General features: G+C 40.8%; 56 protein-coding genes and 2 pseudogenes (2 of these 58 only partly in view). 28 read left to right on the plus strand and 30 right to left on the minus strand.

Annotation, left to right across the window (positions count from 1 at the left end; translation table 11 throughout):
* Positions 1-358 carry the 5' end (the start) of an exo 1,3/1,4-beta-D-glucan glucohydrolase gene (locus tag KAN5_RS06805; RefSeq protein WP_244390797.1) on the minus strand. It extends 2,225 nt beyond the left edge of the window, so only the first 358 of its 2,583 coding nucleotides appear in the window; it begins with the start codon at positions 356-358; its stop codon lies off the left edge, out of view.
* A 304-nt stretch (positions 359-662) separates the two neighbouring features.
* On the opposite strand from KAN5_RS06805, the gene KAN5_RS06810 reads away from it, so the two are divergent.
* The 3 genes from KAN5_RS06810 (at position 663) to KAN5_RS06820 (ending at position 4,662) form a co-directional block, all read left to right on the plus strand.
* Entirely contained in the window at positions 663-1,991 is a 1,329-nt protein-coding gene (locus KAN5_RS06810; protein ID WP_016709340.1) for a GH1 family beta-glucosidase, read from the plus strand.
* Positions 1,992-2,065: 74 nt separating this feature from the next.
* Positions 2,066-3,592, plus strand: coding sequence for an MFS transporter (locus tag KAN5_RS06815; RefSeq protein WP_016709339.1), 1,527 nt, complete (start codon positions 2,066-2,068; stop codon positions 3,590-3,592).
* Positions 3,593-3,660: 68 nt separating this feature from the next.
* Positions 3,661-4,662: a LacI family DNA-binding transcriptional regulator gene (locus tag KAN5_RS06820; protein WP_244390798.1), complete on the plus strand. Its 1,002-nt coding sequence runs from the start codon at positions 3,661-3,663 to the stop codon at positions 4,660-4,662.
* 264 nt (positions 4,663-4,926) lie between these two features.
* Here the strand turns inward: KAN5_RS06820 and KAN5_RS06825 are convergent, their stop codons facing one another.
* On the minus strand, positions 4,927-5,871 hold the full coding sequence (locus KAN5_RS06825) for a LysR family transcriptional regulator (protein ID WP_244390799.1): 945 nt from the start codon (positions 5,869-5,871) through the stop codon (positions 4,927-4,929).
* Between the two features lie 146 nt (positions 5,872-6,017).
* Here KAN5_RS06825 and KAN5_RS06830 point away from each other — a divergent pair, with 146 nt between their 5' ends.
* On the plus strand, positions 6,018-6,965 hold the full coding sequence (locus tag KAN5_RS06830; protein ID WP_138555840.1) for a sodium-dependent bicarbonate transport family permease: 948 nt from the start codon (positions 6,018-6,020) through the stop codon (positions 6,963-6,965).
* 43 nt (positions 6,966-7,008) lie between these two features.
* Here the strand turns inward: KAN5_RS06830 and KAN5_RS06835 are convergent, their stop codons facing one another.
* Complete coding sequence (locus KAN5_RS06835; RefSeq protein ID WP_244390800.1) at positions 7,009-9,927, minus strand: UvrD-helicase domain-containing protein; 2,919 nt, start codon at positions 9,925-9,927, stop codon at positions 7,009-7,011.
* 130 nt (positions 9,928-10,057) lie between these two features.
* Positions 10,058-10,975, minus strand: a complete 918-nt coding sequence (locus KAN5_RS06840) for a Gfo/Idh/MocA family oxidoreductase (RefSeq protein ID WP_244390801.1) — start codon at positions 10,973-10,975, stop codon at positions 10,058-10,060.
* Between the two features lie 306 nt (positions 10,976-11,281).
* Here KAN5_RS06840 and KAN5_RS06845 point away from each other — a divergent pair, with 306 nt between their 5' ends.
* A complete protein-coding gene (locus tag KAN5_RS06845) occupies positions 11,282-12,451 on the plus strand; it encodes an MFS transporter (RefSeq protein WP_016709333.1) in 1,170 nt (389 codons plus the stop codon).
* Positions 12,452-12,509: 58 nt separating this feature from the next.
* Here KAN5_RS06845 and KAN5_RS06850 read toward each other — a convergent pair whose 3' ends face one another.
* A complete protein-coding gene (locus KAN5_RS06850; RefSeq protein ID WP_016709332.1) occupies positions 12,510-12,917 on the minus strand; it encodes a hypothetical protein in 408 nt (135 codons plus the stop codon).
* 723 nt (positions 12,918-13,640) lie between these two features.
* Here KAN5_RS06850 and KAN5_RS06855 point away from each other — a divergent pair.
* Complete coding sequence (locus KAN5_RS06855) at positions 13,641-14,066, plus strand: transporter (RefSeq protein ID WP_202799310.1); 426 nt, start codon at positions 13,641-13,643, stop codon at positions 14,064-14,066.
* A gap of 110 nt (positions 14,067-14,176) precedes the next feature.
* Here KAN5_RS06855 and KAN5_RS06860 read toward each other — a convergent pair whose 3' ends face one another.
* Positions 14,177-14,584: a hypothetical protein gene (locus KAN5_RS06860; RefSeq protein ID WP_016709330.1), complete on the minus strand. Its 408-nt coding sequence runs from the start codon at positions 14,582-14,584 to the stop codon at positions 14,177-14,179.
* A 325-nt stretch (positions 14,585-14,909) separates the two neighbouring features.
* On the opposite strand from KAN5_RS06860, the gene KAN5_RS06865 reads away from it, so the two are divergent.
* Together KAN5_RS06865 and KAN5_RS06870 are read left to right on the plus strand one after the other, a co-directional pair.
* On the plus strand, positions 14,910-15,689 hold the full coding sequence (locus tag KAN5_RS06865) for a hypothetical protein (RefSeq protein WP_244390802.1): 780 nt from the start codon (positions 14,910-14,912) through the stop codon (positions 15,687-15,689).
* A gap of 177 nt (positions 15,690-15,866) precedes the next feature.
* Positions 15,867-16,043 carry a DUF6435 family protein gene (locus tag KAN5_RS06870; RefSeq protein WP_138555835.1) on the plus strand — a complete coding sequence of 59 codons (177 nt, stop codon included), beginning with the start codon at positions 15,867-15,869 and terminating at the stop codon, positions 16,041-16,043.
* A gap of 56 nt (positions 16,044-16,099) precedes the next feature.
* Here KAN5_RS06870 and KAN5_RS06875 read toward each other — a convergent pair whose 3' ends face one another.
* Together KAN5_RS06875 and lepB are read right to left on the minus strand one after the other, a co-directional pair.
* Positions 16,100-16,666 (minus strand): GNAT family N-acetyltransferase, encoded by a 567-nt coding sequence (locus KAN5_RS06875; protein ID WP_244390803.1) that lies wholly within the window; start codon positions 16,664-16,666, stop codon positions 16,100-16,102.
* A gap of 84 nt (positions 16,667-16,750) precedes the next feature.
* Positions 16,751-17,398 (minus strand): signal peptidase I, encoded by a 648-nt coding sequence (gene lepB, locus KAN5_RS06880; protein WP_244390804.1) that lies wholly within the window; start codon positions 17,396-17,398, stop codon positions 16,751-16,753.
* A 190-nt stretch (positions 17,399-17,588) separates the two neighbouring features.
* Here lepB and KAN5_RS06885 point away from each other — a divergent pair, with 190 nt between their 5' ends.
* Together KAN5_RS06885 and KAN5_RS06890 are read left to right on the plus strand one after the other, a co-directional pair.
* Positions 17,589-18,287 (plus strand): flagellar brake protein, encoded by a 699-nt coding sequence (locus tag KAN5_RS06885; RefSeq protein WP_138555833.1) that lies wholly within the window; start codon positions 17,589-17,591, stop codon positions 18,285-18,287.
* Between the two features lie 13 nt (positions 18,288-18,300).
* Positions 18,301-18,759 (plus strand): GNAT family N-acetyltransferase, encoded by a 459-nt coding sequence (locus tag KAN5_RS06890; protein WP_244390805.1) that lies wholly within the window; start codon positions 18,301-18,303, stop codon positions 18,757-18,759.
* A gap of 89 nt (positions 18,760-18,848) precedes the next feature.
* Here the strand turns inward: KAN5_RS06890 and KAN5_RS06895 are convergent, their stop codons facing one another.
* From KAN5_RS06895 to aceK, 4 genes and pseudogenes are all read right to left on the minus strand, one after another.
* Entirely contained in the window at positions 18,849-19,103 is a 255-nt protein-coding gene (locus KAN5_RS06895; RefSeq protein WP_016709323.1) for a DUF2999 family protein, read from the minus strand.
* A 73-nt stretch (positions 19,104-19,176) separates the two neighbouring features.
* Positions 19,177-20,139, minus strand: a complete 963-nt coding sequence (locus KAN5_RS06900; RefSeq protein ID WP_244390806.1) for a zinc-binding dehydrogenase — start codon at positions 20,137-20,139, stop codon at positions 19,177-19,179.
* A gap of 27 nt (positions 20,140-20,166) precedes the next feature.
* Positions 20,167-20,559: a hypothetical protein gene (locus KAN5_RS06905; protein ID WP_016709321.1), complete on the minus strand. Its 393-nt coding sequence runs from the start codon at positions 20,557-20,559 to the stop codon at positions 20,167-20,169.
* A gap of 83 nt (positions 20,560-20,642) precedes the next feature.
* Positions 20,643-22,432, minus strand: a pseudogene (gene aceK / locus KAN5_RS06910) (bifunctional isocitrate dehydrogenase kinase/phosphatase).
* 104 nt (positions 22,433-22,536) lie between these two features.
* On the opposite strand from aceK, the gene KAN5_RS06915 reads away from it, so the two are divergent.
* Complete coding sequence (locus KAN5_RS06915) at positions 22,537-23,484, plus strand: LysR family transcriptional regulator (RefSeq protein WP_016709319.1); 948 nt, start codon at positions 22,537-22,539, stop codon at positions 23,482-23,484.
* 141 nt (positions 23,485-23,625) lie between these two features.
* Here the strand turns inward: KAN5_RS06915 and rluB are convergent, their stop codons facing one another.
* The 3 genes and pseudogenes from rluB to KAN5_RS06930 all read right to left on the minus strand — a co-directional run bounded on the left by rluB (position 23,626) and on the right by KAN5_RS06930 (position 25,745).
* Positions 23,626-24,495, minus strand: coding sequence for a 23S rRNA pseudouridine(2605) synthase RluB (rluB, locus tag KAN5_RS06920; RefSeq protein ID WP_016709318.1), 870 nt, complete (start codon positions 24,493-24,495; stop codon positions 23,626-23,628).
* Positions 24,492-25,083, minus strand: a pseudogene (gene scpB, locus KAN5_RS06925) (SMC-Scp complex subunit ScpB). The gene rluB and the pseudogene scpB overlap by 4 nt, the downstream one beginning before the upstream one ends.
* 143 nt (positions 25,084-25,226) lie before the next feature.
* Positions 25,227-25,745, minus strand: coding sequence for a calcium-binding protein (locus tag KAN5_RS06930; RefSeq protein ID WP_016709316.1), 519 nt, complete (start codon positions 25,743-25,745; stop codon positions 25,227-25,229).
* 298 nt (positions 25,746-26,043) lie between these two features.
* On the opposite strand from KAN5_RS06930, the gene xthA reads away from it, so the two are divergent.
* Genes xthA through rlmA form a run of 3 tightly spaced genes read left to right on the plus strand, consistent with a single transcriptional unit; the run spans position 26,044 to position 28,333 of the window.
* Positions 26,044-26,850: an exodeoxyribonuclease III gene (gene xthA, locus KAN5_RS06935; protein WP_016709315.1), complete on the plus strand. Its 807-nt coding sequence runs from the start codon at positions 26,044-26,046 to the stop codon at positions 26,848-26,850.
* 5 nt (positions 26,851-26,855) lie between these two features.
* Positions 26,856-27,527, plus strand: coding sequence for an energy-coupling factor ABC transporter permease (locus tag KAN5_RS06940; RefSeq protein WP_244390807.1), 672 nt, complete (start codon positions 26,856-26,858; stop codon positions 27,525-27,527).
* A complete protein-coding gene (gene rlmA, locus KAN5_RS06945; RefSeq protein WP_016709313.1) occupies positions 27,524-28,333 on the plus strand; it encodes a 23S rRNA (guanine(745)-N(1))-methyltransferase in 810 nt (269 codons plus the stop codon). The genes KAN5_RS06940 and rlmA overlap by 4 nt, the downstream gene beginning before the upstream one ends.
* Here the strand turns inward: rlmA and yfbV are convergent.
* A complete protein-coding gene (gene yfbV, locus KAN5_RS06950) occupies positions 28,317-28,763 on the minus strand; it encodes a terminus macrodomain insulation protein YfbV (RefSeq protein WP_016709312.1) in 447 nt (148 codons plus the stop codon). The genes rlmA and yfbV overlap by 17 nt on opposite strands.
* Before the next feature lie 331 nt (positions 28,764-29,094).
* Here yfbV and KAN5_RS06955 point away from each other — a divergent pair, with 331 nt between their 5' ends.
* From KAN5_RS06955 to KAN5_RS06985, 7 genes are all read left to right on the plus strand, one after another.
* Positions 29,095-30,309, plus strand: a complete 1,215-nt coding sequence (locus KAN5_RS06955) for an acetate kinase (protein WP_016709311.1) — start codon at positions 29,095-29,097, stop codon at positions 30,307-30,309.
* Between the two features lie 2 nt (positions 30,310-30,311).
* Positions 30,312-32,462, plus strand: coding sequence for a phosphate acetyltransferase (pta, locus tag KAN5_RS06960; RefSeq protein WP_016709310.1), 2,151 nt, complete (start codon positions 30,312-30,314; stop codon positions 32,460-32,462).
* 225 nt (positions 32,463-32,687) lie between these two features.
* On the plus strand, positions 32,688-33,086 hold the full coding sequence (locus KAN5_RS06965) for an ACT domain-containing protein (RefSeq protein WP_016709309.1): 399 nt from the start codon (positions 32,688-32,690) through the stop codon (positions 33,084-33,086).
* The gene (locus KAN5_RS06970) at positions 33,086-33,580 is read left to right on the plus strand and encodes a PTS glucose transporter subunit IIA (RefSeq protein WP_138555826.1); all 495 of its coding nucleotides are present in this window, start codon (positions 33,086-33,088) and stop codon (positions 33,578-33,580) included. Before KAN5_RS06965 ends, KAN5_RS06970 begins: the two co-directional genes overlap by 1 nt.
* A 5-nt stretch (positions 33,581-33,585) precedes the next feature.
* A complete protein-coding gene (locus tag KAN5_RS06975) occupies positions 33,586-33,933 on the plus strand; it encodes an ArsC family reductase (RefSeq protein WP_244390808.1) in 348 nt (115 codons plus the stop codon).
* Positions 33,930-35,060, plus strand: coding sequence for a succinyl-diaminopimelate desuccinylase (gene dapE, locus KAN5_RS06980; RefSeq protein WP_016709306.1), 1,131 nt, complete (start codon positions 33,930-33,932; stop codon positions 35,058-35,060). The genes KAN5_RS06975 and dapE overlap by 4 nt, the downstream gene beginning before the upstream one ends.
* Entirely contained in the window at positions 35,057-35,758 is a 702-nt protein-coding gene (locus tag KAN5_RS06985; RefSeq protein ID WP_016709305.1) for a M15 family metallopeptidase, read from the plus strand. The genes dapE and KAN5_RS06985 overlap by 4 nt, the downstream gene beginning before the upstream one ends.
* On the opposite strand, the gene KAN5_RS06990 is transcribed toward KAN5_RS06985, so the two are convergent.
* The 4 genes from KAN5_RS06990 to KAN5_RS07005 are packed head-to-tail and all read right to left on the minus strand — an operon-like array spanning position 35,691 to position 38,788.
* The gene (locus KAN5_RS06990) at positions 35,691-36,620 is read right to left on the minus strand and encodes a DMT family transporter (RefSeq protein WP_138555824.1); all 930 of its coding nucleotides are present in this window, start codon (positions 36,618-36,620) and stop codon (positions 35,691-35,693) included. The genes KAN5_RS06985 and KAN5_RS06990 overlap by 68 nt on opposite strands.
* A gap of 50 nt (positions 36,621-36,670) precedes the next feature.
* Positions 36,671-37,450, minus strand: coding sequence for a DNA-binding domain-containing protein (locus KAN5_RS06995; protein WP_244390809.1), 780 nt, complete (start codon positions 37,448-37,450; stop codon positions 36,671-36,673).
* Positions 37,443-38,282, minus strand: coding sequence for a DUF692 domain-containing protein (locus KAN5_RS07000; protein WP_244390810.1), 840 nt, complete (start codon positions 38,280-38,282; stop codon positions 37,443-37,445). Before KAN5_RS07000 ends, KAN5_RS06995 begins: the two co-directional genes overlap by 8 nt.
* 47 nt (positions 38,283-38,329) lie before the next feature.
* Entirely contained in the window at positions 38,330-38,788 is a 459-nt protein-coding gene (locus tag KAN5_RS07005) for a hypothetical protein (RefSeq protein WP_016709301.1), read from the minus strand.
* 182 nt (positions 38,789-38,970) lie between these two features.
* On the opposite strand from KAN5_RS07005, the gene KAN5_RS07010 reads away from it, so the two are divergent.
* From KAN5_RS07010 to KAN5_RS07025, 4 genes are read left to right on the plus strand one after another with little or no spacing between them, the layout of a single operon-like run.
* Complete coding sequence (locus tag KAN5_RS07010; protein WP_244390811.1) at positions 38,971-40,335, plus strand: adenine DNA methylase; 1,365 nt, start codon at positions 38,971-38,973, stop codon at positions 40,333-40,335.
* Positions 40,336-40,343: 8 nt separating this feature from the next.
* Complete coding sequence (locus tag KAN5_RS07015) at positions 40,344-40,769, plus strand: YcfL family protein (protein ID WP_016709299.1); 426 nt, start codon at positions 40,344-40,346, stop codon at positions 40,767-40,769.
* Positions 40,770-40,780: 11 nt separating this feature from the next.
* Positions 40,781-41,416 carry a penicillin-binding protein activator LpoB gene (gene lpoB, locus KAN5_RS07020; RefSeq protein WP_138555536.1) on the plus strand — a complete coding sequence of 212 codons (636 nt, stop codon included), beginning with the start codon at positions 40,781-40,783 and terminating at the stop codon, positions 41,414-41,416.
* Between the two features lie 20 nt (positions 41,417-41,436).
* Positions 41,437-41,904: a glycine zipper 2TM domain-containing protein gene (locus tag KAN5_RS07025; RefSeq protein ID WP_016709297.1), complete on the plus strand. Its 468-nt coding sequence runs from the start codon at positions 41,437-41,439 to the stop codon at positions 41,902-41,904.
* Positions 41,905-41,991: 87 nt separating this feature from the next.
* Here KAN5_RS07025 and KAN5_RS07030 read toward each other — a convergent pair whose 3' ends face one another.
* Together KAN5_RS07030 and KAN5_RS07035 are read right to left on the minus strand one after the other, a co-directional pair.
* Positions 41,992-43,209 (minus strand): pyridoxal phosphate-dependent aminotransferase, encoded by a 1,218-nt coding sequence (locus KAN5_RS07030; protein WP_016709296.1) that lies wholly within the window; start codon positions 43,207-43,209, stop codon positions 41,992-41,994.
* Between the two features lie 100 nt (positions 43,210-43,309).
* Positions 43,310-43,654, minus strand: coding sequence for an Hpt domain-containing protein (locus KAN5_RS07035; protein WP_016709295.1), 345 nt, complete (start codon positions 43,652-43,654; stop codon positions 43,310-43,312).
* Positions 43,655-43,805: 151 nt separating this feature from the next.
* On the opposite strand from KAN5_RS07035, the gene KAN5_RS07040 reads away from it, so the two are divergent.
* Entirely contained in the window at positions 43,806-44,411 is a 606-nt protein-coding gene (locus KAN5_RS07040) for a tRNA-uridine aminocarboxypropyltransferase (protein ID WP_016709294.1), read from the plus strand.
* Complete coding sequence (locus KAN5_RS07045) at positions 44,408-45,190, plus strand: CLCA_X family protein (RefSeq protein WP_016709293.1); 783 nt, start codon at positions 44,408-44,410, stop codon at positions 45,188-45,190. The genes KAN5_RS07040 and KAN5_RS07045 overlap by 4 nt, the downstream gene beginning before the upstream one ends.
* Here the strand turns inward: KAN5_RS07045 and KAN5_RS07050 are convergent.
* From KAN5_RS07050 to apbC, 3 genes are all read right to left on the minus strand, one after another.
* Positions 45,138-47,684: an EAL domain-containing protein gene (locus tag KAN5_RS07050; RefSeq protein WP_244390812.1), complete on the minus strand. Its 2,547-nt coding sequence runs from the start codon at positions 47,682-47,684 to the stop codon at positions 45,138-45,140. The two genes, KAN5_RS07045 and KAN5_RS07050, sit on opposite strands and share 53 nt — an antisense overlap.
* A gap of 260 nt (positions 47,685-47,944) precedes the next feature.
* A complete protein-coding gene (gene dcd / locus KAN5_RS07055; protein WP_016709291.1) occupies positions 47,945-48,532 on the minus strand; it encodes a dCTP deaminase in 588 nt (195 codons plus the stop codon).
* Positions 48,533-48,535: 3 nt separating this feature from the next.
* Positions 48,536-49,615: an iron-sulfur cluster carrier protein ApbC gene (gene apbC, locus KAN5_RS07060; protein ID WP_016709290.1), complete on the minus strand. Its 1,080-nt coding sequence runs from the start codon at positions 49,613-49,615 to the stop codon at positions 48,536-48,538.
* Positions 49,616-49,791: 176 nt separating this feature from the next.
* Here apbC and metG point away from each other — a divergent pair, with 176 nt between their 5' ends.
* The gene (gene metG, locus KAN5_RS07065; protein ID WP_138555538.1) at positions 49,792-51,816 is read left to right on the plus strand and encodes a methionine--tRNA ligase; all 2,025 of its coding nucleotides are present in this window, start codon (positions 49,792-49,794) and stop codon (positions 51,814-51,816) included.
* Between the two features lie 69 nt (positions 51,817-51,885).
* Here metG and KAN5_RS07070 read toward each other — a convergent pair whose 3' ends face one another.
* The 5 genes from KAN5_RS07070 to carB form a co-directional block, all read right to left on the minus strand.
* On the minus strand, positions 51,886-52,377 hold the full coding sequence (locus KAN5_RS07070; protein WP_244390813.1) for a GNAT family N-acetyltransferase: 492 nt from the start codon (positions 52,375-52,377) through the stop codon (positions 51,886-51,888).
* A gap of 125 nt (positions 52,378-52,502) precedes the next feature.
* A complete protein-coding gene (locus tag KAN5_RS07075; protein WP_016709287.1) occupies positions 52,503-52,910 on the minus strand; it encodes a hypothetical protein in 408 nt (135 codons plus the stop codon).
* Positions 52,911-53,670: 760 nt separating this feature from the next.
* Positions 53,671-54,717 (minus strand): S66 peptidase family protein, encoded by a 1,047-nt coding sequence (locus tag KAN5_RS07080; RefSeq protein ID WP_244390814.1) that lies wholly within the window; start codon positions 54,715-54,717, stop codon positions 53,671-53,673.
* A 126-nt stretch (positions 54,718-54,843) separates the two neighbouring features.
* Positions 54,844-55,320, minus strand: coding sequence for a transcription elongation factor GreA (gene greA, locus KAN5_RS07085; RefSeq protein ID WP_016709285.1), 477 nt, complete (start codon positions 55,318-55,320; stop codon positions 54,844-54,846).
* A 51-nt stretch (positions 55,321-55,371) separates the two neighbouring features.
* On the minus strand, positions 55,372-57,671 hold the 3' portion of the coding sequence (gene carB / locus KAN5_RS07090; protein WP_016709284.1) for a carbamoyl-phosphate synthase large subunit. 919 nt of this gene lie beyond the right edge of the window; the window shows 2,300 of its 3,219 coding nt (coding positions 920-3,219); its start codon lies off the right edge, out of view — the gene reads right to left on this strand; it ends in the stop codon at positions 55,372-55,374.

Genomic DNA, 57,671 nt, shown 5'->3' on the forward strand with positions numbered 1-57,671 from the left:
GCTTATTAGCATTAGGAAATGATCCTCCCCCATTTAAGTAAGAGCCAAAACCATATTGACGCATATCATCAGCCGTTATATCGCGTATTTCAGGCTGGATCATCTGTGCCACTTTTTGCTCAAGGGTCATAGACTCTAGAAAGTGGGCTATTTTTGCTTCTATTTTTGGATCCTTCTCTACTTGGTAATTCAGCTTGGGCCAAATTGCTAAATTACCGTCAAGCGCATTAACTTCTTTTGCCAGATCCGATGTATAACTCGATTTTTCAGCTTCGCTATTCGAACAACCTGCAAGCAGTGCTAAGCCAGTTAACATACTTAAAATGGGTAACTTTGTTGTGTGTAAGTGTTTTATCATTTTTATTTACCTATCATTTATCAGTGATTGGTTTAAGAGCGCCGGCTACACGTTATCGTGTGCCCTAGGCTAGCCTGCTACTTGGTATTAGTAACAAACAAGTATTTAGGGTTATCTAAATTTAACTATTGACCTGTTAAGAAATAGTCACTAACCTGAATATGGAAGCGCTTCCCGAAATAGCATTAAATACCATCACAGCGTATTAATCAAATTATTTATGGAAGCGCTTTCACAAGCATTATAATTTTTGACTACAAAAACATATTTAAAAACTGTCTATGCCAGCTGAGGTTTTCTATTAATGAAACAATTATCTTTACCCACTAACTCGCCGCTACTTAGTAAAGAGTTTACCTTTGGTGTTGCTACAGCATCATTTCAAATTGAAGGGGCTGCAGATAGTCGCCTACCGTGTATTTGGGATACGTTTTGTGCCACGCCAGGTAAAATTGCTGATAATTCAAACGGCTTAATTGCATGTGATCACTATCACAATTGGGAAAATGATATTGCGTTAATAGACTCTTTAGGTGTTGATGCTTACCGCTTATCTATTTCTTGGCCACGCGTGATCAAAGCAGATGGTAGCCTAAACCCGGTTGGTGTAAAGTTTTATACAGATATTTTAGATGAATTGGCACGTCGCAACATTAAAGCGTTTGTTACCCTTTATCATTGGGATTTACCACAATATTTAGAAGATAAAGGAGGCTGGCTTAACCGTAATACCGCTTTTGAATATGCAAAATATGTTGATTTGGTAAGCGAAGCATTTGCTGAACGTGTTTATTCTTATGCAACCCTAAACGAACCATTTTGTAGCTCGTACTTAGGCTATGAAATTGGTGTTCATGCACCAGGTATTGTGGGCCGCGAGTTTGGCCGAAAAGCAGCACATCACTTATTATTAGGCCATGGTCTTGCGATGCAAGTTCTTGCTAAAAATAGCCCTAACTCCCTAAATGGCATTGTGCTAAATTTTACCCCTTGCTACCCAGTAAGCCAAAGTGACGCTGATCTAAAAGCCACTGCATTTGCAGATGACTATATTAATCAGTGGTATATGCGCCCTGTAATGGAAGGAAAATACCCCGACATCATTGACCAATTACCAAATGAACAGCGCCCAGAAATTCACCCCGGTGACATGGATATCATTGCACAACCTTTAGACTATCTTGGCGTAAATTTTTATACTCGCCTGCATTATCAAGCGAGTGATGATGACTTTTACGATGAGCGTCCACACCAAGGGCCGCTGACAGATATTGGTTGGGAAATTTACCCGCAAGCCCTCACGGATTTATTAGTATCACTCAATGAAAAATACACCTTGCCACCTATTTATATTACCGAAAATGGGGCTGCGATGAAGGATACAATTGATAATGGTGAAGTAAACGATATAGATCGTATTAGCTACTATCAACAACATTTAACAGCGCTACACAACGCAACTGAGCAAGGTGTTCGCGTTGATGGCTATTTCGCTTGGAGTTTAATGGATAACTTTGAATGGGCCGAAGGTTATTTAAAGCGCTTTGGTATTGTATACGTTGATTATCATACGCAACAACGTACAGTCAAAGCCAGTGGCCTTGCATACAGTAAGTTGATTACCAATCGCTAATTGGTAACTTATACTAGCCGACAATTTCAATGTAAAATCGGCTAGTCACTTAAAACAACGATAAGAAACACACAGTGAATAAAATACCTTTATATGAAAAAGTCGGTTATGCCATGGGTGACGCCGGTGCCAATTTAGTTTGGCGTGGTGCTCTTGCCTATCTTGCGGTGTTTTATACCGACACCTTTGGCATCTCTGCCGCAGCGGCTGCCATGTTATTTTTAGTCGTGCGTCTATCTGACGGTGTGACCGATATTATTATGGGTATGATTGCCGACAGGACAAACACCCGCTTTGGTAAGTTTAGACCTTGGATACTCTGGTCAGCTCCTTTGTTAGGGTTATTTATGGTGTTATGTTTTACCACCCCTGACTTCAATGAAACCAATAAATTAATTTACGCCTACGTCACTTATATCGGTTTAACCCTCGCCTATACCGTCAGTAATGTGCCCTATTCAGCCTTAATGGGCGTAATGAGCCCCGATGATACCGAGCGAACTAAACTATCCAGTTTTCGTTTCGCTGGCGCGTTTGCAGGCGGGTTATTAGTCATGGGTTTTTTGCCTGAGTTAGTGGCTTATTTTGGTGATGGCGATAATGCCAAAGGCTACCAATTAACTATGTATTTATTTGCGGCACTATTGATTGCATTGATGGTGATCACTTTTGTGTCAACAAAAGAGCGTGTCATCCCACATGCATCCAACGAAGGGAGTTTAAAATCAGAGCTCAAAGATTTAACTAAAAATCTGCCGTTTATTATTTTACCTCTGCTCGCAACCACTTTATTCTTTTACTATCGTGACATCTACAGTGGCTTATTTTTCGCTGTGATTATGGCGGTCATGACGTTCGTAATAAAAAAACTACTCAACAAAGATCAAAGTAATTTAACCGGTACGCAGCGCGACATGGTTGATTTATTAACCAACAAACCTTGGCTTATCCTACTCGGTATTGGCTTTTTAACCATGATGTTCAATGGTATTAAATATGGTGTTATTGCCTATTACTTTAAGTATCAGGTTGCTGATGAACTGATGGCTGGACAGTATTTTGTCGCGTTATTAATTGTTTCTATTTTTGGTGCTTTGGCGACAGGTAAACTAGCTGAGGTGTTAGGCAAACGTAACCTATTTATTGTATCGCTGGTTTTAAGTGGCTTATTAACTACCGCCTTTTATTGGGTGCCAAGTGATAATATTGCGGCTGTTTTCACCTTTGGTTGTGCAGCTGAGTTTTTTGCCGCCATGATGCCAACCTTATTTTTTAGCATGTTGGGGGATTCTGCTGATTATTCTGAGTGGAAGAACAAACGCCGTGCTACAGGCTTAATCTATTCTGCTGGTACTTTTGTACAAAAAACCGGTGGTGGTTTTGCCGGTGCGTTGGTGTTGGTTGTATTAGCAGGTTACGGCTATAACGGTATGGATGAATCAACTATCAAGCAATCACTACCCGGCATGCAATTATTAATGAGCTGGATACCAGCAGCATTTGCATTCTTAGGTGCAGCATTGATGTTAATTTATCCACTTACTTCGCAAATGACACAAAAAATTACAGAAGACTTGGCAATTAGTCGCAGGAATGTGTAAATTACATAAACACTCAATACTGATTTATAAAATATCATATAAAACAGAGCATTAACGTTAGGAAATCAATGGCTACAATTTATCAGGTATCAGAGCTTGCAGGTGTATCCCTGTCAACTGTATCCAGAGTTCTGAATAATAATGACTATGTGAGTAAAAAAACTAAAAAGAAAGTCATGGAGGCAATGCAAGAGCTTGGCTATCAACCAAGTTCTATTGCCCGCTCCCTTGCCTCAAGTAGAACCAGCAGTGTCGGTATTTTAGTCTCTGAGTTAGATGGTCCATTTTTCGGCCAAATGATGTCTGCGATCGAAGAGCAACTTCGTGCGGCAGGCAAACACGTAATAATCACGCCAGGTCACAGTGACGAAACTAAAGAGAAAAACGGGTTTGAATTTCTGATCAGCCGAAATTGTGATGCCATTATTGCCCATGTTGAAGCTGTCTCAAACGAATATTTAATTGAGTTAAGTCAAGGTAAAACGCCCATTTATTTAATGAGCCGCTATGTTGAAGAGATCAAAGACAACTGCATCAGCCTGGATAACGTAATGGGTGGGTATTTAGCGACTAAAACCATGATCACTCGAGGTCATAAAAATATAGCGTATATTGCAGGACCACAATTTAAAATAGATGCATCAGATCGACTTAAAGGTCATAAACAAGCCCTGAGTGAATTTGGTATCGAGTTCGATGAAAACTTATTTTATATTGGCGACTTCAAAGAAACAGGCGGTAACGATGGTTTGAAGTCGTTCATCGATAACAAGGTTTCCTTTACAGCGCTAGTGTGTGCAAATGATGAAATGGCCTCAGGGGCTATGAAGTATGCCCGAGAGCACGGCTTTAACCTGCCTAGTGATCTTGCCATTATTGGTTACGATAACGTCATTTTTACCAACTACTTGTACCCAACGCTTACAACGATCAACAACCCAGTACCAGAAATGGGAAAAATGGCAGCTAATTTAGTACTTAAAGATATTTATAAGCACACCGGCATTACTATTAATTATATTTTCCAGCCAAATCTAATTTTGCGTGACTCAACGCCGTCGCTAAAATAACTGGTTAGTGCAAGAACTCATATCAATCCTGTTAAGTAATACCAATCGTGTTAAGTTACTGACCATTTATAGCGACAGATAAATACAGTGATAACAAGGCATAAATTTTGACATGTAGTTGTTCTCGGCAATTGCTCCTGCATTGCTCTACCTCCTGCATCCATGCAGTCGTACATGAAAAATTTATAACGCAGTTAGCGCTTTATTTAGCCCGCTAGAATGGTTAAATATTTAAGTCGATTGGTATAATTAAGTCGATTGGTATCAGTTTAGATCAAGCTGGCCTAGCTCATTGCATACCCAGCGAGCATCTAAATAGCGCGTTAAGTTGTGCTCAGCAAATTGCAAAAAGCTACGTGCCGCATGAGATAAATGCCGATCGGTACGAATAACAAAATACCAATGGCTGGCAAGTTGCGTATCTTTGACACTTAGCACTTTAAAACTCTCATCACCTTTAGGCAGTACATGACGAGAAAGTACACCGACCCCCATCCCAGATGATACCGCGACACGAATAGCCTCATTACTTGCCATTTGTACACTGTTACTTAACACTAAACCGCGTCCCTGTAATTCACTTTCAAACAACATACGGGTAGCGGATCCCGGCTCTCTTAATAAAAATCGATAACTTGTCAGCTCAGCCAGCGTGATCTCACTGGCCGCTGCAAGGGAGTGCGTACTGGGCACAATAAATTCAAGTGGATTTTGTAAAAAACGCGCCGCTTTTGCGTGCTCCAGAGATGGCGGATGACTGAACACATAAATATCGTCTTCACCACGATCAAAGCGACCCAACACCTCTGCACGATTGCCAATTTCTAAGGGGAGTTCAACATGGGGATGTAAATTACTGTATGGCCCAAGTAACTTAGGCAAAATATATTGGGCGGTATTAACCATAGCAATTTTACAACGGCCGCGCTCGCCGCCTCTAAGTTCTGCTAAAAAGTCTTTGTAATCATCAAACTGGCCAAAAATCTGTTGGCATGTTTTAAATAACTCCAAGCCTGCTTCGGTCACCGTTAATTTTTGCTGTTGCATTAAAACTAACGGCTCTGCCACCGCCTCTTGTAAACGCTTAATTTGTAAAGAAACCGTAGGTTGAGTTAAATGCAGCGCTCTGGCTGTCTCACTGATCGAGCCTGTTTTCACCACACTCATAAACACTTCAAGCAATCGAAATGATATATGCCTTAAATCCATGTCTACCTCATAAAGAAAAATTATAAACAATATTAAAGTACAGCAACCTATAGATGATAACCTATAGGCATCCATTAATCATTTTATTATTTACTATACAAAGTTTTCATTACAATAGCGCCACTTCACATACTAAGGGGAAAAGTGTGCCAGATATTGTTGTAATGTTTTTTGTTTTAGGCTTGGTTGCAGGGCTGTTGCGATCTGATTTAAAAATACCGCAAGCGACCTACGAAACGCTTAGTTTGCTGCTGATGCTCACAATTGGCTTAAAGGGCGGTATGGTGCTGCACGGTAATCTAAGCTGGCAGTTGCTGCCAGAAATGGGCTCAGTAATGTTGTTGGGCGCATTTATTCCACTGATGCTCTATCCAGTTTTAAAGTATGTTGTAAAACTATCCGTCGCTAACAGTGCCAGTATTGCTGCCCACTATGGATCTGTCAGCGCAGGCACTTTTGCCGTTGCACTGGCTTATGCCGAATCGTCACAACTCATTGTTGGCGCAGAGGTTACACTTTATTTAGTGATGCTAGAATTACCGGCGATTATTGTTGGCTTATTACTTTACAGACGTCTTGATAAAGAAAACAACAGTACACGCACGCTTTCACTAAAAACACTGTGGCACGAAACCCTTACCAATAAAAGCATCATTCTTTTAGTCGGTGGCGTTATCATTGGTATGCTTTACGGTACACAACAAGGCAGCCAAGTGACTAACTTGCTTACCAGCAGTTTTAAAGTGGTACTAGCGTTATTTTTACTGGAGATGGGATTAACAGCTGCTAAAACACTGCGTCCTATTCCTTGGCATCATTGGCGAGTTGCATTGTTTGCGTTAATCACACCGCTGTTTTTAGGCGTAATTGGGGTTACTGTCGGCACAGCCTTAAAACTCGAACTAGGCTCCGTGGTTGTATTAGCAAGCTTAGTAGCCAGCGCCTCCTATATTGCCGCCCCCGCGGCGATTAAAGCTGCAATTCCAAAAGCAGATATCGGCTTGGCAATGCTCAGTTCTCTGGGTATTACCTTCGCGTTTAACGTCACTGTAGGGATTGGTTTATATCACCAATTGGCTGTGGCTATACAATAATTAGCTTGCTTTAAAGTAATATGGGCTCTTTCTAAGAGCCCACTTAAACCTGCTCCGGCCATTTTATTGCTTTACTGTCTTTGCCATTTTTACAGCTGAGCGGTTCATTACCTTGATAGTTTTTACAGCCCCAAAACAGCCCTTTAGCACTTTGGCGTAGCACCATCTCAGCGCCGCATTTATCACAAATAGGCTGTATGTGATTACACGACTCATTAACGCACGCCTTAAAGCCTGCATAGCGGCTGCGTGTCATTGGGCTTTGACACTGCTGACAAGGTTTTTCTTTATGCTTGCAATGTGGATAGTGCGAGCATGAATAAAACACACCAAAGCGCCCTGTTTGTTTTTTTAAAACACCGCTATTGCAGCGCATACAGTTTATATCTGCACTGTAGAATTGTTCATTATCAGTGCTAAATTCATGCAGCTCTATGTTGTGCTCAGCTATTAATTCAGTAACAAAACAACTGCTGTTGGTCATATCGGCAATAATATACGCCCGCTGCTTTGCTCGCGTTAGCGCAACGTAAAATAACCGTCGCTCCTCTGCAAAAGTAAACGCTTCTTTCGCTGGTAATAATGCCTCTAAAATTGCGGGAGTGGCTTTTTCACTCGGAAAGCCATGCTTACCTTTTTGCAAGCCGATAATGATCACGTGATCCGCTTCTTTGCCTTTTGCGGCATGAAAGGTCTGCGATTGAATTTTTAACAACGGATACTTCAGTTGCATGGCGGTAATATCTGCATTGCTTGGTAGCTGAAACCAAAACCGTGCTAAAAAGTAAACTGAAGTGGGTTTGCACACTGTACTATAAATTGCACCAAGCACATCGTCTATTGCGCCATTAGCAAGCTCTGCAAGCTCGCTTTGATAATAATTATAAGTAGTCGGTGCTTTCTTTCCACGTCTTAATATGGATACCGCAGGCTGTTGTACTTGAGTTAAAGACGTTATGGTTTTATTAAGCTGCGCTGGGTTTTTACTAATAAAGGCAGAGGCAACCTCGCCTATTTTATTATTAAAACGAAAAGTAGTGTCCAATTGCGCTTCGGTGGTAAAACCAAAATACGTTTTAAACTGTGTGGTTAACTTTATATCTGCGCCGCTAAAGCGGTAAATCGCTTGCCAATCATCACCCACAGCAAATACCGAGCACCCTTTACGGCTATCACGCAGGGCTTTAACTAATCGCGCTCTTGGCTCAGATATATCCTGAAATTCGTCCACCATAATATAACGCCAAGGCGAATGAAACTTGCCTGACTCCACATACTCAATGGCTTTGATGATCATGTCTTCAAAGTCTATCTCGCCGCGCTGCTGCAAGTGTGTATTGTAATGAGAGAGGATCGGCTTTAATAATGCCAGTGCCTGCGTGGTTTGCTGGGCATCAAGCGAGCGCTTAATCACCTTCACTTCATCTGCAGCGCTTAAACATGTGCCTTTGTATAAGCCGAGTAATTGTGCAAATAACGTCGCTAAAACAGTGACTCTGCCTGTTTCCTTTAAACTCGCAAGCAGTGACTCTACTGGCAACATCTGAGTGTGCACGTTAACACTTTTTAGCGCCTGCTCGAGTTCGCTTAACAATATACCTTGTTTGTGTTGCCCATAGGTCAGCGCTACACAGTGAGTGTTATTACTGGCATGGGTGGTGTTTTTCCAGTCCATTGCCTCGTGGTACTGGGTTTTATCAATATACGGGGCGGTATTCCCTGCTTCATCAATGCCGTAATACTCTATGTAAATATCATACTCAGGCAAATAAAAGTCGGGCTTATACTGACTACGGTCAATGGTTTTAACCGCTACTTTGTAAGGCGCTTCGTATTGATAATCTATGCCATGATAAAACAGCCAATTAGCAATATACAGTTCACCAAAGCTTTTTACTTTGTCGCCTTTGAGACTGCGAATGTCATTATCATTTAAGTAGCTGTAATAATCGCCTAAGGTTTTAAAATCAACCTCATTTTTTTCAACGTAATAATATTTGCTAAAATAATCCAGCACTAGAGTGCGATAACGCTCGTTATTATCAATCAGTGACTCAAAAGATTGTTGTACCCACTTAGCTTTTGCTTGTTCATCTTGGGCGAGCACACTCATGCTGGGTTTGGCATTTTCAACCTTAGCAATGATCGCAAGGCCAATGCTGTGAAAGGTTGCAGCCTTTATTTTATCTGTGGCGAGTTTGGTTTGGATCCGCTCATCCATTTCATCAGCGGCTTTTCGGCCATACGCCAGCAATAAAATATCACTGTATTGCGCTTGCTGACTTGTGACTAAAAAACCTGCTCGGCCAATCATTACACTGGTTTTGCCGGTACCCGCCCCTGCCAACAATAAATTGTTGTCGTCATCAATAATACATGCTTGCCTTTGACTATGTGTTAAAGGGTTGCTCTCGACCGAATCAAAAAAGTGGGCGTGTAATTTAAGTTGCTTAGTAAGATAGCGCTGTTGTAAATGTTGGGTAAGTCGTTCATGCCAATTAGCGTATTGTTCAAGTAACGTTATTTTATTAGCAACTAAGCTCAGTACAGGGCTTTGTTTTACCCAAGGTAACCAGCGCTTATATTCATCACGTGCAGCTTGCTTTAAACTGGCCACATGAGATTGACGTAAGTATCGCAGCTCGACAAATTGCGATATTTTAGTCAATACCGCATTAAGTTTAGCCACATTGGCTTGCAGCCAATATTGCTCACAGCTCGCTTTAATTTGTCGGTGAATGCCATACGCTCGCATCAAAAATGTATAGTTTTGCTCAGCTGTGGCAAAGCGAATAGTTTGCCCGAAAACCCCATAAGAGAAAGATAATGGCGCCAACAACTCCCCCCACTCAATGGAAGTCACTGTATTACCTTGTCGAATGACAAGCACATGCTCATCAAATGCTAAGCGTGCTTTGCTCGCAAACATCAGACCAAACAGGCTAACTGGAATAGAATTCATTACTGCTGAATTCCTTAATAAAATTAATTACCTGTATTTTAAAGCATGCAACTCAATAAATCTGAAAATAACGCTATTTATTTTACAGCTTCCTTGTAATCGTTTCAGAGTAAAATAGCTTACTAGTGTTTTATACGTGTGCAACCAGCCACTCACACAGCTCATGCGTTAAGCTATCTTTTTTAAGCTGTAATTGGTCAACTTGCTGCGCTTTAACTGCCGCTAACCATGCATTTAGCATCGATTCAAAGCCCCGTTTATATAATGTCGGCTGCCAATCCTTTTGCGGCACAGGCTGTTGTATTTCATTGACCATCGATGTCAGATTAGTGAGTGATTCAATCCGCCACTTTTCATTCAAACCGGTTATTTCAACAACTTCCTCATTACATCCACTTAATCTATCCATCGCACCTTGAAATAACCGCCCCTCAAACTCAAAGCTAATATGTATAGCAGCCAGTAAGCCTTGTGGATCTAATTGTGAAAACACCTGTAACTGGTTAAGTTGATCAAAACGCTCTACATTTGCAAAATGGCATAAACTATCAACCACATGAATGAAGTCATCAAAAATAAAGGTGCGCGGCTGTGCTGGTAAATTTAAGCGGTTTTTTTGCCATTTAAGATGGCGTATTTTTGGCTTTGCAATATCGGCCATAATTGGTAAAAAGCGGCGATTAAAGCCTAAAAATAATGGCGTGTTCTGTTTAGTCGCCAGTTCAATAAGCTCACTCACTTCACTAAAACTATACGCTAATGGTTTATCTACAAATGTGGCAATTTTTTGCTCAAGCGCTTGTTTCGCAAAAGCATAGTGCGACTGAGTATTCGTATGGATCATCACCCCGTCTGGTTTGCACGCTAATACATCTTGATAATCAGTAAAGTGTTTTTCTACCCGATATTGCGAAGCTAATTTGCTCAACAGCCGTTCATTTCGCGTACAAAAAATAGGATCGATCTGCGCATGCTGTGTGACAATAGGTAAATAAGCTTTTTGTGCTATATCGCCAAGTCCGACTAGAGCGATTGTTAGTTTACGCATTTTACTGTTGTCCCTTGATGAGAATTAAAACCAAGAATACAGCATACCAAGTTATTCTTTAGATTGATAAAACAACTACATTTTCTAAACAATATTGCTAAAAAAAAGACACTAAAATGACGTAAATAACCCGTAAATTTACCTAACTGATCGCTATAAATAAAATATCGAGTAAATATTCAAATATAACTTTACTTGAGTTCAAAATCGGATTAAATTCGCCGTAAAATTAACCACTTCAAAATAATTGCTGGTCATTAAAGTTCCCTCAAGCAATTATTTACGCCCTTTAAATCGGATATCCTAATGGTTGAGCTCACAGCCGGTCATAAACCAAATAATCCTCTTGCACCTGTTATTGGCTTATCTTTTTTTGCGATTGCATCTGGCTTTTTAATGAGCCTCATTCCTCTATCATTGAACGCTTTTGGGCTGGATAACGAACTTGCTTCTTGGCTAGCAAGTGTGTTTTATCTTGGCTTATTAATCGGTGCTTTTTTTATTGAACGTATTGTTACAAAAATAGGCCACCGACATGCCTTTATGGTATTTCTGAGTTTATTAATTGTTAGTGTTACCGCCCAGCTTATTTTTCCAAAAGCTCATGTGTGGCTTTTAGCTCGCTTTGTCGCAGGGATTGCTGTCGCAGGTGTATTTGTAGTGGTAGAGTCATGGTTATTGATGACCGATACAGCCAAAGCACGTGCAAAACGATTAGGCCTGTATATGACATCCCTCTACGGCGGTAGTGCAGTTGGCCAACTGGCCATTGATCCACTAGGCACCAGTGGTGCACTTCCTTATTTATTTGTTATTGCACTCTTATTTGTCGCAATGTTAGCACCACTACTCATAAAGTCAGGTCAGCCGCAAAGCCATCAGTCGCAAAAACTACAATTAACTGAGTTAAAGCAATTGAGCCGCCCAGCCATCTTAGGTTGCTTAGTCTCAGGATTAGTACTTGGTCCAATTTATGGTTTAATGCCTGTTTATATTGCCGAGCAAAGTGCACAAGCCGCTTTCACTGGTACCTTAATGGCGACCGTCATTTTAGGTGGCATGCTCGTGCAGCCTTTAGTAAGTTACCTATCTACACGAATGGCAAAAAGCTTGTTAATGGCGTTATTTTGTTTATTTGGTGCGCTGGGGGTCGTTGGTATCATGCAAGCTGTGCATTTTAATGTATTGATCGCTAGTTACTTTATATTAGGGGCAGCAAGTTTTGCACTTTACCCTATCGCCATCACCTTGGCGTGTGATGCATTACCAATCGAAAAAATAGTCTCAGCAACCGAAATTATGTTATTGAGCTACAGTTTTGGCTCGGTATTTGGTCCGCTACTTGCGGCTAACCTATTTGACTCAGCAAACGGCATTATGGTGTATTTAGGCGGCTGTTTATTCACTACCTGTATTTATATGCTGATAAAAAGCCTTAAAAGTATTTCCACTGACAATACCCCTGTCGCGGGGTAATCCAAAAAAACCCCATACTAATATACTCAGTATGGGGTTTCTCTTTTATAACTAAAATCTATAAAGAAAGGTTTTCTTTAGCACGCGCTAAGTTATGAGAAACCATCACGCTGTCTGCAATTTGCACTGCTTCATAGAAGTCGGAAATGCCAGCCGCATCATTATTTGTCATCATACGAGATACACCACGGTTACTTAAAGCAAATGATGTTAGCTCACGAACTTTCATTCTCGGCCCATCACTTTGCTTTAACAAAGCAATTGCTTTTGTGCAAATCGCTTCAGCTTGTTCGTAATTTTTTGACTTAACATTGAGTGCGCAACTATTAAATGACTCTTCTAATTGTACCGGTGCAGTCTCTTGCTCGATAACCATTAATTTGTAATCACTCTGATCAGCCATAACAGCCGCTGAGCAAGTAAATAATGAGCAAAGAGCAATGGTTTTGATAAGTGTACGTTTCATGATTATATTCCTATTTGGTTACGTCGTATCTGTTGCCGACAGTTAAACTTTAAGCTGTTCTCACTATTTCGACAAACGATAAAAATAAACCTAATAGGTGAAGGAATTTAACTCATAGACTTTAGTCTAATACAAACAGGAAAAGTACGAATAAAAACAAACAATAAAAATTACTGATATAACTTAAGCACACTGAAATTGCGCAATTGATCCTCTCAGTCTCAGCTCAAAAAAGACACCCTATTCTTAAGGCAAAAGATTGCAAAATGGTAAACTTAGCTCATGACATCTAGATTGATGAAATTTCAGCTGCCGCAACTATGTCGAAGTATTATTTCATTCGTCTATTTAACCAACAATTTGGCATCACACCACCACCAATATGTGTTGAACTGTCGGATCATCCAAGCGAGAAAATACATAGAATCCGGTTTGAGTACCTCGCGAGCCGCATTAGATGCAGGCTTTGCCGATAACAGTCATTTAAACCGCCACTTCAAGCGTGTTTTTGGTTTAACGTCCACGCAATATCAACGACAACTCTCGCGCTAAATTACAAAGGCTCACTATGTTAGAAATATTCGCTTATACCCCTAGACCAATAAATTTGCTCGGCCTGCAAAGTGGTATCAATAATAAAACCAATGCACACCTAGGCTTTTTTGCCGGTGTAGCAAGTGCAATACTTTTGCTATTTGTACTCTAGGTTATATAGAAATTGCATTGATCCCAGCAAAAATATTGCCAGTTATAAATTTTGCGGGATGTTTATATATTCTCTATATCGCGGTTAGGGTAGCTAAAACACCGGTCAATTTTGATGATAACCAAGCAACCAATATAAAGTCGCTAACCTTTAGTAACGGCCTATTTATGCAACTACTTAACCGCAAAGCCCTCGCTGCCACCTTGCCCATTACCACCATTCAATTTCCCGCCGCGGGCATTGCTGGAAGCAGTATTGTATTGTGGTCATGTATCTTGGCGTTATTAGCATTTGGCGCACCAGCGAATTATTCACTTGCAGGCAGAGCCATAGGTAAACATATGACAAACGCACACTACTTTGAAGTAATAAATTTATTGATGGCCGCATTGCTTGTGGTGGTCGCAGCAGATATAGCCGTAACGCAGATTTTTATACAGTAATAGCGGCAAATGGTTACATCAGGTTTGCAGCATACTCGCCATTCCCTGCGCTATAAACGCAAAAAACCCATATTGAGTTAATCAATATGGGTTTTCTATAACCTGTAAGCTTATAGTGAAAGGTATTCTTTGGCGCGAGTTAAGTTATGTGAAACCATTGCACTGTCAGATATTTGTGCTGCTTCGTATAGATCTGACAGGCCAGCTGCATCATTTTTAGCCATTAAGCGTGACACTCCACGGTTACTTAGTGCGTACGACGTCAGCTCGCGTACTTTAAGTTTTGACTTACCGCTTTCTTTTAAAAGCGCAATTGCTTTTGTACAAATTGCTTCTGCCTGCTCATAATTTTTTGATTTGACATTTAGTACACAACCATTGAAAGACTCTTCTAGTTGCTGTGGCGCTGTTGCCTGCTCAATAACCATTAACTTATAGTCACTGCCGCCAGCCATAGCCGCTGCTGAGCAAGTTAATAATGAGCCAAGTGCGATGGTTTTGATAAGTGTAAGTTTCATGATTATATTCCTATTTGGTTGAGTCGCGTCGTAACTGTTGCCGACAATTGAACTTTAGAGTGTTAGCTCACTTTCGACAAACGATAAAACTAAACCTAATAGATGAAGAAAATTAACTCATAGACTTTAGTCTAACACCCAAGTTCGAGCCACAAATCAACAATTTGATCTACTAGTAACTTAATTTAACTTATATGTGTTCAAAAAGCTGAGTGTTACCTTAGAAAAACGTTTTTTGTTACCAAATTGATAACTAATGAATTGACATATATACTCATCAGTCTATAGCAAAGGTGTAGTTTAATGCTTTATTCGGAAAGTAATCATGCAGCCAAAATACTTAGTATTCATATTATGGACTTTAATTTGTTGTAATATAACGGCCTGTGGGGCTGGCGCTGCAAATGTTCAAACAACGCAATCCGAAACGGCGACCACGGTTGATAATGGCGTTCCCGCAGATTATCGAGTGATTATTTATGGTAACAGTCACAGTGCGCAATTAGGTGCAATGCTTAAAGTGCTTGTCACTAGTCAACTGCCAAACAGTACAATAGACACAGTAACAATAAGTGGTCGATTTTTAGATGAGATTGTCGCCGTGACTGGAAATTTAGAACAATTACAGCAAAACAGTTGGAGCCACGCTATATTTCAAGGACAGAAATACTCCCAATCAGGCACGGTCTACTATTCTACAGATGCAGCCCGGCATTTAATCGCAACTGCCAAAGCAAACAATGTCATGCCTATTTTATTCCCTGAGCACCCGCAACGTGGCAATCCTGCTGAAGCTGATCGTGTCTATAATTTACATCAATCGATTAGCCAACAAGAGCCCAGTTGTGTTGCACCTGTAGGTCTGGTTTGGAATCGCGTATTAGCCGTGATGCCAACAGCTAAGTTATACAATGCTGATGGAAACCATGCCTCTTATGCAGGTAATATGCTGACCGCCATGACCTTCTATGAAATTATCACCGGTGAATTAGCCGATGCGATCCCCTTTACTTCGGCTCTTGAATTAGAGCAACAACAACAGGCTCTTTTTGGGCAAATTGTTACTCAAGTACTCGCTGAACATCCCGCTTGCCCTATCCCGTAATAAACACTCGTTTGAAAAGTAAAGAGCTGAATGAAGTAAAGTAATGCGTATTTACTGCTCAGCTTTGTATGACTTTCCAGCTAAGTAATGATGTTTTATTTATTGCAGTCTACACTAATCGATTATTGCGCATATTACGTAATGGCTTACATACATTTAAAAATACAAGTGACAATAATGTTTTCATTTTTTAAAAAAGATCCACTGAAACAACTTAATAAACAATACAGCGCCAAACTTGAACAAGCTATGTTCTCACAACGAAATGGCGATATTAAAGGCTACTCACAACTCACCTTTGAAGCAGAGCAAATACTCGATAAAATTAAAACTCTCGAAAACAAAATCACTTAAATAAACTACAGTTATTTTTATTCGAGAGCGCAGGTATCTATGCGATAGGTAAATTTTTACGCTTTACTATTATTTTGATGTAAGTCACCCACTAATAAACCGTATAAGGCTGAATCTGAAATCACGCCGTTGATTTCCCAGCGTTTACGTAATAATCCTTCTTTAATAAAACCAAGACGCTCAAGTGTTTTTGCCGATGCAGCATTGTCAGGGTCCAATTCTGCTTCTATCCGCCTTAAACCTATTTCTTTAAAGCCATAACTTAGCAGTGCGTGTGCTGCCTCAAAAACTAAACCTTTGCCCCAATATTGAGGACTAAGAGCATAACCAATTTCAGCACGCTTTGAATCAGGTACATAGTTATGCAGCATACATTTACCAATCAACTGTTGGGTCGATTTTAAAATCATGGCCAAACAAACTTGTTTTTGTTGTTCGCTGGCAGCCTGGCTTGAGGCAATAAAATCAATAGCATCACAGTGTGACTGCCAAGGGGGTGTATGCCAATACTCCATAACGATTGGATCTGCAAAAATAGCGAGTAAATTCTCAGCATCACTGACATCTAACGGCCGTAGTTGCAGACGTTCAGTGTCGATTATAGGCGTAGACTTATTAGGCATAGCATCTCCTTGAAGCAATGAATCCAAAAAAGTAGCCTAACTTAGTTCCTAATTTAGTTCAAATTAATACGGACAAAATACTAATTAGAGTGCTTTTAAAATCCGATCTTTACGGGGTAAATAGTAGTCATCATAATCAAGAGAAACGATCACTCGCTTAGCTCTACCGAGCAATTCGGCTCTAGGAACTAAACCTATAACTCTGGAGTCAGCACTATTATCACGGTTATCACCCATTGCTAAGTACATGTCTTCAGGGATGATAACGGGTGCAAAATTTTGCATTGCAGAGCGCTGTTTGGACAATTTAACTGCGTGCTTTATACCATTGAGGTTCTCTGTTGCTACGCGATTTATTGGAGTTTCACTCACAGGGTCGTAATTTAAATGTTTACCATTTATCACTAACTGATTATCGACCAAAGCTACGCTATCACCGGGTACACCTATCACCCGTTTTATCAACCGATTTTGCGCTGCAACAGAATCAAATACAATAATATCGCCTGCTTGTGGCTCTGCTATTTTCAACAGTGAAATCTTCGTAAATGGCACCCGTAAATCATAGGCCATTTTATCGGTAAAAATCCGATCTCCTTCTACAATCGTTGGCTTCATTGAGCCTGTCGGTACTTCGTACCAATCGGCTACTGCGCTTCTAAACACACACATAAGCGAAATAAATACGATTAAAGAGCGGTTTTTCTTCCATATTTTATAAAGGTATTTCATTATGTTGATCCATTCTATTTACTTATCTTAAATAGACATATTCTGTACTTATCCGTTCAGTTAACTTTGTAACAAAGTATGTCTTTGTGCTACTTAAAATAAGCTTTTAATACCACTCGTTTGTCGTAGTGATTTTTTAGCTCATTTAAAGGATACTATTTGGAAACAAATAATAATTACTACAAAATATATGGAAATTACTCAAGCTAAGGCAACTCTCGATAGCAAAGCCAAATTTTGTTTAGACCTCTTACCTGGCAAAATAATTGATATCCAATTTACCAACCCATTAACAGTCAGGTTTAAATTAACTTTAATTGGTTACGAGACCGGTAAATATTTAATTTTAAAATATCCACCTCAAGCAAAAAACAATCAGTATAGTGATGTGCTCAAAGAAGGTAATGGGGCAATTGTACGTTACATTGTTGAAGGTGAACGAGGTGAGTGTGTAGCATTTTCAACCACAATTTTAGCCATTGCAGTTCGACCAGAAAAATTAATCTACCTTACTTATCCTAAACAAATTGAAAGCAGGCAGTTGCGTGAAGTAAACAGATTACAAACGCATATTCCAGCCAAAATTAGTATCAATAAAGATCAAAATTATGACAGCGAAAATCTATTACAAGGGATCATTATTGATATTTCCACCACAGGTTGTCGCTTTACCGTCCACGTTAACTCTGGGTTCTTAGCACTTAAAAAACGTCAAGTATTTGTGCATTTACTATCCCCCATCGACAACAACGCTGTTGTGATTTGCGCGCATGTTCGCAATAACCAAATGCAAGGCAACCGTTTAAATGTTGGAATTGAATTTGCTGGATCAGAGCAGCAAAAAATGCATAACTTACTAGCCGCTTACGCCATTGATATTGGCCAATGAGTACTCACTCAATATGAAGTTAATTAAACCGACAGAGAATCATCTAATAACAATCATGGATTGGTTTTCTAATGAACAAGAGCTAACCAATTGGTCTGGTCCAAATTTCAGGTATCCATTTGATTTATATTCTTTTACTGAAGATCTCAAGGTGAGTTCACTGAATTCATTTGTACTTATATCAAATAAGTCAGAATTTTTAGCATTTGGGCAGTTTTATCAACGTTTAGATAAATGCCACCTAAGCCGATTAGTAGTGAACCCCGAATTTCGTGGTAAAGGGATCGCAGCAAAGCTTATGTCACATTTATGTGAGCTTGGGCAACAAGAGTTAAAACTAAAAGCGTATTCACTGTTTGTTTTAGCGCATAATGAAACGGCTATTAAATCTTATCAGAAATTTGGCTTCACATTCGCAGACTATCCCGGTGAAATACCATTAGCTAATTGCTTATACATGATTAAATCATAACCCCAGCTGTTTAACGATTTAACTTACACGGTTCAGCTGTCAGCTCGACTGTATTAACAAACCAAAGCTGACAGTGTACCAATCAATAATTATTGATTTTTATATTGCTCTTTGGCTTTTTCAAGCTCGCCATCTGTGATGCCTAAAGACACTGCAGCTTCTTTAATTAACTGTGGTTGTGTCATTACTAACCCCATTAACGCTTGTAGTTTCTCTGGTGGAATACCTAGCTGCTGAACAAGGGCCATTGCCATCATTGGGTTTTGGGTAAACGCTTGAAAAAGCTCATGTACTTTTTCGTCGCTAACGTTATGCTCTTTTAATGTTGCAATAATTGGGTTCATTGTATGCCTTATTATTTTTTAGATACTCTCATTTATATGGGCTAACTGCGGATTTTAAACCTACATAATTAATTTACTGCACTTCTAACACTACTTTTCCGGCATTTTCGTTACGCTCTAATATTTCATGCGCCTGCATAGCCTGTTGCCATGGTAGCGTTTTATAAATATTAAAATCAAAGCGTTGATTGGCAATATCATCATAAAACATGGCAACAAACTCATCACGAAGTTGGCGTTTAAATGCTTGGCTTCGGTTACGAAGTGTTGAAGCATGAAATGAGATACGTTTTTGTAATAAACGGGCAAAGTCTACCTCTGCAAAGCGGCCATCTAAAAACGCTAACATAATAATTTGGCAATCCATTGCTGCAATCTCAGCATTTTTGTTTAAATAACGCCCCGAGACAGGATCAACAATAACGTTAGCAGTTAACTGATGATGCTGCATATATTCAGCAAAATCGGTGGTTTTATAGTTGATGACGTGATCGGCACCTAACTGTTTAGCATGCTGACATTTTTCATCACTGCCGGCGGTGATCACCACCGTTGCACCAACACGTTTTGCCATTTGAATAGCCGCGCCACCTACACCACTGGCACCCGCGTGAATAAGTGCTGTTTGCCCTTGCTGTAAGTTACCCAGCTGAAATAATGCTCCAAACGCGGTTAAATAGACTTCGCTGATTGCTGCGCCCTGTACCATAGTTAAACTATCAGGTAATTGCATCATTTGACCGGCATCAACAGCCACATATTCACTATAAGCTCCGCCTGAGCACAAGGTAAATATTGATTGATTAAGCCAATTGCTATCAACCTCAGTGCCGAGTGCAACCACTGTTCCTGCACATTCAAGCCCTAAAATAGGGCTATCACCTTTTGGTGCTGGGTATTTACCTTGGCGCTGCATGCAATCGGCGCGGTTAACCCCTATTGCGGCCACTTTCACTAGGACTTCGTTCGGTTGCAATTGAGGTTTGTCAGTGTCACTCAAGCTTAGTTGCTGCTCGTGATGAGATATAAATTGCATTGTGGCTCCTTGGTCGGTTAGCTAACTTTAGTCGATTTTGCGCCATACTTCGGCTTCAACTAACTTACCATTTTCAGTTAAAGAATGATGCCATAAGTTATCCTCAATTTTGTAATCAAAAGCCATGGTTTTACCAAGTAATGATGGAATATTGCCATACGCAAATGTTTCAACAAACTGTTGGTTCTTTAACGTGTACTTACCACCACCTGCATAGTGAAATTCACCGTTTTTTTGCGTAATGTAGTTAAAGTGAGTAGCTGTAATTAATTTAATGGACGTAAGCTCAGGGGCTTTGGCAGTGACATAGCCTTGTTCTACCGCATACTTCCCCTCTACAAACTCCCAACTACCGAGCAGTGGATTAGCTAAAGCTAAAGGTGAGGTAAGTAATATCCCCGTTAAAAGTAATGTTTTCATGGTATATCCTTTTAAGTCTTCTTATTAGTGTTTATAAATTGTACCTGTTGCGGTAAAGAACACCTATCAGACTTGTGGCTAACTTATGTAAATCGCCAACTCTGTTTATAAGGATATACATCGTAAACGTGACCGGCGTTAATCTGTGCTTGGCACTGTTGCCAGAATTCAGGGCTGAACAAATCATTATGCTGCTGACAAAAATAACTAAATGCACGCTGATCTGCACTAAAAAACACCTTGAATTGACTTGGGAATACATCGTTTTCGTCAACATCAAAATAGCTTTCGTTACTGAGTTCATCAAAGCTATTTTCACTACTGGGTAATTGCCTAAAATGACACTGTGTAAGTGGGCAAATTTCATCATAATCATAAAATACTACGCGCCCCCACCGAGTGACGCCAAAGTTTTTCATTAACATGTCACCTGGAAAAATGTTTGCTCCCGCTAAGTCTTTTATTGCTTGGCCATAATCATCCATAACTTTATTCAGCTTAATATCATCGCATTGATTGATATAAAGATTCAGCGGGGTCATTTTACGCTCCACATAGACATGTTTGAGCACTAACGCTTTATCTGCAATTGATATACTACTGGCAATATTAGTCTGCATTTGCGCAAGTAACTCATCACTAAAGCGGCTTAAGTCAAAAGCCAAATAGCGAAATTCATGGGTGTCGACCAAACGACCCACTCTGTCGGCTTGTTTTACGAAGTCATATTTTGCCATTACTTGTGCTTTGCTGGCTGTTTTTGGCGCATTAAATTTATCTTTTATCACCTTATACACATAATCAGAGCCCGGGGTGGTAAATACCAACATCACCATGCCTGGCGTGCCTGGGGCAATAATATATTTATCATCAATAGGGCTATTTTTCGTCGTGTCTACTTTGTAACGATAAAACTCCGTTTTAGCATGTTTAATAAAGCCAATGGCATTAAATAACTCAAAACGTTGTTTATGGGGCATTAGTACAGATAAGTAATCAACATAGCGTGCGGGTTGATCGGTATCGACCATAAAATAAGTACGAGCAAAGCCAAAGAGTAAACTCAGTTGATCGGCCCCCATCATTACCGCATCTAACGTTAAGCCGCTATCTGTATTCAAAATGGCAACTGCAAATGGCATATTATCACCATTCTTAGCTATGCAGCGGCCAATTAAATAACAGGCTTTATTTCTAAAAAAAGTGAATTAGCGTATTCAATATAGCCGTCATTTAAATCTAGTAACTCATACACTTGGCGACATTGCAACTTTGCACCGGCTCGGAGCGTACGCTGTAAATTATCAATATCTTTTCCTAAATCAATAAATTGAACCCGAAAAGCTTGGCGGTAAATGAGTTGCTGAACCGCATTAGTAAAACCATTTTGTAAAGAAATGCGACTCACTAAATTATCAAATGGCCGCGGTTTTGCTCGGTACTTGGCTTTTAATACAAACAAATGCACGGTGCGGATTTTTTTATCATCCCAAATAGCGCCAAATGTGGAATTAAAAAACGTATGCGCAATCGGTTGATTTTCATGCTCTGCAACCATTTTCCCATAAATATGTTTTGCCTGTTGCCAAAGTTGTGGTTCATGCAATTCTTGAAATGCAATGATCCGCACCGCCTCACTAACATTTTTAACTTGCCGTTCGTATACTTGCAATCGCTCTCGCATTGCTGACTGAACACCTTGCCACTGTTGCTGCTCAAAGCGACTTTGCGCTCCTAAGGTGATATTTAAAAACTCTGCGAACATAGCTTCAAAACCTGCAAACACCGCTCGGGCTAATTTAGTCGCAATCACTTGCTGCAGTGCGTTTTCTAGCTCAACTGACACGGATTGTGGCGGCTCTAATTCAGGCATATTTTTATCACTTATGGCGACTATTTTTCATTACTGGTTTACACACCTTAGCAAGCAGGCTTTAATTTAGATAATTAATACAGCGAATAAATAAGATTGATTAAATGAATATACGTAATGTCGATCTCAACCTGCTGGTGTACTTAAATGTACTCATAGATGAGCGAAATGTCTCTAAAGCAGCAAATAAACTAGCGCTCACCCAACCTGCAATGAGTAACGCATTAAAGCGTTTACGAGATTTGTTTGATGATCCTCTGCTAGTACGCGCCGCAGGTTCAATGACACCAACCGCAAAAGCACTGAGTTTAAAGCCTGAAATTGAAGCTTTACTAAAAATGGCTGAAGCTATCACCCAACCCAGTGATGTTTTTGATCCAAGCACAGCACAAGCAACATTTCGCATAATGGCCAACGATTATTTAGAGTCAACCTTAGTCGCGCCTTTTATTACCGCACAGCTGAATAAACATCCGGGATTAAACTTTGATGTGCTGAGTCCAAGTGATGTCAGCCTACAAGATATGGAAAAAGGCAGTATTGATTTAGCTATCAATCGTTTTAATGGCTTACCCCGCTCGTTTCACCAAGCCAGTGTGTGGCGTGACAATTATTGCTGCTTAATGCACCCTGCAAACTCTTTCTTGCAAAAGCCTGATTTAGAAAACTATTTAGCAAGTGAGCATATTTGGGTTAATCGTGCAGGTTGGGGAGCAGAAGCTGCGGTGACAAATAAATCCGGCAGTCAAAAACTAGGGTGGGTCGATGAAGCTTTATGGCAACTTGAACAAACTCGTCATATTAGGGTGTTTACCCGCCACTATATGATAGCCAGCTTGCTTTGCCAGTCACCTCAGTTAATTGCCACCCTGCCACGGCGACAAGCCATGTTACTTACAAAACATACAGAGTTAGTCATAAGCCCCGTTCCCTTTCAAATTGTGCCTATTGAAGTAAAAATGCTCTGGAGTCCGCTGCTTCACCATGCCAGTCCTCACCAATGGCTACGTCGTGAATTATTAGCATTTGCGCAAACGATTGCTGATAGGTAATGAGTAAAGAACAGTTCAATGTGGTGTAAATAACGATAAAAAATCCGTAATAAGCTTTGCTCATTACGGATTTTAGCTGTTTGTCATTCGTTCGCTTAACGACGCTGTGCCGATAATCGCTTATTTTAAACTGAACACCGATTAACGACGTTTAGTTTGTTTGACGCGATTATTGTGCTTTTTAACAGCTTTACGAATTTGATTAATTTTAGCGCGCTTATCTTTACGCTTTTCAGGCATTACTGATAATTTAGTTTGTGTTTCACGACCTAATTTAACTGTTTTACGTAAGTAGTTAACCGTCTCTAGATCAAGCTCAGCCCAACCACCTTGTGGTAAGCGTTTATCGAGCTCTAATTTACCGTAACGAATACGGATCAGCCGAGATACTTCGACATCTTGAGATTGCCATAAACGACGTACTTCACGATTACGTCCCTCAGTTAAAGTAACGTTATACCAACGGTTGATGCCTTCCCCGCCCAATGGTTTTATGTTTAGGAATTTAGCCATGCCATCTTCAAGCTCAACGCCTTTACTTAAGTTTTTGATGGTTTCAGCTGTTACTTCACCAAATACACGGGCTGAGTATTCACGCTCAACTTCATAGCTTGGGTGCATTAAACGATTGGCAAGTTCACCATCATTGGTGAATAACATTAAACCTGCAGTATTTATATCTAGTCGGCCCACAGCAATCCAGCGTTCACCATCAATACGAGGTAAGCGGTCAAATACTGTGCGGCGCCCTTCTGGATCTTTTCGTGTACATAACTCACCCTCCGGCTTGTTATACATGATAACGCGGCAAATGCGTTCTGCTTTTTCTTCAATCTTCACGGTGTGACCATCAACACGGATCAAATCCGTTTCTTCTACGCGGTCACCTAACTTTGCCACTTTACCATTAACACTCACGCGATTTGCATCAATGTATTTTTCCATTTCACGACGAGAGCCAACACCCGCTCTTGCCAATACTTTTTGTAACTTTTCACCTTGTATACTCATTCGGACAGTTCTCTCACAGAAGGATCACTCAATAACTGGTCTATTTTACTTTGCTGCTGCTCTGGCAGTGGCGGTAAATTTTCTAACCCTGTTAACGAAAAATAATCTAAAAATTGTTTGGTTGTCGCATATAAAGCAGGCCTACCTGGCACCTCTTTATGGCCAACAACATGTATCCACTCACGTTCGAGCAGACTTTTAATAATACCCGAGCCAACAGTGACGCCACGGACTTGCTCGATTTCTCCTCGGGTGATCGGTTGACGATACGCGATGAGCGATAACGTCTCCAATAAAGCGCGAGAATATTTAGGTGCGCGTTCTTGCCAGAGGTTATTTAACCAAGGCGCTAAACTCGCACAGGCTTGAAATCGAAAGCCGCTACCCACTTCAACTAGCCGGATACCTCGGGTTTGATAATGAATTTGGATTTGTTCAAGTGCGAGGTTAATGCGCGTCATCGACACACTCAAATCACCTAATACCGTTTCTTTTAAGTGCCGCTTACTAAAGGGGTTTTCCAGCAACAAAAATAGCCGCTTCAATGATCTCAACAAGTTGTTCATCACTAATTCGTCGCCCCGCCATACCTATTTCTAACCTAATAAACTTGCGTAACGTAATATTATGACAGATCAAACTTAAACTGGGAAAAACTATCGTTAAATATCTATAAAAAATGCCAATAACACAGTTATTGGCATTGAGGTTTTCTATTTAACTTTGATAAATTAACTCTTTCTTATCATCTCAAGAGCTTCATCTTCGGCAACATCACTGCCATAAGTTTGAATATAACTAATGAATTCTTGCTTACTGACGCGTTTATCTTGGTTTTTATCCATATAGCCAAAATGATTTGCTATATCGTCATCATTGGCTTCTGTCACTGAAATATAACCATTGCTGTCATTGTCTAATGAGCTGAAGTTATTTTCTATAGGATCAAATTTCGCGATTTCAGCTTTAAAGGCTGAATCACTCACTTCACTATCACTGGCAACTTTGCCTGTGTTAAGCTGCATATAAGTATTAAATTCTTGACGACTGAGTTGCTCATCCATATTCGTATCAATATTTGAAAAATGTTGCCAAATATTATCGTCGTCAGCTTCTGCTTTTGAGATAAAACCGTCATCATCGTTATCTAAGCTACCAAAATCACTGTCAATTTTTGACATTGAAGATGTAGCACAAGCTGATAAACTCACCGTTGCTAAAATTGTAGCTGCTAAAGTTAACTTTTTCATAAGACATTTCCTTGTAGTTAAATTAAATGCAAGAAAATATATACAAATTAAACGCCAACTTTAAAAACCTTTAAATTCATAAACTTAAAGTTTTAAAATTATTTGACAGCAGTGTTTACTGCAATGCTTTCATAAAAGCATGTAAAAGTTGCAGATGAGCTACATAATTAAACATTTCACTATTTTGCTTGTATTTTAAGCAAGGTATTTTTAATAAATAAGCACATGTACCCGACCTTATTTGATGGTAGAATTTGCATAATCTATGAAAAGCTAACTCTAATTTAAAGGTCTAGCCATGAAAGTAATTTCATTTAACATTAATGGGCTGCGAGCTCGCCTGCATCAACTACAAGCAATTATTGATAAACATCAGCCTGATATAATCGGTTTACAAGAAATAAAAGTACACGATGAAGCTTTTCCACTCGAAGATGTGCAAAAAATGGGTTACCACGTGTATTTTCATGGCCAAAAAGCCCATTATGGTGTAGCGATGTTATGCAAAAATGAACCTAAATCTGTGGTTAAAGGATTTGCAACAGACAGTGAAGAATCGCAAAAACGTATGATCAGTGTTACGGTCACTCAAGAAAACGGCCGTGATTTAACCGTAATGAATGGTTATTTCCCACAAGGTGATAACATCAGCCATGAGGTTAAATTTCCATATAAGCGCCAATTCTATCGCGATCTTATGACCCATTTAAACACCCATCACAATAGTGAAGAAGATGTGATTGTAATGGGTGATATTAATATCTCTCCAACCGATCTTGATATTGGCATTGGTGAGGTTAACCGTAAGCGCTGGTTAAAAACCGGTAAATGCTCATTTCAACCTGAAGAGCGTCAATGGCTTGCAACTTTGCTTGAATGGGGCTTTAAAGACACATTCCGCGAATTACACCCAGACACAATAGAGCAATATTCATGGTTTGATTATCGTTCAAAAGGTTTTGATGATAATCGTGGCCTGCGTATAGACGTTGTTTTAGCAACCCCAGCATTGGCTGCCCGCTGCAGCGATGCTGGCATTGATTATGAACTACGTGGTATCGAAAAACCATCAGATCATGCACCAATTTGGTCTACTTTTAGCTAAATAACATGCTTGAGCTAATAGAAGCGCCGATAATAAACAGCACTATTCAAGTAATGACTTGGCTTATTGTCGGCTGCATTTTTTTGCTCAGTATTAGTAAAAAACAATATCAACGGTTACTTGCAACACCAGCACGACAAACCGGTGTATTCGCGTGTGCCTTAGTATTTATACTGCTGTGGCGTATTAAAGCTGGTATCTTGCCGGGCCTTGAATTACACATACTTGGTGTGACCGCCATCACACTAATTTTAGGGTGGCGCTTTGCATTACTCAGCGCTACGCTTGCCAGCTTACTCTTAGCCGCCTTTAATCAAATTAGTATCACGCAGTTACCCGTGCATTTACTACTTAGCGCTTATTTGCCCATTTTAGTCAGCTATGGTCTTTTTATACTCTGTTACAGCCTCCTGCCACGACACTTTTTTATCTATATCTTTGTCTGTGCGTTTATTTGTGCTGCTTTAATTGCCTGTTTGAAGATTATTGCTGTGAGCGTATTTTATTATTTAACCGGTAGCTATAACTGGTTTGAATTAAGTGAAAATTACCTCTACTTATGTGCCATCATTTGGTTTCCTGAAGCCATGCTCAATGGGATGGCCATAACTTTATTGATCACCTATCGCCCACATTGGGTTAAAACTTTTTACGACAAGGATTACCTAGACTCATGAGTCTTGATTATCAATGCCCACTTTGCCAACAAACGCTTACATTACAGACTAATGTGCTCAAATGTAGTAACAACCATAGCTTTGATACGGCCAAAGAAGGCTATGTAAATTTATTGCCAGTACAACAAAAAAATTCCAAACACCCCGGCGACAACCTCGACATGGTGCAAGCACGACGCGCTTTTTTAGCAACTGGCCATTATCAGTTTTTACAAACAGCCATTGCTCAGCGCGTTGCTACGCACCGCCCGCAATATGTGATTGATTTAGGCTGCGGCGAGGGTTTTTATACACAAGCGATAGCCAATGCATGTGATGCAAAAGTATATGGGGTCGATATTTCAAAATCAGCCATTAAATTCGCCGCGAAGCGATACAAGCATTGTAATTTTAGTGTAGCGTCAATTAGTCAAGCACCGTTTAATGACGGTATGGCCGATGTATTAGTGAGTATTTTTGCACCATTATTTGATGCTGAATTAGCGCGCCTAGCAAAATCCGATGGAACACTAATTGTGGCAAGCCCAGGCCCATGGCATTTAAAAGAGTTGAAACACTATATCTACCGTGACGTTAACGCACATACAGCCATTAGTGTACCGGATGGATTTGAGCTAATAGAGCAAACATTGTTAGAGCAACAAATAAGCTTGCCATTTAATGATGTGAAGAACTTGATAACCATGACTCCCTTTGCGTGGAAGTTTCGCCCAGAGCATTGGCAACAGTTAGAGCAACAAGGTGAGCAAGTGGTCACCTTGTCATTTTATGTAAGCCAATTTACACGTCTTACAGATTCTCTTTAGTAAATGCGCGGTCCATTTTATCAAACATATCATTAAGTAAATGGGCCAATTCAGCGTATTTCGGTTTCTCTTTTGGGGTATGCCCTTGGTAACCGTTAGCAACCATCTTGCTGTGTAACTCTTTATACCAATGCTCCATTGCCGGCTCAAGCTGAGTGTCTGCGCGTTTACCTAACCATAAGAGGCCTTGTAATGGTAACGATAAAAAAAACAATGCAATGGCGATAGCTTGCGGTAAAAAACTGCTGCCTAAATAATTAATTTGCATAAATAAAGTGAGCATTGCCAAAATTGGCATAACAGTAATCGCCAGCTCTGTGGCTTTAATTACTCTAAACTCCGTGAAAATAGGCGCTAGCTCTTTACGCATCGGCCATTTTTTAGCGTATTCACGACCAGTTTGAACTTGTGACATCACACTTTTTTGCATCATGACTCCTAGGTGTCGCTGGTGTATTTATAAATGTTTGCCTAACGCAAGCGAGTATACCACATTGACGGCAACATTTCTGTGTAAAATCCCTTCCACCTTTCGTCCAAAACCTGTTTTTGATCATGGTTTAAACTTACCATAAATAAATTAATCAGGTAAAATAAACGCATATTAAGTTAACTAAACTTTAGTATAGCCATTGACTGTATCCGATACCAATTTATCGACCGCTAACACGCTAACTTTAGTCAATCTTGTTCGATAGTTAGTTATATAACAACTAAGCTTAATGTGCACTTACCAAATTGTTAAAAAATGGGATCCTGATATGTCTGCGCAACCTTCATCGCCTCACCACGTGCTTGTTCTTAATTGTGGAAGTTCAAGTTTAAAATTTGCTATTTTAGATGCCACCAGCTCTGAAGAAATCATTTCCGGCTTGGCTGAGCGCTTAGGATCGTCATCTCCATCAATTAAATACAAATACTTAGGCAAAAAACACCTCCTTGAATTGGCAGTAAATCAAGCACACAAAGAAGCAATCGACACACTGGTTAAACTCATTAATGAGTATAGTTTAGCGAATAACCTCATCGCAGTCGGTCATCGTGTAGTGCATGGTGGTGAGCACTTCACCAAGTCAATGCTGATTGATGATGCGGTTATTAAAGGCATTACCCAAGCAGCAACGCTTGCCCCATTACATGGTCACGCTAACTTACTCGGTATAGCTGCTGCACAAGCGTCATTCCAAGGCCTGCCACAAATCGCTGTTTTTGACACTGCATTCCATCAAACTATGGATAAAATTGCTTACTTATATGCTCTACCCTATAAGCTATACGCAGATTACGGGGTTAGACGCTACGGTTTTCATGGGACAAGCCATTATTACGTTGCAGGTCAAACAGCGGCACTGCTCAATCAACCAATAGAACACAGTAACTTTATCAGCGCCCACTTAGGTAATGGTTGTTCAGTGTGTGCGATTAAAAATGGTAAAAGTGTCGATACCAGTATGGGGTTAACGCCACTTGAAGGGTTAATGATGGGCACCCGCAGCGGTGATATTGATCCTGGCTTATTTAATTTTTTAACCACCCAACTAAATTATGATGCTCAACAAATTGACGATTTATTAAATAAACAAAGCGGCTTGCTAGGTATTAGCGAATTATCAAATGACTGCCGTACCATAGAAGAAGCGGCTGTAGCAGGCAATGAAAAAGCCATTTTAGCACTTGAGATGTTTTGTTATCGCTTAGCAAAGCAAGTGGCCGCATTTATGGTGCCACTACAACGCCTTGATGCTCTCATTTTTACCGGCGGTATTGGTGAAAACTCCGATATCATTCGTAACAAAGTGATTACGCAACTCGCCTTCCTCGGCCTTGATTGTGATAATAACGCAAATCTTGCCGCCCGCTTTGGCACACAAGGTGTGATAAGTTCTGATAACGCCTCAACAAAAGCGGTGGTAATGCCAACCAATGAAGAATGGGTAATTGCCCGTGATGCCGCAGCAATTGCACAGGAGCAGTAACAATGGCACGTCGAATTATGTTAGTTCCAATCTCAACTGGGGTTGGCTTAACCTCAGTATCGGTTGGTTTAGTACGCGCACTTGAGCAAAAAACCGTTAAAGTTAATTTTTTCAAGCCAATTGCACAGCCTCGCTCAGGGGAAACTGGGCCAGAAAAATCAACCCAAATAGTAACACAAGGATCAGCGATTACCCCTCCCACTCCTTTTGCCCTTGATTACGCAGAGCAAATGATTGGTGATGGTAAAGGCGATGACTTACTTGAAGAAATAGTCGAGCGCTTTGAAAACGCCATTGGCGATGATGTTGTTGCCATCATAGAAGGCATGGTGCCAACTCGCCGTCAACCTTATGCCGGGCGAGTAAACCGTGAAATCGCACAAACCCTTGGGGCTGATATTGTGTTTGTACTCACACCAGGGAATGACAGTAATGACCAAATTGAAGACAGATTAGAAATTGCGGCTGGCTATTATGGTAGTGTTGATCATGCTCGTGTGTTGGGCTGCATTTTTAATAAAGTCAATGCTCCGCTGGATGATGAAGGGAGAGCTCGTGCTGATTTGGTTGAATCACACAAACCTGATCAACTAGAAAACGAACTGAACCGTTTAGCATCATTACCCATATTTAGAAAACACCCCTTTATGTTACTAGGCTCAATCCCATGGGATTTTGAACTTGTAGCACCGCGAGTAAAAGATTTATGTGCTTATTTAAAAGCTGAAGTGATCAATGAAGGTGATATGGCGCACCGTCGTCTTCGCCGCGTTACTTTTTGTGCCAGAACCGTCTCTAATATCTTAAATCACTTTACGCCAGGCGCCTTGTTAGTCACCCCTGGCGACCGTTCAGATGTATTAGTAGCAGCCTGTTTATCAGCCATGAATGGTACTAAAATAGGTGCTATTTTATTAACCGGTGGTTATAAACCTGAACCGCGCATTATGACACTATGTGAACAGGCAATGGCCACAGGCTTACCTATACTCATTACTAATGAAGACACTTGGCGTACTTCATTTTTGCTACATAACTTTAATATGGAAGTACCGTGTGATGACATACAGCGTATTGATAAAGTTAAACATCATAATGCCAGCCATATTGATTCTGATTGGTTAGATTCCCTCGCTAAAAGTGTTGGAAAAACACGTAAAATGTCGCCACCTGCATTTCGCTATTTACTCACCGACAAAGCGCGTCAAGCCGCGAAAACCGTTGTGCTGCCTGAAGGGAACGAACCTCGCACTATTAAAGCCGCAGCTATTTGTGGCCAACGCGGTATAGCCAAGACCATTTTGTTAGGCGATCGAGAAGAAATAGAACGTATCGCAATGCAACAAGGTGTTGAGCTTAACGAAAATGTGACTATTATCGAACCACAAGATGTGATCAACGACTATGTTGCTCCCATGGTTGAAATTCGTAAAAACAAAGGGTTAACTGAAGTAGTAGCACTTGAGCAATTACAAGATAACGTGGTGCTGGGTACTATGATGTTAGCGCGCGGTAAAGTTGACGGTTTAGTCTCTGGTGCAGTTAACACCACCGCCAATACAATTCGCCCGCCGCTACAACTAATAAAAACAGCACCCGGTTCTTCATTAGTTTCATCCGTGTTCTTTATGCTTTTACCGGATCAAGTACTGGTATACGGCGACTGCGCAATTAACCCGGATCCAACAGCAGAGCAACTGGCTGATATTGCAATTCAATCAGCTGATTCGGCGACGGCATTTGGTATTGAGCCGCGCGTCGCTATGATAAGTTACAGTACCGGGACATCTGGCACTGGCGCGGATGTTGAGAAAGTCCGTCTAGCAACGAAGTTAGCACAACAAAAGCGCCCAGATCTGATCATCGATGGGCCGCTGCAATACGACGCCGCAATTATGGAAAATGTCGCTCTTAAAAAAGCACCCAACAGCCCCGTGGCCGGTAAGGCAACCGTGTTTATATTCCCAGATTTAAACACCGGTAACACGACTTACAAAGCCGTACAACGCAGTGCTGACTTGATCAGCATTGGCCCGATGCTGCAAGGTATGCGTAAACCTGTTAATGACTTAAGCCGAGGTGCGTTGGTGGACGATATTGTCTACACCATCGCCTTGACAGCCATTCAAGCTGCGCAAGTACAAGGCAACTAACACTTAAAATAAAGTGATCAAATGCTGATCACTTTAGTCCTGCTGTTAATCTAACCCTATTAAAAATAGTTAATAGAATAAGTAACTTATTTATCTTATACCTCACTACTCCCAATGTTATCCACAGAAATTGTGGACAACATTGGCCTTTTATTTCCCTCTGATAATCTATACTATTGATCAATATACGCTGATGGAAAGCTTTACAATAACAAAGGGTCTACAATGTCAAAGCAAACATTAAAGCTACATAATACAACCTTTACCATTCATACCCTTGAAGTGGATGCAGTGATCCCTGCAGAATTATTCAAACAGCCAATGTTTGTGATCGCTAAAACCCAAGATGAATTATCAATTGTATGCCCTTGCCAATTTGCCATTGACAGCCTTGATGCTGAGCATGATTGGTGTGCGTTAGAAGTCATTGGCCCACTGGGTTTTTCGTTAACGGGGATCATGGCTAATATTTCTGGGGTGTTAGCTAAAGCGCATATCTCTATCTTTGCAATTTCGACCTACGACACCGATTATGTTTTGGTAAAGCAACAACGTATTAATGATGCAATAAAAGCATTAAAAAAAGATGGTTATCAGCTACTTAATGACAGTAAGTTGGCATAATGAACACCCCAGATATTAGCTACTTACCGCAACGACAATTAACACCGAACAGTATTACAATTTGTAGTCCCTTTAGTGGAAAGGTCATGCCATTAAGTGAACATCCAGACCCATTTTTTAGCTACGGTACACTCGGCCCAGGGATTATGGTTGCTTTGAGTAACCATAAAATTCTAGCGCCCTTTGATGGTACATTAGTGCAAGTAAAAAACGCCGGCACTGAATTTATCCTCCAAGCGAATAATGGCTTAAAAATACTGCTAAATTTACACCTAGATCCTCAGCAACATATTAAACACACGCATATTGCGCAGCTTAATGGCACTAGAGTAACAAAAGGACAGCGGCTTGCTTATTTTGACCTCAGAGATCTAAATAGCCCATTGCTAGCTTGCCTAATTTTACTCAACGGCCACCAGCTCACACCCATGCATTATTCTCTATCTCATGTAAGCGCTGGAATAGACATTCTTTTAACTATAACCAAGAAGTAATTAATATGACCACTCTTTACGGCATCAGTAACTGCGACACAATAAAAAAAGCCAAAAAATACTTAACCGATAACGCCATTGATTATACTTTTCATGATTATCGTAAAGACGGCGTAAACTTGGCCATGCTTAGCGAGTTTGCCAATCACCTCGATTGGCAAGATTTAGTGAATAAGCGCGGCACAACTTATCGCCAATTATCAGATGAGCAAAAACAAAACCTTGATAAAGACTCTGCACTTGCAATTTTGCTAGAGCAGCCAGCGATGATCAAACGCCCCGTATTAATTCACAACGGTACTTACCACCTCGGCTTTAAAGTCGCTCAATACGATGAGATTTTTGTATTATGATGCATCCCGTCATCGAACTTGCGCAAGCGTTGATCCAACGTCGCTCGGTCACACCAGAAGATGCTGATTGCCAGGCAATGATGAATGAGCGTTTACAGGTGCTTGGCTTTAATATTGAATCACTGTTTTTTACAGACACGCTAAATACCTGGGCCCGAAAAGGTAATAGCTCCCCGCATTTTTGCTTTGCAGGACACACCGACGTAGTGCCCACGGGACCTGAAAAAAACTGGCAACACCCGCCATTTTCTGGTCTGCTTGCCGATGGTATGTTACATGGTCGCGGTGCTGCTGATATGAAAGGCTCTTTAGCTGCGATGATTGTTGCAACCGAGCGTTTTGTTGCAAAACATCCCGATCACAAAGGCTCTATCTCGTTTTTGATCACCTCTGATGAAGAGGGTCCTTTTATCAATGGTACAACCCGAGTGATAGATACCCTAGAGGCACGTGGTGAAAAAATTGATATGTGTTTAGTTGGTGAGCCGTCATCGCGAAATGTGCTCGGTGACGTGGTTAAAAATGGTCGCCGAGGCTCCTTAACTGGCTTTTTAACCGTTAAAGGAATTCAAGGTCATGTTGCCTATCCACAGCTTGCTAAAAACCCAGTCCACTTGGCCGCCCCACTACTCACACAGCTAAGTCAAACTGTATGGGATAACGGCAATGAGTTTTTCCCTGCAACGAGCTTTCAGATCTCAAACATCAATGGTGGCACCGGTGCAGGTAATGTGATCCCAGGCGAGCTTGAAGTACAATTTAACTTTCGTTTTAGTACAGAAGTCACCTATCAACAATTACAACAGCGCGTTGTTGATATGCTGGCTGACTATGATTTTGAGTATGAGCTTAATTGGATTGTTAACGGTCAGCCCTTTATAACCGAAGGCGGCCCACTGATCGATGCTACCGTTTCAGCAATAAAAGCTGTCACTGGTTTAGATACCGCACTTGAAACCACTGGCGGCACGTCAGATGGGCGTTTTATAGCACAAACCGGTGCTAAGGTGATTGAACTCGGACCACGTAACGACACCATCCATAAAGTTAACGAATGTGTGAGCAGTGACGATCTCATTGCGCTTGCTGATATTTACGAACGTATTTTAGAGCAGCTGTTAACATGAGCCAAAATACATTCACAACAGCACAATTAGCTGAGTGTGCCTGTGGTATGAGTGAACTGCAGCTTGTGGAGTATCAAGGGTATAAGCTGCATAAAGAAATTATTGATGACTTTATACGGTTACAAAATGCCGCGCGTGATGCAGGGTTTACATTAACCATCGCATCTAGCTTTAGGAGTTTTGAACGCCAAGCGCTGATCTGGAATGCTAAGTTTACAGGCCAACGTCCAGTGCTAAATAAACAACAGCAGCGCGTTGATTTAACGAGTATGTCAGAGATTGAAAAATGCCATGCAATTATGCTTTATTCTGCACTGCCAGGCACCAGTCGGCATCACTTTGGGACTGATCTGGATATTTTTGACAGTGCAGCTGTAGCAACAGACTATCAATTGCAATTAGAGCCCAGTGAATACACAGACACGGGGCCTTTTGCAGCAATGACCAAGTGGCTTGATATCCATTTAGAAGAATATGGGTTTTATCGCCCCTATCAACAAGATTTAGGTGGTGTTGCACCAGAGCCTTGGCATATTAGTCATATACAGCAAGCGCAGCAGTTACTGCAATACCAAAGTATTGCAGTCTTGGCGAACATTATCAAACGCAGTGAAATAGCAGGAAAAACAACTATTTTGGCTCATTTGCCGCAGCTTTATCAACGCTATGTGTTGAACGTGAGTGCACCGGCTGTTTAGCCAACATAAACACGAGTACAGCGCCAAGGATCACGGCGCTGGCGATGACAAACTGAATCGTAAGTTCTTCCGCTAAAAATAGCATTCCCGCTAATGCCGCAATCACCGGTACGCACAGTTGCACCACCGCAGCCTGACTACTTTTTAATAATGGCATAGCAACATACCAAATACTGTAACCAATTCCTGATGCTAACGCACCGGAGGCACACGCCAGCGCAATCCCTTGCCAACTGAGCCCTGCTAAGTGGCTAAAGCCGATAATAAATAATACAGGTAACGCGCATAAACTACGTGCAAAATTAAAAGTTGTCGTTCTTAGCGGTGAAATACATACCTTACCGCGAATACTATAGATACCCCAAGCAATGCCACTTAGCATCATTAATAACGCTGGGAGCAGTGAAGGAATAGCCGCCGAAGGTAACATCAGATACACAAAACCAATAACAGCGATAACAAATGCACACCATTGTACAACACTTAGTCTCTCTTTATTGTAAATCCCCCAACCAATCATAGTTAACTGCACTGCAGAAAATAATATAAGCGCCCCAGTGCCAGTATCAAGCTCTACATATGCAATTGAAAAGCTGAGCGCGTATATCAGTAAACAAGCACTGCTGCGCCAACTTCCACGGTCTGCCTTATGCTGTAGAATATCATCACCATTAGTGGACTTATTAAATTTTGGCTTTGCTTGTATAAGAACGATAAAGCCTAAACACAGTGCACCGCTGAGTAATCGTAATGCAGTAAAATTCCAAGCATCTATGTAGTTTTGAACTAATGCCATACGACATAAAAGAGAGTTTGCAGCAAATGCCAGCAAGGCAAGAACTGTATAAAGTGTTGCTTTCAAAGTGTTCCTTAGTGAATACCGTTATGGCACATTTCAGCGCGTAAAATTTATTATTTCGTTGTTGTCACCAGCCAACCACGTTCGAGCCATTGATTTATCAAACTGATAAGAAAACCAGCAATTTTCTCACTGGGCATATCATTTATACAGGATTGACATAATTGCGCAAAGTTTACCTGCTGTTTCAGTAAAGTCAGTGTTCGGTATTCGGGTAAAGCAACATTAACAAACTGGGTACGTCGCTCAGGATCTCTTGCCACAACCCAGTACCGAGTAGTTTCACAATAAGGCTCTGGCGGTGTTTGTTTATCTTTTAGTGCTTGCCACGACTCTACCGCACGACTATTGAAGTGCATCAGTTGCACACTTGGATGTAAAACCAATTGCAAGGTTGGCCATTGCTCAGTGGTGAATTTTTCAAGCTCATCTATGCTGAGCAAGGGTTGCTCTTGTGCATCAAATGCTGTTAGTAAGCACCGTTCAAAATAGGCGATATCAGCTAAAATCGGGTGCGCATTAAACGGCGCATTATTACGTAAATAATGCGGTAACTCATCAGCAAAAAAGCGCAATGACGTATAATTTGATGGGTATTTAACAAGATATTCTGCAACCATTTTATCAAATAATTGATCACCTAAATAAATACCTAGCTGGGCATGATCTTGTTCAATGGCTGCACGTAGTCGCAGTTTGTATGCATTTTGATAAATAGCTAAACGTTGGCTTAGTGATAATTGCCCATCCGAGACTATATGGCTCGCCAAATGATTGTCTTGCCCTTGCAGCATAGCCATAAATTGCTGCTGTAAGCTTGCTAGGTCACTCACTATTTACTCCCAACTGCCAAATTGGTGCCACTAGCTGACGAGCATGTTCAAGCTCTGCCATTAAATCTTGCAGCGAACCAAGGTTATCATCGCGTTCAATCATGGTACTGACTGGATCAAGCTGCTTGGCATAATTTTCAAACAAATCCCACACTGCACTCGACACATCTTCATCATGAGTATCAATTATATGACTACCAAAATCTTGATGACCTGCAAGATGAATTTGTGCAATTGCCTCTGTAGGAATAGCATTTAAGAAGGTCATCGCATCAAACTGATGATTACGGGCACTAACATAAACATTGTTAACATCCATCAAAAATCGGCAACCCGTTCTATTGTGCAGTGCTGCTAAAAAATCCCACTCACTCATTTGTGAGTCTTTATAGGTAAGATAACTTGAGACATTTTCAAAAATCATCTCGCGACCAAGAAATTCTTGTACATGATGTATACGCGATGCTAAATGCTCAAGTGCCTCGTTAGTGTATGGCATCGGCAGTAAATCATGGCTATTAAAATCACCCACTTGACTAAAGCATAAGTGGTCCGAGACCCACTGTGGCTCAACTCGTGCTATGGTGCTTTTTAGTGCTTGTAAATAGTCGAAATTAAGTGCGCCTGTACTGCCAATTGACATAGACACGCCATGCATAACTACTGGATAATCGGCACGTATTTTATTTAAGTAATACCAAGGCTTACCGCCCGCAACAAAATAATTTTCAGAGATGATTTCAAACCAGTCAACCGCGGGCTTATCCGTGATAATTTGTTCAAAATGCGAAGCTCTGAGACCTAAACCAAAACCTAGAAATTGCGTTTGCATCGTCACCCTCTTTAACGCTAGGTGGCAAAGCCACCTAGAACATGACTTTATGAATCTACAGAGCCACCTATATCAGCACAAGACTTTGCTGGCATAGCAACAAAACCCGTACCTTTGCAAGAGGCATGACCTGCACAGGCATTTTCAGCCGTTTTACAATCATTGTGGCCGCCACAAATATTGACATCGTTACAGTGTACTAAATCTGCTTTCGCAATTGAGCCAACCCATTTATCCTTCACGGCCCCACCAACATCAGCACACGCTTTAGCAGGCATAGCAACAAACCCTGTGCCTTTACATGATGCATGACCCGCACAAGCATTTTCAGCCGTTTTACAATCATTATGACCACCACATACATTAACATCATAACAATGCACTAAATCCGTTGTTGCTGCCCCAGTATTAGCCGCGGCTACGGACGATGTTTCAGCTTCAGTGCTATTGCAGCCAACTAAACCTGCAACCATTACCGCCATTGCTGCCCCAGTAAATTTCTTCATAATTGTATTCCTCTGATTATGTAATTATAGGTACTACATACAGCAAGACCGCATACCGCCGGGATCTATTTCAACTTGGTTTCATAAATATAAGTTTGCAGCTACGATTTTTTACATTGTTTATCATCGCCCTTAAATCAGATTATGCTAATCTGTATTAACGGTGATAAAAGGAGTGCCATGTGCAACGTAGTGTTATTTTTGGTTTTTGTGCTATTTTAGGTGGCTGCAGTACCATCGGGTTGGGTGATCTATTTACCGATTACGCCAGTCAAATGACGCCTGTACGCCAAGCCATTAATAGCAATGACCTAGCTCAAGCCCAGCAACTATTGCCAACTAACGGGCCATCCCACAGTAACTATTTGCTTAATCAATTAGAGCAGGCTCGTTTAAATAACTTGAGTAATCAATATGATACCGCACAGCCATACTACGAAGCTGTCTATCAACAAATGGAAATTAAGCGCCAAGCTGCAAAAGTACAACTCAGTGCTGGGCTTGAACAAAGCAACGCACTGTTAACCAATGACTCTGTCATCGCGTATACACCTGCCCCATACGAAATGAGTATGTTGCACAGCTACAAAGCGCTTGGTTATGTTTTTAAAAATGATGTTGAAGGTGCGTTAGTTGAAGTTCGCCGCGCTAATAAAGTACAAACTGATGTGTTAACGGCGAACCAAGATGATATTGATGCCAGTGTTAAAGAAGCGCAAAAGCATTACCCCAGTATGGATGATGTAATTAAAAACGTAAAAAATGGCTACCAAAATGCCTTTACGTTTTATCTCTCAGGTTTGCTCTATCAAAGCAATAAACAGTTCGATGATGCCTATATTGATTATAAGAAGGCGTTAGAAATCAACCCTGACAATGCATATTTACAGCAAGATGTATTATACCTAGCTAAAAAACAAGGTTTTGATCAAGATTTTGTGGAGTATAAAAAACGCTTTGGTGAGCCAACTAAGCAGGCCGACAACAGCGGTGATGTTGTGGTGTTAATCGAACAAGGTTTGGTACCAGAAAAAGATGAATTTGTTTTGCGTTTGCCGATTTATACATCTGGCGGTGATGCGCGTTTTTACAGCTTAGCAATGCCTGTATATAAAGATAACGCCTTTGTTCCGGCGATCAATGAAATACGTATCGCGGCACACGTTTTACCGCTCAGTCCTTTAGTGCGCCTTGAAGCATTAGCGGCAAAGACCCTCGAGGAGCAAACACCGGCTCGGGTTTCTCGGCAAATTTTGCGTTTAGTCGCAAAAGAAAAAGTACGTGCGGAATTGGCACGCAGTGGTGGCGATGTCGGCAATATTCTTGCGAATATTTACAACCTAGCCTCAGAGCAAGCTGATACTCGCAGTTGGTTGACATTGCCTAATCAAATAAGTGTCGCACGTACCCAACTTTCAGCGGGCGACCATGTATTAACATTTGGCGCTCATAACAGCATAAACTTTACCGTTAGTAAGCAAGGGTTAACCTTGATTTATCTAACCTCTATTAACAACTATTTTAATTCTCACGTAGTGCAACTTTAGGAGCTACCATGAAATATTTAGTGCCATTATTAGCGGTGTGTCTACTGGCAGCTTGTAGTAGTAGGCCAACCACCTCAGGTATTGGTGTTGAACAAGCTTCAGCACAATATCAACAACAGTTAAAAGTAGATAACCCTGATCTGGCTAAAAAACTGGCCATTACAGATGTAAAAACTCGTCAAACTAATCAGTTAACCGATGTCGTGGTGACACTGTCTAGCCAATATAAAAAGTCGCAATATTTGCAGTACCAATTTACTTGGTACGACGCTGATGGGTTTGTGATCAAAGGCAATCACTCGCCTTGGCAAGCACTGACTTTATTTGGCTTTGCCAATATGCAACTACCGGGTCTTGCCCCCACATCCGATGCAGTCACATTTTCATTAGCTGTTCGCGAAGTATCGACCGAAGCACAAGAATTTAAAAAGTAAAGGACACCACTATGAATACTGTAAACATAACGAAAAAACCTACATTAAAAGCACTCTCTGGTTTTGTTTTACTTGGCTTAAGCGCTCTCGCACTTAGTGGCTGTGCGAATAAAGCTGTGGTCAGCTATGGTGATGCACAAGCCGTTGAAACGACTGATATTAACTTTGGTTCAACCGACTTACAAAAAGTCGCCACACAAATGACCGACTCACTGCTGGCATCTCCTGTAGTGGGCACTATGACAGCAAATACACGCCCAGTAGTATTTGTTGAGCGAATTAAAAACAAAACCAGTGAGCACATTGATACTGAATCAATCACTGATTCAATTTCAACTCAACTACTTCGCAGTGGCAAGTTTCGCTTTGTTGATATGGGTCGTGTAGAAGCGGTAAGAGAGCAACTTAACTTTCAAAATGTAGATGCATTAGTTGACCCTTCAACGGCAGTAGCTTTTGGTCAGCAAGTCGGCGCGCAATATATGCTGTATGGCAACTTATCAAGCATCGTTAAGTCAAACGAAGATAAAGCCGATGTCTACTATAAATTTACAATGCGCTTAATGGATTTAAAAAGTGGCTTAGTAGAATGGGCTGACGAAACTGAAATTCGTAAAACCCGTGAGAAATCAACCTTTGGCTGGTAATTCAGCTTAGGAGGTAAATGATGAATAAATTAATAATGGGGCTGTGTACAGCCCTTATCATCAGCAGTCCAAGCTTTGCGGCATACGAACGCAATAAAGCTGTGCCTGTACAGCAAGTCCTGTTTGGTAATGTGCAATCAGTGCGTAACATTACTGAACAAGAGCTCGTGCAAGACAAAAATAGTGGTTGGAAAACCTTTGGTGGTGCCTTACTTGGTGGTGTGATCGGTAATCAATTTGGCGGCGGTAGCGGTCGCACGGCAGCAACAATTTTAGGCTCTGTAATTGGTGGCAGCGTTGCACATAACCGCCAACAAGGCAGTCATTATAACCAATATCATTTGGTTGAATTGATGATCAAAGTTGAAAACGGTGAACAATTTATGGTGGTGCAAGACAAAGACAGTCAAATGACTTTTAACACCGGTGACAGCGTACGCTTAGTGTATTTATCAGATAATACCGTCCGCGTTGATAAAGCCTACTGATAGCAACAAATTAGTTACATTAAAAAAGCGAGTCATCATTAAATGATGAACTCGCTTTTTCTTTTTTCAGATCCCAGAATCACTGGCTTAGCTTTGTCGATAATGATTAAAAAAGCGCTGCATCTTACCCATCGCGGTGGTTAAATCATCTTTATTTGGTAAAAACACCAACCTAAAATGATCTGGGGTTGGCCAGTTAAATGCCCTACCATGCACTAATAATATTTTTTCCGCTTTGAGTAAATCAAGAATCATTTTTTCATCATTTTTGATATTAAAACGTTCTGTATCTACTTTAGCAAATGCATACAAAGCTCCTTTGGGTTTGGTACAAGAAATCCCCTCAATCGCATTCAAACCACGCCATGCAATATCGCGCTGCTCATACAGGCGCCCTCCAGGATTGATTAAATCATCAATTGATTGCACACCACCTAATGCTTGCTGAATAGCGTATTGCGCTGGCACATTAGCACATAAACGCATTGATGCTAAAATATCTAAACCTTTGCGTAAATCATCCATCATCGCCGTTCGGCCACTGAGCACCATCCAGCCCATACGTAACCCAGCTGCGCGATAAGTTTTAGCTAAACCATTAAATGTAATGATTGGTACATCATCGCATAATGCGCCTATTGAGCTGTGTGTGATACCGTCATATAAAATCTTCTCGTAAATCTCATCACTTAATAACAACAACTTATGTTCTCTCGCAATATCTATAAGCTGCTGTAATAAGGCATTATCGTATACTGCACCCGTTGGATTATTTGGGTTGATCAACACCAAGGCTTTAGTTTTTGAGGTGATTTTACTACGAATATCAGCAATATCAGGGAACCAGTCTTGTTCTTCATCACATAAATAATGAACAGGATTACCCCCTGCCAATTTAACTGACGCAGTCCATAACGGGTAATCAGGTGCTGGGATCAACACTTCATCATCATTATTAAGTAACGCCTGGGTCGTCATTTGAATTAATTCACTGACGCCGTTGCCAATATAAATATTATCGACGTCTAAATTATATAAACCGCGTTGTTGATAGTGCTGATAAATAGCCACACGGGCTGAGTAGAGGCCTTTCGAGTCACAATAGCCTTGGGCCGAATAAAGGTTACGAATAATATCACGATGCATATCTTCTGGCATATCAAAGCCAAATGCCGCGGGATTACCAATATTCAATTTTAAAACTTTTTGGCCTTCATCTTCCATTTTGCGTGCCTGTACTAATACGGGCCCACGAATGTCATAACAAACGCCTTGTAATTTATGACTCTTTTTAATTTCTGACATTTTTACCTCTACTAGTGGAACAACTAGATTACCCTAGCAAAGGGGCCAAATACTAGTGTATTTATGGCCTTAAAACTGAAATAAATTCACGTCTGAGTATCTAACGACTTTGCAACCAATCAGTTAACTTAGCTTTTGAACCTGCAACTTGACTATCGAGTAATTGTGATGCCTCAATTGCCTGCGCTAAGTTATTACTGTTTAAGCTTTGCTCTATTTCCCTTGCCACATCAGATAAACTACTGGCGCCAAATTGCGCCGCGTTTGACTTCAAACTGTGCGCATGGCGACTGGCAACTTGAATATCATTATGGATAGTGGCTAATACTTCTGAGCCTAAACGTTCAAATTCAGCGCAACAAAATACCAATGTATCGCTAAATTGCTCTCCTAATAACGATTCCATACTTTCCAATGCATTTTCATCAATGATGATCGTATTCATTTTTTATCCTTTTTTTACTCATGCAGCACTACATCAGTAACCTATGTTAATTCTATACTTTATCGTTGTCTCGAAAAAAAACCAACTAATAGTCTCATTCCGCGTATAATTAAATGGTTTTTCAATTATTGACGATTAAATAGATTATTTTATGTCTCGTACGCTGTGTGAACACTGTAAATTTAGCTTATCAACGTGTCTTTGTGAAGATTTGTCCGTGCTTGATAATAAACTTAAAATTATTATTTTACAGGACCCTAACGAAATAAAAGTCAGTAAAAACACCGCACGCTTACTCACATTGTGCCTTAGTCAATGTGAGCTCATTATCGGTGAAACACAGGCTGATTTCAGCCTATTAGAAGCATTACCTGTCGCATCAACAGCACTGCTCTACCCAGATCAAGATGCCGTGTTATTAGATGATGCTGGTATAGCAACAAAAACATTCGCCGAGCAATTGAGTCATTTAATTGTACTGGATGGTACATGGAAAAAAGCATTTAAAATAATGCAGTTAACACCTTCATTAAACAACTTTAAAAAAGTCAGTTTTGCCACCATTCCAAAAAATCGCTACCGTATCCGTAAAGCGCCTCGTGCAGATAGTTTGTCTACCTTAGAAGCCGTAGCGCATAGCTTGATGTTAATTGAAAATGCCAATACAACGGGCTTATATCAAGCATTGGATGCGCTTAATAATAAACAAACTCAGTTTATGCCTGAACATGTTAAAGCGCGTTATCAAGCAAAATGACGGTTAGAAGTCGCTTAAAGCGCGGATTTTATCGCCACGGCCCTGATTATCGCTTTGATGACCAAGTTGATTTTAACGATATTCGCGATACATTTGGTTTTCGTACTATGGTGGTAGGTAAGTGGGTTAATAAAGAAGAGCGGTTTATTAGTGCTAATCTGATCTATGATGCGCTGGCTGATTTAGCACAGATTTTGCAACTCCCTCCCAGCGCGATTGGCCTTCGAGGAAAACTAAACTTTGCATTTGGTCACGGTGGGCAACAAAACGTCCAAGCGCATTATAATAGCCGCACACGTACTCTAGCTCTGGCAAAAAATGCCGGTGGTGGTGCCCTCGCCCACGAATGGTTTCATGCTTTTGACCATCATATTGCAGGTCTGGTTTTTCCAGAACACCCTAAGAGCTATTTTGCATCCAAGTTATGGCTTGAGCATACTCTAGTGCCATCTCATCCGCTTAACTTAGCGTTAAATCAATTTTACCAAGGCGTATTTTTAGAACCAAGCGGTAAAAATGCCAACCACTATGTTCAACAATGTATTGCATATGATAAACATCATGGCCAATATTATATGAGTATGCCTGAAGAGTTAGCTGCACGTTGTTTTGAAGCCTGTATAGCCCATAACGAGCAAATCATTAATCATTTTTTAGTATCAGATATCAGTGGATCAGGCCTTATTTATCCTGACAGTGACACGTTAATAACCTGTAATAAAGCACTTAATAATTATTTTTCTCAATTAGGTCAGTTACTGTTTGCCCATCGCTTGTAACTAACGGCGTGGTTTCAAGGTGTTGCTCAAGCCACAGCATATATGCATCAAACGCTAAAGGCCGTGAAAAATAATAGCCTTGGCCAATTTCACAACCGTAACTTTGCAATTTAACCATACTTTGACTGTCTTCAATTCCTTCAGCAACCACATAAGAGCCCAATGATTTAGCTATATCGCACGTTGCCCGACAAATAGTTTGGTCGTTCTTTGAATACTCAATGTTCATCACAAACTGCTTATCTATTTTTATTTCATCAAAGCCCATTTTGCTTAGATATGCCAACGATGAATAACCTGTACCAAAATCATCAATGGCTATTTTAACCCCAATTAAGCGATAATCATTGAGTGCATTCTTTATGTCTACACCTTCAAAAAGCGTCGCTGACTCAGTCAGCTCTAACATGATGTTATTGGCATTGAGCTTAAACTCATCTAACAGAGTAATAAATAACACTGGTAAATCTTTACGCAGCAAATCTTTAGCAGAGATATTGATTGAAACAATATGCTCCGGTAATAATGCGGTGATTTGTTTTTGATAGAGCAAGGCTTGGGTAATAACCCATTCGGTTAGATCTGAGATCATCCCCGCCGATTCAGCTATCGGAATAAATAAATCTGGCGGCACATGCCCCAATTGTGGATGAGCCCAACGCAATAAAGCTTCACCGCCATGTATTTTTCCTGTATTTAAGTCAACCTGCGGTTGAAAAAACAAGCTAAGTTGATCGCATTCAATCGCTTCTTTTAAGGCTGATGCAATGGCTATACGGCGCTGCGAAAGAGTCACATTTTCGATATTAAACATGTGCCAACGCTCGCCATGCAATGGCTTCGCAGCCAATGCTTGTAAGCCACGCTGGATCAGTTGCGAAGAGGTACTTGCATGTAATGGGTAGTTTGCTACGCCTATATCAACTTTATCAATTAAATGAAGCCGTTTATGAGTAATGCCATCTGCAAATACACTGTTGATCACACATACTAACTGCTCAATTTGGCTTAACTCTAATTTCCCTATTATCACCACTGCATAGGTACTGTCATCAAGCCTTACAATGCAATCTAACCCTTGTTTATTGGTCTCAACACACAATACGTTCATTGAAGCTAACTGCTGTGCTAACTTACCCATAGTCACTTTTATATGCTCATTGACATGCTCATAACCAAAATTAGCCCGCGCATTCAATAATACTGCAGGCCTAAATAGCAATATGGAATGAGCAGTAGCAAGTTTTACTAATCCATCAAGGCGTTTTATAAGCAACCGTTTATTCGGTAATTTTGTTTCGTCGTCGTGACTGAGGCTAAAAGTGTATTGTTTAACCCGTTTACGTTCATGGTTTAGCAACATCACCACAAACAACAACGCATTTATGACAATCAACAACTCGTTAAATGGGTATAACGGTGATCCTGCCACTAACGAAGCTTGCCAACACAATGTTTGTAAAATAACAGCACTCGCGACTATTAAAAATTCATACGACGCTGCTTGCTTAGTATGGGTACGCCAATAAAAAAATAAATAACTTAGTAATACCAACATACAGCCCAAACTTAAAGTTACCACAATAAAATGGACGGATTGCTTCATAAAGCAGCTTAATATTGCCGTAACACATAATAAACTAACATACGCTAATAACTTATATTGCCGTGGTTTTATAATATTGCGTGACTGCAAGTAATGGATAAAACACCCAACAACCACCGCAAGTGAAATTACTTGAAGTGACAACTGCAGCTTCGCATACCAAATAGATAAAAGTGCACCACTAAAATAATTGAATGCCCCTTGTGCGATTAAAAACTCAATTAATACACAGCCAAGATAAACAAGTAAATAAATTGATTTAGCTTGCTGTGACAAAATATAAACGATGCTAGAGATTATAATGCATAGCAGTAATAAGCCCGTAATTATTATAAAATCTCGCAGCCTACTGTTTACCACCGCGATAAATTGTTGGTCAGAAGCAAAGCCAATATTGATCCAACCATCATCATTGTGGCGGGCAAAGATCACCCCCCAATGCGCACTATCCGTGTTAAATACACTGTGCGGCAGCACTTTATTAATTAGACGGTGAGTATCATTATTTACAGCCGCAAGCTGATCAAAGTTATCATCTAACGTGTAAAACTCAACGTGTGATAAATGAGCATTATCAGCATATATAACAGCTAACTTTGATTGCACCTGTTTCGATAAATCAATAATAAACCAATAGTCTTGCTTAGCTTTTATTCTAACGTGGGCTAAATCTGATTTCGTTTGGGTCGCTATTGCATTTTGTAGTAAAGGTTTTACCGTTGTAAAAGAAGCATTCGCTGGCACAATCCAGCCAGTAACTGTGGGATCACTTGCAGCGTTCACACACGATGAGGCTGCAATACTCAAAAGTACTAGCAAAAAATTGATGAACACTGTTCGTGCGAATGTACTTACTTGAACCACTGTCACTCCATGTGCTTTGAACATACCTAGCTAATTAGCTTCAAGTTTTCGAACATCATTAACATTAAAAACAAAGCAGTGATTACAACGTCATGCGCGATATTACGTTTATGAAACATTGAATTATCTACTTTAATATTATTTAGCTATGCGTATTACAAAAAGGTAACTAAAGTATGGAAGTATTAAGTGAAATTGCCAGTAATTAGCACAATGGATATTGTTTTTTAAGCAGTACCAAGGCTTACACTGCGGTAAGCCCCTATTTTAGAACTGTATTTTAATTAATTGCTATCGTCACTGATACGACTGGCAACCGCACTGGTTTGATCTTTATACTTCGCATCTTTACGCGTGTTGTACGGGTTTTCAGCAGGCCCTGACATCGTTTCAAAACTCATAGCACCAATTTTCATCATCGGTCGCAGTGCAAGAGGCAACTTACCTGAATTATAGAATTCTAATACAATATTTCCTGACCAGCCTGGATCAATCCGATGTGCGGTAACATGTACCATCAACCCCAATCGGGCCAATGACGAGCGACCATCAAGCCAACCAACTATATCAGCAGGTAAGGTCACTTTTTCATGAGTCACTGCCAGTGCAAGTTCACCTGGATGTAAAAAGAACGCATCGCCCTCCTTTAGTACAATTTCATCGCTCATTATCGATTCCATCGCTTTATTAAGCTGATCCTTTGGACCGCTTAAATCAACATATGCAGCAGTATGATCTTGAAATACACGAAACTTATTACCTAAGCGTAAATCTACCGTTACTCCAGAGATCATCTCATCCGTTGGACTTGGCTCAATAATAATACGTTGTTGGGCAATATATTCTTTAATGTGGGTATCTGATAATCTCATTAGTTAATCATCCGTAATCACAATCTCAACTGAGTCATGATGGGGTTGTTGATAGTAAAGCGTACTGGCAATTAAACGCGCAGCATCTGCATACGTTTTACTCACAGCAGCTTGGTTATCCATTGCTATTAATTTGCCCTGCTCTGAGTATTCACGAATATCAATTGCCAGTGGAATTTTCGACAATACAGGCACACCGTGACGTTGAGCTAATTTAATTGCACCATCCTTACCAAATACATGATTTGGTTCACCACAGTGCGAGCATAAAAAGTGGCTCATATTTTCAATCATACCTAACACTGGCACATTGACTTTATTAAACATGGCAATGCCTTTTTGTGCATCTGCCAATGCTAAATCTTGTGGAGTGGTCACAATAACGGCACCACTGGCTGGCACTTTTTGGCTCATTGTTAATTGAATATCACCGGTGCCTGGTGGCATATCCACAATCAGATAATCAAGTTCCCCCCATGCCGTTTCGTTAAGTAACTGATTAACCGCCCCCGAGGCCATTGGCCCACGCCATACAGTAGCATCGTCACTGGGGACTAAAAAACCAATTGATTGTGCTTTAATGCCATTAGCATCGAATGGGAGTAATTGTTTATCATCTTGTGCCGTTGGCGCAGCGCCACTTAAGCCCAGTAACATCGGAATAGACGGACCATAAATATCCGCATCTAGAATCCCAACTTTAGCACCTTCAGCATTAAGCGCGCCCGCCAAATTCACAGCTGTCGTTGATTTACCTACCCCACCTTTGCCAGATGCAACCAGTACAATATGTTTTATAGATTTAAATTTACATGCCTTAGGCAGCTCAACATGGGCGTTGATCACCACGGTTTGCTTTAGCTTTTGACTGACAAATTCAGCCACTTTTGGCATTTCAGACAGAGCAGCAAATGGCAGCGTTAAATTGAGCAATACTGAGTGATCACTTTGCAGTTCAATACCATTGATAAATTTTTCATCAACGCCAACTGCAAAAGCAGCACTGCGATACCCTGCTAAAGCAGCAATGATCGGTTGTTTTTGCACCGATTTAGAAGAGAATAGTTTCGACAGTCCAAACATAGCAATAAAATAGTGTTTCTTTGATGAAAATTGCTTCGGAATTATGTAACATTCAGGGCATTAACACCAGTCAATTAATGAAAATCGGCTAACCACTAAGGTGTTTCCTTTAGGTTTGCTGATAATATTATGATTTTCATCCGTTCCCTCACCGGAACCGTCAATTCGGAATGATTATGGCACAGCGAAAGATCCTCATTACCAGCGCATTACCTTATGCCAATGGCCCAACACATTTAGGCCATTTATTGGAATATATTCAAACTGATATTTGGTCACGTTTTCAAAAACTGCAAGGCCACGAAGCTTATTATGTTTGCGCCGACGATGCCCATGGCACACCAATAATGCTCAATGCGCAAAAGCAAGGGATCACGCCGGAAGAAATGGTTAAAAATGTCAGTATTGAGCGTCAACGTGACTTTGCTGATTTTAATATCAAATTTGATAACTATCACAGTACCCACAGCCAAGAGAACAAAGAACTAAGCGAACTTATTTATAATCGCTTAAACGACGCAGGTCATATCAAAAAGCACACAATTTCCCAGCTATTTGACCCTGAAAAAGGCATTTTCTTACCCGATCGTTTTGTAACCGGCACATGCCCAACATGTAAGTCTGAAGACCAAAATGGCGACAGCTGCGACGCATGTGGTGCAACATACAGCCCAACAGAGCTTATCAACCCACGCTCTGTAATGTCGGGTGCTGAGCCGATTTTGAAAGATTCGGAGCATTACTTTTTCGATTTACCCGCGTTTGAAGGCATGCTCAAAGAATGGCTGCACTCGGGTACTATTCAACAAGAAATGGCTAACAAGTTAGACGAATGGTTTGCCGATGGTCTACAGCAATGGGATATCAGCCGTGATGCACCTTACTTTGGTTTTGAAATTCCAGGCGCACCAGGTAAATACTTTTATGTATGGTTAGATGCGCCAATTGGTTACATGGCCAGCTTTAAAAATCTGTGTGACAAACAAGGCATTGACTTTGATGCATTTTGGCAAGAAGGGTCAGACGCTGAGCTTTATCACTTTATCGGTAAAGACATCATCTATTTCCACAGCTTATTTTGGCCAGCAATGCTTGAAGGCGCAAAATTCAGAAAACCAACCAATGTATTCGCCCACGGTTTTGTCACCGTTAACGGCGCGAAGATGTCTAAATCAAAAGGCACGTTTATCAAAGCGCGTACTTATTTAGATAACTTAGACCCTGAATTTTTGCGCTATTACTACGCTGCTAAACTAAACAGTGGTATTACCGATCTTGATTTAAACTTAGAAGATTTTGCACAACGTGTAAATTCAGACTTAGTAGGTAAAGTGGTTAATATCGCTAGTCGCTGTGCCGGTTTTATTACTAAAAAGTTTGACGGTAAATTAAGTGACACAGTCATGGAGCCGCAATTACTAGCTGAATTTCAAGCCGCTAGCGAGACGGTTGCTCAACACTATGAAAACCGTGACTACAGCCGTGCAATTCGCGAAATAATGGCGCTTGCTGATAAAGCCAACCAATTTATTGATACCGCAGCTCCCTGGGTATTAATTAAAGACGACACAAAGCAAGAAGAAGCACACCAAGTCTGTTCGCTTGGACTTAACTTATTCCGCGTGCTGATGACTTACTTAAAGCCAGTATTACCCGGTATGGCGGCCAATGTAGAAGACTTCTTAAATGACGGCCTAGCTTGGCAAGGCGCGCAAACTGCGCTTGTTAGCCACCCTATTAATAAATTTAAACCGTTAATGCAACGTGTTGAAATGGATAAAGTGAACAAAATGGTTGAAGAATCAAAAGAAAGTTTATTAGCCGCAAAAGACAAAATAGACCCTAATAGCCCACTAGCTAAAGAGCCAATTGCCGCTGAAATCGAATTTGATGATTTTGCCAAAGTAGATTTACGCGTAGCGAAAATAGCCAAAGCAGAGCACGTTGAAGGCGCTGACAAGCTACTAAAACTAACCCTCGACTTGGGCGGTGAAACACGCCAAGTATTTGCAGGTATTAAATCAGCGTACGCGCCAGAAGATATCGAAGGCAAACTCACTGTGATGGTGGCAAACTTAAAACCACGGAAAATGCGCTTTGGTATGTCAGAAGGCATGGTGTTAGCTGCAGGCCCTGGCGGTAAAGAAATTTATATACTCAATCCAGATGATGGCTCAGAGCCTGGCATGCGAGTAATGTAACTTAACGTTTAAACAGTAAACTACTAAAAAGCCGTTGTTTTAACAACGGCTTTTTAATTACCTAACTCATCAACTAATACCGATAATTTGGCTTCGTCTTTCCAGAAGAACAACATCACGCCAAGTATCATGCATTTTGCCAAGCTTTTCACGAATACCAAGTCGGCGAAAGTTATTATTTAAATGGAGTTGAATACTCGCTAGATTTTCTGGAAAAATAGCCGCTTGTAGCGTCCATATATTATTTTTTTCAGACTCTACGATAAGCTGTGCTAATAGTTTATGGCCTATTCCTTTTCCTTGCGCTGCTTTAGACACATAGACACTCACTTCAGCGATGCCTGAGTACACATCTCGATTAGATACTGGTGACAAAGCAGCCCAACCACAAACATGACCATTGTCTTCAGCCACAAGGCGAGAATGATCATGCATAGAATTATGCCATTCATCCCACGTTTTACTAATAAGTTGAAATGTGGCATTGCCGGTATCGATGCCTTGTTGATAAATTTCTTTTACGGCTGGGTAATCTAGCTGTGTGAATTTGCGAATAACCACCTAACTTTCCTTGAAAATTGACGAGCAGATAAAACGACTCATTTTAATTTAACTACATCATACGAATTAAAACACAAAAACCCATATTGCCTGAGCAATATGGGTTTTTCTATACATTGTACGTTTTATAAAGAAAGGTATTCTTTAGCGCGGGTAAGATTGTGAGAAACCATTGCGCTGTCAGCAATTTGCGCTGCTTCGTATAAATCTGATAAGCCAGCAGCATCGTTTTTAGCCATCATGCGTGACACACCACGATTACTTAAGGCGTATGAAGTAAGCTCGCGTACTTTAAGCTTTGACTCACGGCTTTCTTTTAATAGCGCAATTGCTTTAGTACATATTGCTTCTGCTTGCTCGTAGTTTTTTGATTTAACATTCAGGGCACAGCTGTTAAATGACTGCTCAAGAGGTTGCGGTGCAGTTGCCGTTTCAATAACCATTAATTTGTAATCACTGCCACCTGCCATTGCAGCGGCTGAGCAAGTTAATAATGAGCTAAGTGCGATGGTTTTGATTAGTGTACGTTTCATGATTATTTTCCTAATTGCCTATTTGATTGTTTACCTGAGTCGTGTCGTCTGTGTTGCCGACAATTGAACTTTAGAGTGTTAGCTCAATTTCGACAAACGATAAAAATAAACTCGATAGGTGAAGAAAATTAACCTATCGACTTTAGTCTAATATCTGCTGACCTTTGATGGTTTAAATTCACTCATACAAAGGGCAAAATTTTCACATACAACTGTAAATTCAAGCGCGAGAGATAAACAGGCCTTAGAGTTTTACGAGCACATTGTTTTTGCCAGGCGGTTAACCCACTGCAAGTGAGCGTAATTACAAATATATTAGCGTAAACCACTAAGTAGAAGAATTTACTCATGCCTGATGCCTTTGCACACATTACTGCGGCTGCCTAGCTACTGATAATAACGCACTCATTGGGATGAATATTCCCAACAGCGCCAAACTCACCTTAAGTCAAAATCAAAAATACCTAGAGCTGGTTTGTAACTAAGCAATAAAAAAGTGACTGTAAGTTCTCGCTCTCATAAAATAAAAACAGCGTTGTCCAACTAATAGCCGCTTTAAAATCTTATGCGTGTTTAATTTATACCAATCGTGTTAAGTTACTGACCATTTATAGCGACAGATAAATGGAGTGATAACAAGGCATAAATTTTGATATGTAGTTGTTCTACATAAAAATTTATAACGTAGTTAGCGCTTTATTTAGCCCGCTAGAATGGTTAAATATTTAAGTCGATTGGTATTAGAACATGAACGCTCATTTCAACTTAAACTGGTGATGATTTGTGCATCGAGCACCTTTGCACTCTCAAGCGTTGCCAGTACTTTTACTGTTGCGCCATTCACTAAACATAAATTGGGGGCAACATGCCCGATATCAGAGTCAATGATCACTGGGAATAAACATTCACCAAGGGATCGCTGAAGTGCTTGATAATATTCACTGTGTTGCTCTGAACTACTACTTGCGCCGTTTCTGCCAATAATTAAGCCATTTATATCGCTTAGAATGCCACTCAATTTAAGCGCGATTAAAAACCGCGATAATGCATTGGCATTAAGTTCGGCATTTTCTAAATATAAAACTAAGCCATGGGGTGCAAAGTGCTTTTTAAATTCATCCAGCGCCAAAAATGGAGATGCGAGTAATAAACCTAAAGTGTCTAAACAGCCACCAAATAGCCGCCCAGATAGTTCTACTTCACGGTTATCTTTAACATTTAAACAACGCCATTGGCTTGGTTGTGTAAGTGTAAATAGCGCATCAGGTGTATGAGCATAATTGATTACATCAGCTTGATAATACGGTGCAGGCGTTTGCATAAATTCACTGCCTGGAGCAAGCTCAAGCGTTTTGAACACTTGTAAGCAATGTGTATCTAGCTCGTTTGGATGCAGCTGCATTAAGTTTGTACAGTGTAATGTAGCCCAGCCACAACGTGCTGTTAATACACAAGCAAGCGTACTGACGTCTGAAAATCCGACTAACCATTTCGGGCGAGCCTGTTTAATTGCATTAAAATCAAGATATGAAAGTACTTCCATAGCAAGTTCACCACCCCAAGGCGGCATAATTGCAGCAATGCTGTCATCAACTAAAAACGCCATTAACTCATCAGCGCGTTGCTTTGCAGGGCTACTTTGTTGCCTTAAACATTCGCCCTCCACGACTTGGTAGCCACGGTGTGTTAAGCCGCTAAGTACACAATCTAGGCGTGGGTGGAAGTGACTATCAACACCGGATGAAAAGGCGCAAATGGCAATTTTATCACCATTTTTTAATGCATCAGGAAAAGTAATGGCTGTCATCAACATCTACAAATTATCAATACGTTAGCTTAACGTACCCAATTTATTAAAGAATGTCGAGTTTGTTCGCGGTATAAAAAACCGATGCAAGCATCGGTTTTTAAAAGCGTGAAAATGAGTAAAGTATTAAATGTACTGTACTTCAATAACTTCGTATTCAACATCACCATTTGGCGTTTTAATGATCACAGCATCGTCTGCTTGTTTACCAATTAAACCACGGGCGATTGGTGAGTTAACCGAAATACGATTGTTTTTTATATCCGCTTCATCATCACCGACAATTTGGTAGGTTACTTCAGCATCGGTTTCAACATTTACAATTGTTACCGTAGTGCCAAAGATAACTTTACCTGTGTTTGGTAATTTAGTTACATCAATAATTTGTACATTTGAAAGCTTAGCTTCAATTTCTTGAATGCGGCCTTCACAAAAACCCTGTTGCTCACGCGCAGCATGATATTCAGCGTTCTCTTTTAAGTCACCGTGTTCACGTGCATCAGCAATGTCTGCAACGATTTTTGGACGGGTAACTGTTTTTAATTCGTTAAGTTCTTTACGCAGTAAATCAGCGCCACGAACTGTCATCGGAATTGATTGCATACTTTTCTCACTTAATCCCAAGGCCGCGCATAACGGCCTTGGCACATTTCCTTAGTTCAATCTTAGGTGTAATTCTTGAACTGACGTTACTTTGCTACGGTCGTCTGCTTGGTTAGCAGTACAGTTAGCAAACGCCGCATTAAGCGTCGTCGTATAGTTAGTTTTGTGTTGCAATGCACCACGACGTAACACCTTCGAATCTTCGATCGCTTGGCGACCTTCGGTGGTATTAACGATATAGCTATACTCGCCATTTTTGATTCTATCAAGAATATGCGGGCGACCTTCGAATACTTTGTTTACACGGCGTACCGCGATGCCAGCATCTTCAAGGGCTGCAGCTGTACCACCTGTTGCGTCTAATTCAAAACCAAGATCGGTCATGGTTTTAGCTAGTTCAACAATACGTGGTTTATCGCTATTACGCACAGATAGTAACGCGCGGCCACCGCGTGGTAAAGTGTTGCTTGCACCTAATTGTGCTTTTGCAAAGGCTTCAGCGAATGTATCGCCCACACCCATTACTTCACCGGTTGAGCGCATTTCAGGGCCACGGATTGGATCCACGCCTTGGAACTTAGCAAACGGCAGTACGACTTCTTTTACGCTGTAGTAAGGAGGAATTACTTCTTTAGTAATACCTTGACTTGCAAGCGATTGACCCGCCATACAACGAGCTGCAACTTTAGCAAGTGCAACACCCGTTGCTTTTGATACAAATGGTACAGTACGTGCAGCACGCGGGTTTACTTCGATTAAATACACTTTACCATCTTTAACAGCAAACTGAGTATTCATCAAACCAACTACGCCAAGTTCAAGTGCCATATCGGTTACTTGCTTGCGCATAACGTCTTGCACTTCTTGTGATAGCGAGTGTGCTGGTAACGAACAGGCTGAATCACCTGAGTGAACACCAGCTTGCTCGATGTGCTCCATGATACCACCGATGATCACTTGCTCGCCGTCGCAAATTGCGTCAACGTCAACTTCAATCGCGTTATCTAAGAAACGGTCAAGTAACACCGGCGCTTCATTTGATGCAGATACCGCTTCGGTCATGTAACGACGTAAGTCTTGCTCGTCATACACAATTTCCATTGCACGGCCGCCCAATACATACGAAGGACGTACAACTAGTGGGAAACCGATTTCAGCTGATTTAGCAATGGCTTCTTCAGTTGATGTTACTGTCGCGTTCTCAGGCTGTAGTAAGTCTAGGCGTTCAACAAGTTGTTGGAAACGTTCACGGTCTTCTGCACGGTCGATTGCATCTGGCGAAGTACCAATGACTGGCACACCATTCGCTTCAAGGGCACGAGCAAGTTTAAGTGGCGTCTGGCCACCGTATTGCACGATAACGCCTTTTGGCTTTTCAACACGAACGATTTCAAGAACGTCTTCAAGGGTAATTGGTTCGAAGTATAAACGGTCTGAGGTATCATAATCGGTAGACACTGTCTCAGGGTTACAGTTAACCATGATAGTTTCATAACCGTCTTCACGCAGTGCAAGCGCCGCGTGTACACAACAATAGTCAAATTCAATACCTTGACCGATACGGTTAGGACCACCACCGATAACCATGATCTTATCTTTGTCAGATGGCATTGCTTCACACTCTTCATCGTAAGATGAGTACATGTAAGCAGTGTCTGAGCTAAACTCAGCGGCGCAGGTATCAACGCGCTTGTATACAGGCACGATGTTTAATTGATGACGCTTTTTACGAATTTCAGCTTCAGATACACCGGCAATTTCAGCGATGCGTGGATCTGCAAACCCTTTACGCTTTAACTTACGTAGGAAGTCTGCATTTAAACCAGCCATGCCAACTTCAGCGATTTTAGCTTCATCTTTAAGAATGTCTTCGATTTGAACAAGGTACCAAGGGTCAATCTTAGTCAGTTCAAATACATCATCAACGCTCATACCATGGCGCATTGCATCTGCAATGTACCAAATACGCTCAGCACCAGGCTCGCGCAATTCACGGATGATTTTTTCTTTCGCTTTCGGGTCATCAAGCGCCACAATCGGGTTAAAGCCCGTTGCACCGACTTCTAGGCCACGTAATGCTTTGTGTAATGACTCTTGCTGGTTACGACCAATCGCCATGACTTCACCAACTGATTTCATTTGCGTAGTTAGACGGTCATTAGCACCGGCAAATTTTTCAAAGTTAAAGCGTGGGATCTTAGTTACAACGTAATCAATTGATGGCTCAAACGATGCAGGTGTTTTACCACCGGTGATATCGTTTTGTAGCTCATCAAGGGTGTAACCTACAGCAAGCTTTGCTGCGATTTTAGCAATCGGGAAGCCCGTCGCTTTTGACGCAAGTGCTGATG

The sequence above is a fragment of the Pseudoalteromonas sp. KAN5 genome, assembly GCF_022846535.1.
In the GTDB taxonomy this organism is placed as follows: domain Bacteria; phylum Pseudomonadota; class Gammaproteobacteria; order Enterobacterales; family Alteromonadaceae; genus Pseudoalteromonas; species Pseudoalteromonas haloplanktis.

What these genes read in the sequence shown, in the direction of transcription:
- KAN5_RS06930 (WP_016709316.1), bottom strand. Translation starts at nt 25,745, where the DNA reads ATGAAAAAGTTAACTTTAGCAGCTACAATTTTAGCAACGGTGAGTTTA.
- KAN5_RS06955 (WP_016709311.1), top strand. Translation starts at nt 29,095, where the DNA reads ATGTCTGCGCAACCTTCATCGCCTCACCACGTGCTTGTTCTTAATTGT.
- rluB (WP_016709318.1), bottom strand. Translation starts at nt 24,495, where the DNA reads ATGAGTATACAAGGTGAAAAGTTACAAAAAGTATTGGCAAGAGCGGGT.
- KAN5_RS06890 (WP_244390805.1), top strand. Translation starts at nt 18,301, where the DNA reads ATGAAGTTAATTAAACCGACAGAGAATCATCTAATAACAATCATGGAT.
- KAN5_RS06895 (WP_016709323.1), bottom strand. Translation starts at nt 19,103, where the DNA reads ATGAACCCAATTATTGCAACATTAAAAGAGCATAACGTTAGCGACGAA.
- KAN5_RS06865 (WP_244390802.1), top strand. Translation starts at nt 14,910, where the DNA reads ATGCAGCCAAAATACTTAGTATTCATATTATGGACTTTAATTTGTTGT.
- KAN5_RS07035 (WP_016709295.1), bottom strand. Translation starts at nt 43,654, where the DNA reads ATGAATACGATCATCATTGATGAAAATGCATTGGAAAGTATGGAATCG.
- apbC (WP_016709290.1), bottom strand. Translation starts at nt 49,615, where the DNA reads ATGTTTGGACTGTCGAAACTATTCTCTTCTAAATCGGTGCAAAAACAA.
- KAN5_RS06915 (WP_016709319.1), top strand. Translation starts at nt 22,537, where the DNA reads ATGAATATACGTAATGTCGATCTCAACCTGCTGGTGTACTTAAATGTA.
- KAN5_RS06985 (WP_016709305.1), top strand. Translation starts at nt 35,057, where the DNA reads ATGAGCCAAAATACATTCACAACAGCACAATTAGCTGAGTGTGCCTGT.
- KAN5_RS06975 (WP_244390808.1), top strand. Translation starts at nt 33,586, where the DNA reads ATGACCACTCTTTACGGCATCAGTAACTGCGACACAATAAAAAAAGCC.
- KAN5_RS06965 (WP_016709309.1), top strand. Translation starts at nt 32,688, where the DNA reads ATGTCAAAGCAAACATTAAAGCTACATAATACAACCTTTACCATTCAT.
- KAN5_RS07025 (WP_016709297.1), top strand. Translation starts at nt 41,437, where the DNA reads ATGAATAAATTAATAATGGGGCTGTGTACAGCCCTTATCATCAGCAGT.
- KAN5_RS07075 (WP_016709287.1), bottom strand. Translation starts at nt 52,910, where the DNA reads ATGAAACGTACACTAATCAAAACCATCGCACTTAGCTCATTATTAACT.
- dapE (WP_016709306.1), top strand. Translation starts at nt 33,930, where the DNA reads ATGATGCATCCCGTCATCGAACTTGCGCAAGCGTTGATCCAACGTCGC.
- rlmA (WP_016709313.1), top strand. Translation starts at nt 27,524, where the DNA reads ATGAGTCTTGATTATCAATGCCCACTTTGCCAACAAACGCTTACATTA.
- KAN5_RS06875 (WP_244390803.1), bottom strand. Translation starts at nt 16,666, where the DNA reads ATGCCTAATAAGTCTACGCCTATAATCGACACTGAACGTCTGCAACTA.
- KAN5_RS07005 (WP_016709301.1), bottom strand. Translation starts at nt 38,788, where the DNA reads ATGAAGAAATTTACTGGGGCAGCAATGGCGGTAATGGTTGCAGGTTTA.
- KAN5_RS06820 (WP_244390798.1), top strand. Translation starts at nt 3,661, where the DNA reads ATGGCTACAATTTATCAGGTATCAGAGCTTGCAGGTGTATCCCTGTCA.
- KAN5_RS06810 (WP_016709340.1), top strand. Translation starts at nt 663, where the DNA reads ATGAAACAATTATCTTTACCCACTAACTCGCCGCTACTTAGTAAAGAG.
- KAN5_RS07015 (WP_016709299.1), top strand. Translation starts at nt 40,344, where the DNA reads ATGAAATATTTAGTGCCATTATTAGCGGTGTGTCTACTGGCAGCTTGT.
- KAN5_RS07000 (WP_244390810.1), bottom strand. Translation starts at nt 38,282, where the DNA reads ATGCAAACGCAATTTCTAGGTTTTGGTTTAGGTCTCAGAGCTTCGCAT.
- KAN5_RS06900 (WP_244390806.1), bottom strand. Translation starts at nt 20,139, where the DNA reads ATGCAATTTATATCTCATCACGAGCAGCAACTAAGCTTGAGTGACACT.
- KAN5_RS06825 (WP_244390799.1), bottom strand. Translation starts at nt 5,871, where the DNA reads ATGGATTTAAGGCATATATCATTTCGATTGCTTGAAGTGTTTATGAGT.
- dcd (WP_016709291.1), bottom strand. Translation starts at nt 48,532, where the DNA reads ATGAGATTATCAGATACCCACATTAAAGAATATATTGCCCAACAACGT.
- metG (WP_138555538.1), top strand. Translation starts at nt 49,792, where the DNA reads ATGGCACAGCGAAAGATCCTCATTACCAGCGCATTACCTTATGCCAAT.
- KAN5_RS06940 (WP_244390807.1), top strand. Translation starts at nt 26,856, where the DNA reads ATGCTTGAGCTAATAGAAGCGCCGATAATAAACAGCACTATTCAAGTA.
- KAN5_RS06850 (WP_016709332.1), bottom strand. Translation starts at nt 12,917, where the DNA reads ATGAAACGTACACTTATCAAAACCATTGCTCTTTGCTCATTATTTACT.
- KAN5_RS06840 (WP_244390801.1), bottom strand. Translation starts at nt 10,975, where the DNA reads ATGCGTAAACTAACAATCGCTCTAGTCGGACTTGGCGATATAGCACAA.
- KAN5_RS07030 (WP_016709296.1), bottom strand. Translation starts at nt 43,209, where the DNA reads ATGTCAGAAATTAAAAAGAGTCATAAATTACAAGGCGTTTGTTATGAC.
- KAN5_RS07045 (WP_016709293.1), top strand. Translation starts at nt 44,408, where the DNA reads ATGACGGTTAGAAGTCGCTTAAAGCGCGGATTTTATCGCCACGGCCCT.
- lepB (WP_244390804.1), bottom strand. Translation starts at nt 17,398, where the DNA reads ATGAAATACCTTTATAAAATATGGAAGAAAAACCGCTCTTTAATCGTA.
- KAN5_RS06885 (WP_138555833.1), top strand. Translation starts at nt 17,589, where the DNA reads ATGGAAATTACTCAAGCTAAGGCAACTCTCGATAGCAAAGCCAAATTT.
- xthA (WP_016709315.1), top strand. Translation starts at nt 26,044, where the DNA reads ATGAAAGTAATTTCATTTAACATTAATGGGCTGCGAGCTCGCCTGCAT.
- pta (WP_016709310.1), top strand. Translation starts at nt 30,312, where the DNA reads ATGGCACGTCGAATTATGTTAGTTCCAATCTCAACTGGGGTTGGCTTA.
- KAN5_RS06860 (WP_016709330.1), bottom strand. Translation starts at nt 14,584, where the DNA reads ATGAAACTTACACTTATCAAAACCATCGCACTTGGCTCATTATTAACT.
- KAN5_RS07040 (WP_016709294.1), top strand. Translation starts at nt 43,806, where the DNA reads ATGTCTCGTACGCTGTGTGAACACTGTAAATTTAGCTTATCAACGTGT.
- KAN5_RS06835 (WP_244390800.1), bottom strand. Translation starts at nt 9,927, where the DNA reads ATGAATTCTATTCCAGTTAGCCTGTTTGGTCTGATGTTTGCGAGCAAA.
- KAN5_RS06970 (WP_138555826.1), top strand. Translation starts at nt 33,086, where the DNA reads ATGAACACCCCAGATATTAGCTACTTACCGCAACGACAATTAACACCG.
- KAN5_RS06845 (WP_016709333.1), top strand. Translation starts at nt 11,282, where the DNA reads ATGGTTGAGCTCACAGCCGGTCATAAACCAAATAATCCTCTTGCACCT.
- lpoB (WP_138555536.1), top strand. Translation starts at nt 40,781, where the DNA reads ATGAATACTGTAAACATAACGAAAAAACCTACATTAAAAGCACTCTCT.
- KAN5_RS07080 (WP_244390814.1), bottom strand. Translation starts at nt 54,717, where the DNA reads ATGACAGCCATTACTTTTCCTGATGCATTAAAAAATGGTGATAAAATT.
- yfbV (WP_016709312.1), bottom strand. Translation starts at nt 28,763, where the DNA reads ATGCAAAAAAGTGTGATGTCACAAGTTCAAACTGGTCGTGAATACGCT.
- KAN5_RS06870 (WP_138555835.1), top strand. Translation starts at nt 15,867, where the DNA reads ATGTTTTCATTTTTTAAAAAAGATCCACTGAAACAACTTAATAAACAA.
- greA (WP_016709285.1), bottom strand. Translation starts at nt 55,320, where the DNA reads ATGCAATCAATTCCGATGACAGTTCGTGGCGCTGATTTACTGCGTAAA.
- KAN5_RS06905 (WP_016709321.1), bottom strand. Translation starts at nt 20,559, where the DNA reads ATGAAAACATTACTTTTAACGGGGATATTACTTACCTCACCTTTAGCT.
- KAN5_RS07050 (WP_244390812.1), bottom strand. Translation starts at nt 47,684, where the DNA reads ATGTTCAAAGCACATGGAGTGACAGTGGTTCAAGTAAGTACATTCGCA.